Source organism: Metallococcus carri (assembly GCF_011440275.1).
GTDB lineage: Bacteria > Actinomycetota > Actinomycetes > Actinomycetales > Dermatophilaceae > Metallococcus > Metallococcus carri.
In genome coordinates this window covers 167519-225189 of the sequence record NZ_JAAOIV010000002.1, presented here as the reverse complement: position 1 = coordinate 225189, position 57671 = coordinate 167519, and the positions used below count along the sequence as shown (strand labels likewise).

Annotated in this window: 45 protein-coding genes, 1 tRNA gene and 1 pseudogene (2 of these 47 running past the window's edge); 32 read left to right on the top strand and 15 right to left on the bottom strand. The window is 69.9% G+C overall.

Going from position 1 to position 57671, the window contains the following annotated elements; genetic code table 11:
• The 9 genes from G9U51_RS03585 to G9U51_RS03545 form a co-directional block, all read left to right on the top strand.
• A protein-coding gene (locus G9U51_RS03585) for a hypothetical protein (RefSeq protein ID WP_166193274.1) crosses the window boundary here: on the top strand, positions 1–1001 show its 3' portion. It extends 37 nt beyond the left edge of the window; 1001 of the gene's 1038 nt are visible here — the last part of the coding sequence; its start codon lies off the left edge, out of view; it ends in the stop codon at positions 999–1001.
• A gap of 78 nt (positions 1002–1079) precedes the next feature.
• On the top strand, positions 1080–1841 hold the full coding sequence (locus G9U51_RS03580) for a lysophospholipid acyltransferase family protein (protein WP_166193271.1): 762 nt from the start codon (positions 1080–1082) through the stop codon (positions 1839–1841).
• A gap of 34 nt (positions 1842–1875) precedes the next feature.
• Positions 1876–3945 (top strand): RecQ family ATP-dependent DNA helicase, encoded by a 2070-nt coding sequence (locus G9U51_RS03575; RefSeq protein WP_166193268.1) that lies wholly within the window; start codon positions 1876–1878, stop codon positions 3943–3945.
• Positions 3946–3982: 37 nt separating this feature from the next.
• Complete coding sequence (locus G9U51_RS03570) at positions 3983–5326, top strand: DNA polymerase IV (RefSeq protein WP_166193265.1); 1344 nt, start codon at positions 3983–3985, stop codon at positions 5324–5326.
• A 10-nt stretch (positions 5327–5336) separates the two neighbouring features.
• A complete protein-coding gene (locus tag G9U51_RS03565) occupies positions 5337–8738 on the top strand; it encodes a transglutaminase family protein (protein ID WP_166193261.1) in 3402 nt (1133 codons plus the stop codon).
• Positions 8735–11281, top strand: coding sequence for a circularly permuted type 2 ATP-grasp protein (locus tag G9U51_RS03560; RefSeq protein ID WP_166193258.1), 2547 nt, complete (start codon positions 8735–8737; stop codon positions 11279–11281). The genes G9U51_RS03565 and G9U51_RS03560 overlap by 4 nt, the downstream gene beginning before the upstream one ends.
• Entirely contained in the window at positions 11278–12201 is a 924-nt protein-coding gene (locus G9U51_RS03555) for a transglutaminase family protein (protein ID WP_166193255.1), read from the top strand. Before G9U51_RS03560 ends, G9U51_RS03555 begins: the two co-directional genes overlap by 4 nt.
• Positions 12198–13715: a class I adenylate-forming enzyme family protein gene (locus tag G9U51_RS03550; RefSeq protein WP_166193253.1), complete on the top strand. Its 1518-nt coding sequence runs from the start codon at positions 12198–12200 to the stop codon at positions 13713–13715. Before G9U51_RS03555 ends, G9U51_RS03550 begins: the two co-directional genes overlap by 4 nt.
• On the top strand, positions 13712–14992 hold the full coding sequence (locus tag G9U51_RS03545) for an MFS transporter (RefSeq protein ID WP_166193250.1): 1281 nt from the start codon (positions 13712–13714) through the stop codon (positions 14990–14992). The genes G9U51_RS03550 and G9U51_RS03545 overlap by 4 nt, the downstream gene beginning before the upstream one ends.
• Here the strand turns inward: G9U51_RS03545 and G9U51_RS17585 are convergent.
• Complete coding sequence (locus tag G9U51_RS17585) at positions 14989–15114, bottom strand: hypothetical protein (RefSeq protein ID WP_268921468.1); 126 nt, start codon at positions 15112–15114, stop codon at positions 14989–14991. The two genes, G9U51_RS03545 and G9U51_RS17585, sit on opposite strands and share 4 nt — an antisense overlap.
• 125 nt (positions 15115–15239) lie before the next feature.
• Positions 15240–16679, bottom strand: a complete 1440-nt coding sequence (locus tag G9U51_RS03540) for an amino acid permease (protein WP_166193247.1) — start codon at positions 16677–16679, stop codon at positions 15240–15242.
• Between the two features lie 206 nt (positions 16680–16885).
• On the opposite strand from G9U51_RS03540, the pseudogene thrS reads away from it, so the two are divergent.
• Positions 16886–18151: pseudogene (gene thrS, locus G9U51_RS03535) on the top strand (threonine--tRNA ligase); the annotation flags it as partial.
• Here thrS and G9U51_RS03530 read toward each other — a convergent pair.
• Genes G9U51_RS03530 through G9U51_RS03515 form a run of 4 tightly spaced genes read right to left on the bottom strand, consistent with a single transcriptional unit; the run spans position 18148 to position 22362 of the window.
• Positions 18148–18846: a glycosyltransferase gene (locus tag G9U51_RS03530; protein ID WP_166193241.1), complete on the bottom strand. Its 699-nt coding sequence runs from the start codon at positions 18844–18846 to the stop codon at positions 18148–18150. The pseudogene thrS and the gene G9U51_RS03530 overlap by 4 nt on opposite strands.
• Entirely contained in the window at positions 18843–20174 is a 1332-nt protein-coding gene (locus G9U51_RS03525; protein ID WP_166193238.1) for a bifunctional PIG-L family deacetylase/class I SAM-dependent methyltransferase, read from the bottom strand. The genes G9U51_RS03530 and G9U51_RS03525 overlap by 4 nt, the downstream gene beginning before the upstream one ends.
• Positions 20171–21202, bottom strand: coding sequence for an acyl-CoA dehydrogenase (locus tag G9U51_RS03520; protein WP_166193235.1), 1032 nt, complete (start codon positions 21200–21202; stop codon positions 20171–20173). Before G9U51_RS03520 ends, G9U51_RS03525 begins: the two co-directional genes overlap by 4 nt.
• The gene (locus G9U51_RS03515; RefSeq protein WP_166193232.1) at positions 21202–22362 is read right to left on the bottom strand and encodes an NAD(P)/FAD-dependent oxidoreductase; all 1161 of its coding nucleotides are present in this window, start codon (positions 22360–22362) and stop codon (positions 21202–21204) included. The genes G9U51_RS03520 and G9U51_RS03515 overlap by 1 nt, the downstream gene beginning before the upstream one ends.
• A 122-nt stretch (positions 22363–22484) precedes the next feature.
• On the opposite strand from G9U51_RS03515, the gene G9U51_RS03510 reads away from it, so the two are divergent.
• Complete coding sequence (locus G9U51_RS03510; protein WP_166193229.1) at positions 22485–23672, top strand: PucR family transcriptional regulator; 1188 nt, start codon at positions 22485–22487, stop codon at positions 23670–23672.
• Here the strand turns inward: G9U51_RS03510 and G9U51_RS03505 are convergent.
• Positions 23660–24964 (bottom strand): metal-dependent hydrolase family protein, encoded by a 1305-nt coding sequence (locus G9U51_RS03505; protein ID WP_207947987.1) that lies wholly within the window; start codon positions 24962–24964, stop codon positions 23660–23662. The two genes, G9U51_RS03510 and G9U51_RS03505, sit on opposite strands and share 13 nt — an antisense overlap.
• Before the next feature lie 230 nt (positions 24965–25194).
• On the opposite strand from G9U51_RS03505, the gene G9U51_RS03500 reads away from it, so the two are divergent.
• The gene (locus G9U51_RS03500; RefSeq protein WP_166193221.1) at positions 25195–26487 is read left to right on the top strand and encodes an MFS transporter; all 1293 of its coding nucleotides are present in this window, start codon (positions 25195–25197) and stop codon (positions 26485–26487) included.
• A gap of 43 nt (positions 26488–26530) precedes the next feature.
• On the opposite strand, the gene G9U51_RS03495 is transcribed toward G9U51_RS03500, so the two are convergent.
• Genes G9U51_RS03495 through G9U51_RS03485 form a run of 3 tightly spaced genes read right to left on the bottom strand, consistent with a single transcriptional unit; the run spans position 26531 to position 29834 of the window.
• A complete protein-coding gene (locus tag G9U51_RS03495; protein WP_166193218.1) occupies positions 26531–28117 on the bottom strand; it encodes an amidohydrolase in 1587 nt (528 codons plus the stop codon).
• Entirely contained in the window at positions 28114–29598 is a 1485-nt protein-coding gene (locus G9U51_RS03490; RefSeq protein WP_166193215.1) for a sodium:solute symporter family protein, read from the bottom strand. Before G9U51_RS03490 ends, G9U51_RS03495 begins: the two co-directional genes overlap by 4 nt.
• On the bottom strand, positions 29595–29834 hold the full coding sequence (locus tag G9U51_RS03485) for a DUF3311 domain-containing protein (protein WP_166193212.1): 240 nt from the start codon (positions 29832–29834) through the stop codon (positions 29595–29597). Before G9U51_RS03485 ends, G9U51_RS03490 begins: the two co-directional genes overlap by 4 nt.
• 119 nt (positions 29835–29953) lie before the next feature.
• Here G9U51_RS03485 and G9U51_RS03480 point away from each other — a divergent pair, with 119 nt between their 5' ends.
• The 5 genes from G9U51_RS03480 to pntB all read left to right on the top strand — a co-directional run bounded on the left by G9U51_RS03480 (position 29954) and on the right by pntB (position 35030).
• On the top strand, positions 29954–31075 hold the full coding sequence (locus G9U51_RS03480; protein ID WP_166193209.1) for a PucR family transcriptional regulator: 1122 nt from the start codon (positions 29954–29956) through the stop codon (positions 31073–31075).
• A gap of 46 nt (positions 31076–31121) precedes the next feature.
• The gene (locus G9U51_RS03475; RefSeq protein ID WP_166193206.1) at positions 31122–31439 is read left to right on the top strand and encodes an ArsR/SmtB family transcription factor; all 318 of its coding nucleotides are present in this window, start codon (positions 31122–31124) and stop codon (positions 31437–31439) included.
• Complete coding sequence (locus tag G9U51_RS03470) at positions 31436–31960, top strand: SRPBCC family protein (protein ID WP_166193203.1); 525 nt, start codon at positions 31436–31438, stop codon at positions 31958–31960. Before G9U51_RS03475 ends, G9U51_RS03470 begins: the two co-directional genes overlap by 4 nt.
• 116 nt (positions 31961–32076) lie before the next feature.
• Positions 32077–33603: a Re/Si-specific NAD(P)(+) transhydrogenase subunit alpha gene (locus G9U51_RS03465; RefSeq protein WP_166193200.1), complete on the top strand. Its 1527-nt coding sequence runs from the start codon at positions 32077–32079 to the stop codon at positions 33601–33603.
• A gap of 2 nt (positions 33604–33605) precedes the next feature.
• Positions 33606–35030 (top strand): Re/Si-specific NAD(P)(+) transhydrogenase subunit beta, encoded by a 1425-nt coding sequence (gene pntB, locus G9U51_RS03460; RefSeq protein WP_166193197.1) that lies wholly within the window; start codon positions 33606–33608, stop codon positions 35028–35030.
• Between the two features lie 71 nt (positions 35031–35101).
• Here the strand turns inward: pntB and G9U51_RS03455 are convergent.
• Positions 35102–35189 (bottom strand) — tRNA-Leu (locus tag G9U51_RS03455).
• Positions 35190–35330: 141 nt separating this feature from the next.
• Here G9U51_RS03455 and G9U51_RS03450 point away from each other — a divergent pair.
• From G9U51_RS03450 to G9U51_RS03440, 3 genes are read left to right on the top strand one after another with little or no spacing between them, the layout of a single operon-like run.
• On the top strand, positions 35331–35762 hold the full coding sequence (locus tag G9U51_RS03450) for an SRPBCC family protein (protein WP_166193194.1): 432 nt from the start codon (positions 35331–35333) through the stop codon (positions 35760–35762).
• Between the two features lies 1 nt (position 35763).
• The gene (locus G9U51_RS03445; protein WP_166193191.1) at positions 35764–37293 is read left to right on the top strand and encodes an ATP-dependent DNA ligase; all 1530 of its coding nucleotides are present in this window, start codon (positions 35764–35766) and stop codon (positions 37291–37293) included.
• The gene (locus G9U51_RS03440) at positions 37286–38632 is read left to right on the top strand and encodes a M20/M25/M40 family metallo-hydrolase (RefSeq protein ID WP_235945438.1); all 1347 of its coding nucleotides are present in this window, start codon (positions 37286–37288) and stop codon (positions 38630–38632) included. Before G9U51_RS03445 ends, G9U51_RS03440 begins: the two co-directional genes overlap by 8 nt.
• Positions 38633–39186: 554 nt before the next feature.
• Here the strand turns inward: G9U51_RS03440 and G9U51_RS03435 are convergent.
• Positions 39187–39372 carry a DUF5703 family protein gene (locus tag G9U51_RS03435; protein ID WP_166193188.1) on the bottom strand — a complete coding sequence of 62 codons (186 nt, stop codon included), beginning with the start codon at positions 39370–39372 and terminating at the stop codon, positions 39187–39189.
• Positions 39373–39504: 132 nt separating this feature from the next.
• Here G9U51_RS03435 and G9U51_RS03430 point away from each other — a divergent pair, with 132 nt between their 5' ends.
• Positions 39505–39885 carry a hypothetical protein gene (locus G9U51_RS03430; protein ID WP_166193186.1) on the top strand — a complete coding sequence of 127 codons (381 nt, stop codon included), beginning with the start codon at positions 39505–39507 and terminating at the stop codon, positions 39883–39885.
• A gap of 3 nt (positions 39886–39888) precedes the next feature.
• Here G9U51_RS03430 and G9U51_RS03425 read toward each other — a convergent pair whose 3' ends face one another.
• Positions 39889–40824, bottom strand: a complete 936-nt coding sequence (locus G9U51_RS03425; RefSeq protein WP_166193183.1) for an aldo/keto reductase — start codon at positions 40822–40824, stop codon at positions 39889–39891.
• 64 nt (positions 40825–40888) lie between these two features.
• On the opposite strand from G9U51_RS03425, the gene G9U51_RS03420 reads away from it, so the two are divergent.
• Genes G9U51_RS03420 through mshC form a run of 5 tightly spaced genes read left to right on the top strand, consistent with a single transcriptional unit; the run spans position 40889 to position 45278 of the window.
• The gene (locus G9U51_RS03420; protein WP_166193180.1) at positions 40889–41947 is read left to right on the top strand and encodes an LLM class F420-dependent oxidoreductase; all 1059 of its coding nucleotides are present in this window, start codon (positions 40889–40891) and stop codon (positions 41945–41947) included.
• On the top strand, positions 41947–42651 hold the full coding sequence (locus G9U51_RS03415; RefSeq protein WP_166193177.1) for an MSMEG_4193 family putative phosphomutase: 705 nt from the start codon (positions 41947–41949) through the stop codon (positions 42649–42651). The genes G9U51_RS03420 and G9U51_RS03415 overlap by 1 nt, the downstream gene beginning before the upstream one ends.
• A gap of 10 nt (positions 42652–42661) precedes the next feature.
• A complete protein-coding gene (locus G9U51_RS03410; RefSeq protein WP_166193174.1) occupies positions 42662–43201 on the top strand; it encodes a DUF3090 domain-containing protein in 540 nt (179 codons plus the stop codon).
• On the top strand, positions 43179–43985 hold the full coding sequence (locus G9U51_RS03405) for an SCO1664 family protein (RefSeq protein WP_166193171.1): 807 nt from the start codon (positions 43179–43181) through the stop codon (positions 43983–43985). Before G9U51_RS03410 ends, G9U51_RS03405 begins: the two co-directional genes overlap by 23 nt.
• 42 nt (positions 43986–44027) lie before the next feature.
• Positions 44028–45278, top strand: coding sequence for a cysteine--1-D-myo-inosityl 2-amino-2-deoxy-alpha-D-glucopyranoside ligase (gene mshC, locus G9U51_RS03400; RefSeq protein ID WP_166193168.1), 1251 nt, complete (start codon positions 44028–44030; stop codon positions 45276–45278).
• Positions 45279–45288: 10 nt separating this feature from the next.
• On the opposite strand, the gene G9U51_RS03395 is transcribed toward mshC, so the two are convergent.
• Positions 45289–46137, bottom strand: coding sequence for a PAC2 family protein (locus tag G9U51_RS03395; protein WP_166193165.1), 849 nt, complete (start codon positions 46135–46137; stop codon positions 45289–45291).
• Positions 46138–46277: 140 nt separating this feature from the next.
• On the opposite strand from G9U51_RS03395, the gene metH reads away from it, so the two are divergent.
• From metH to G9U51_RS03380, 3 genes are all read left to right on the top strand, one after another.
• Complete coding sequence (gene metH / locus G9U51_RS03390; protein WP_328823293.1) at positions 46278–50051, top strand: methionine synthase; 3774 nt, start codon at positions 46278–46280, stop codon at positions 50049–50051.
• 322 nt (positions 50052–50373) lie between these two features.
• Entirely contained in the window at positions 50374–52446 is a 2073-nt protein-coding gene (locus G9U51_RS03385; protein WP_166193162.1) for a DEAD/DEAH box helicase family protein, read from the top strand.
• Positions 52447–52573: 127 nt separating this feature from the next.
• Positions 52574–53281, top strand: a complete 708-nt coding sequence (locus G9U51_RS03380) for an HAD family hydrolase (RefSeq protein WP_328823292.1) — start codon at positions 52574–52576, stop codon at positions 53279–53281.
• Here the strand turns inward: G9U51_RS03380 and G9U51_RS03375 are convergent.
• Positions 53278–54147 carry a RecB family exonuclease gene (locus G9U51_RS03375; protein WP_166193159.1) on the bottom strand — a complete coding sequence of 290 codons (870 nt, stop codon included), beginning with the start codon at positions 54145–54147 and terminating at the stop codon, positions 53278–53280. The genes G9U51_RS03380 and G9U51_RS03375 overlap by 4 nt on opposite strands.
• 44 nt (positions 54148–54191) lie before the next feature.
• On the opposite strand from G9U51_RS03375, the gene G9U51_RS03370 reads away from it, so the two are divergent.
• The 3 genes in view from G9U51_RS03370 to arc are tightly spaced (at most 57 nt apart) and all read left to right on the top strand, a layout consistent with a single transcriptional unit that may run on beyond the window.
• Complete coding sequence (locus G9U51_RS03370) at positions 54192–55325, top strand: M50 family metallopeptidase (protein ID WP_166193156.1); 1134 nt, start codon at positions 54192–54194, stop codon at positions 55323–55325.
• Between the two features lie 11 nt (positions 55326–55336).
• Complete coding sequence (locus G9U51_RS03365) at positions 55337–56392, top strand: tRNA (adenine-N1)-methyltransferase (RefSeq protein WP_166193153.1); 1056 nt, start codon at positions 55337–55339, stop codon at positions 56390–56392.
• Between the two features lie 57 nt (positions 56393–56449).
• On the top strand, positions 56450–57671 hold the 5' portion of the coding sequence (arc, locus tag G9U51_RS03360) for a proteasome ATPase (protein WP_166193150.1). It continues 500 nt past the right edge of the window; only the first 1222 of its 1722 coding nucleotides appear in the window; it begins with the start codon at positions 56450–56452; the stop codon falls past the right edge of the window.

The window sequence follows — 57671 nt, the reverse complement described above, 5'->3', positions numbered from 1 at the left end:
TGGTGATCGTGCTCGCCCTGATCGCGCTCATCGCGACCCTGGCCGGCAAGCGTCGCAAGGAAGCCCACCGGGAGGAGGCGGCCGAGTTGCGAGAGGACGCCACCAGCAAGGCACCGCGCGTGGCTGAGCGCGAGCAGCAGGCCGAGGTGTCCGCGCATGAGGCGCAGCAGGCGCGGGCCACCGCTGACGAGCACGCCCGGATCGCCGACGAGGCCGAGCGGCGCGCCGCGCAGGACGAGCAGCGGGCCGGCCGGGTGCGCTCCGAGCACGACGACGCACTGCGTCGCGCGGACGCGATCGACCCCGATGTGCGCACCGACTCCGAGGGCAACCGCCTCGACGATGGTGAACCCAACTCGCCGCGGCACGCGAGCGGCTCGGGCCGCGACGAGCGTGGCCTCGGCGGCTCGGCATACGACGAGCGGCGTTCCGATGACGACTCGCAGGGGTATGCCGACCGTGGTCGCCAGGGCGGCGCCAGCGCCGTCGGCGCCGGGAACGCCGACAACGGCACCGCGTGGAACGAGCCCCTGCCGGGTCAGGGCACACCGCGCAGCGGGTTCGAGCAGGTCCAGCAGGACGAGCGCGGCGGATTCCGCCCCGGCGACACCCGCGACCCGCAATGGCAGGGTGAGGGCCAACCGGCCCAGGGCCACGACGCGGCATACGGCGAGCAGGGCCAGCGGTATGACGATCAGCGGGGCGGCCAGTTCGCCGAGGGCGGCCAGCGCTATGACGACCAGCAGTACCGCGGGCAGCGCTATGACGACCAGCAGGGTGGCCAGTTCGCCGAGGGTGGTCAGCGCTATGAGGACGGTGCGCGCCCCGGTCAGCAGGGCCAGTTCGGCCAGGGTGACCAGCACACCGGTGCCGAATATCCCGGCGAGGGCAACCGACAGGCCGGCTGGAACGACGGCTCGTCCGCGGACGACTCGGTCGCCGATCGGATCCGGCGGCTGCGCGACGGTGGCGGCCGCGGAGACGACGCGGGACGCAACTGACCGCGGCGGGCGGGTGTTCGGTACCTGAGGTATCGGACACCCGCCCGGCGGCAGTGCCGATCCCATAGTCTGGGCGCCATGGAGCCGGTCTATACCCCGATCATTCGCACCGCCCTCGGACTGTTCAAGGCCCAGGGCCTGCGGATCACCCGCCTCGGCACCGAGCACATCCCGCGGACCGGCGGAGCGGTGGTGGCGATCAACCACATCAGCTACATGGACTTCGCCTACGCCGGCTATCCCTTCCACGACGTGGGGCGCAAGGTGCGGTTCATGGCCAAGAAGGAAGTCTTCGCCAACCCGGTCGCCGGCCCGTTGCTGCGCGGCATGGGGCACATCCCGGTGGACCGGGCCGCCGGGGCGGGGTCCTACCGTGAGGCGGTCAGGGAGTTGCGCGAGGGTGAACTCGTCGGCGTCTTCCCCGAGGCGACCATCTCGCGCTCGTTCGAGCTCAAGGAGTTCAAGACCGGCGCAGTGCGCATGTCCCAGGAGGCCGGCGTGCCGGTGCTGCCCCTCGTGGTCTGGGGTTCGCAGCGCGTGTGGACCAAGGGCGTGAAGCGGCGGATGGGGCGCACCGGCATACCGATCAGCCTCACGGTCGGCGAGCCGATGCACTTCGCCGATGTCGACGCGGCGACCGGCACCGCCGAACTCAAGACCGTGATGCAGCAGATGCTGGAGAAGGCGCAGGCCGACTACCCGGCGCTCACCGGGGAGGAGTTGCGGTTCCTGCCGCACCGGCTCGGCGGCACGGCGCCGACGATCGAGGAGGCCGCCGAGCTCGACCGGCAGGCCCTCGCCGAGCGCGCCGCGAAGAAGGCGGCCAAGAAGCGCGGCTGACCGCGTTGTCGGACCCTGCTGTCAGGCTGGCGGTATGACGATCACCGCGGCCGACCGTGTCCTCACCGCCCTCGCCGGGCCGGATGCGCAGTTGCGCGACGGGCAGGGCGAGGCGCTCGAGGCGCTGGGGCACCCGGGTGCCCGCGTGTTGGTGGTGCAGGCGACCGGCTGGGGCAAGTCGGCGGTGTATTGGATGGCGACCGCCCGGTCGCGGGCGGCCGGAGCGGGTCCCACGCTCGTGGTGTCGCCGCTGCTGTCGCTGATGCGCGACCAGGTCGCCGCCGCCGAGCGGGCCGGGCTGGTCGCCGCGACACTCAACAGTGCCAACCTCGGTGACTGGGAGGTGATCGAGCAGGCATTGCTCGCCGGCGAGATCGACGTGCTGCTGGTCTCCCCGGAGCGGTTGGCCAATCCGACCTTCGGCAAACGCGTGCTCGACGCCCTGGCCGGCCGGCTCGGTCTGGTGGTGGTTGACGAGGCGCATTCGGTGTCGGACTGGGGTCACGACTTCCGCCCTGACTATCGCCGGGTGACCGACCTGCTGCGCCGGCTCAACCCCGACACGCCGGTGCTCGCCACCACCGCGACCGCCAACGAGCGCGTGGTGGCCGATGTCGCGGCGCAGTTCGGTGAGCAGACGACGATCCTGCGTGGCCCGCTCGCGCGCAGCAGCCTGCAACTCACGGTGACTCCGATGCTCGACCCGCTGCAGCGGTTCGCCTGGGTGGTGCAGCATCTGCCCGAGTTGCCCGGCAGCGGGATCGTCTACACCCTCACCGTCGCCGACGCGCAGCGCCTGACCGAAGCGATCCGGGCCGTGCACGGTGACCGGTGCCCGGTGGCGGCATACACCGGGGGACTGGACCCGGACGAGCGGGTGCGGGCCGAGGAAGCCTTGCGGCGGAACGAACTCAAGGCCCTGATCGCCACCTCGGCGCTCGGCATGGGCTACGACAAACCCGATCTGGGTTTCGTCGTGCACGTGGGCTCGCCGCCCTCGCCGGTGTCCTACTACCAGCAGGTGGGCCGTGCCGGCCGCGCCATCGACCATGCGCTGGTGGCGCTGCTGCCCTCGGCGGCGGACGAATCGGTCTGGGACTATTTCGCCACCGCGACCATCCCCAAACCCGACCAGGTCGAGCGCCTGCTCGCGACGCTGGGCACGGCCGAGGGACCGATGTCGGTGCCCGCCCTGGAGGCCGAGACCGGCATCCGCCGCACCCGCACCGAGCTGCTGCTCAAACAGCTCGCGGTGGACGAGGTCGTCGAGCGCACCCCGGACGGCTGGGTGGCGACCGGCCGGGACTGGACCTTCGATCAGGAGCATTACGACGGCGTGCTCGCGACTCGGCGGCGCGAAGCCGACATCATGCGCCGCTACGTCCGTGGCGAGGCCTGCCTCATGCAGCTGCTGCAGGAGTCGCTGGACGACCCGACCGCGGCGCCGTGCGGGCGATGCTCGGTCTGTCTCGGCGGCCTGCCCGAGCCGCTGGCCGCCGCGCCCGACCGGGCGGCGATGGATGGCGTGCGCGCCACTCTGCGCCGCGGCAGCCTCGAGCTCGAGCCGCGCAAGATGTGGCCGGGCGGTGCCTTCGGTGCGCGCGGGCGCATCCCCGCCGCCCTGGCGGCCGAGCCCGGGCGGGTGCTGGTGCACGCCGACGCACCCGAGTGGAGCGAGCTGCTCGCCGGTCCGCTGCGCACCGACGGGCCGGTGCCGGACGAGCTGGCCGAACACGCCGTCGGTCAGCTCGCCGGCTGGAAGGACAGCTGGGCGCAGCGTCCCGACCTGGTCGTAGCGCTGCCGGTGGCCGGCCACCCGCAGCTCACCACCTCACTGGCCGACCAGCTGGCCACGGTGGGCCGGCTCGATCGCGGCGACTGGACGGTCGAGCCGGCCCCGCCCGATCTCGCGTCGGCCGACGAGGCCGCGCACTGGCGACAGGCGATGGCTGCGAGCGAGCCGCCCGAGGTGGCCGGCCGCAGCGTCCTGCTCGTCGTCGACGCCAGCACCAGCGGCTGGCCGGTCACCGTGGCCGCGGCGACGCTGCGGGAAGCCGGCGCCACGCACGTGCTGCCGCTGCTCATCCACCGCACGGTCGGCTGACCGGCCCGGCGCCGTCGCGCGGTGCGAGGATGCTCGGGTGCGTTCGACGGCCAGCATCCTGCACCTGGACCTCGACGCCTTCTTCGCCGCCGTCGAGCAGCGCGACAAGCCCAGCCTGCGCGGCAAGCCGGTGGTGGTCGGCGGCATCGGCCCACGCGGCGTGGTCGCGACCGCCTCCTACGAGGCCCGGGCCTTTGGCGCCCGCTCTGCCATGCCTACTGCCGAAGCTCGCCGGCGCTGCCCGGCCGGCACCGCCTTCCTCTATCCACGCGGCGCGGCCTACCGGCGCACCAGCGCCGTGGTGATGGAGTTGCTGCACGAGCTGTCGCCGGTCGTCGAGCAGGTCTCGATCGACGAGGCGTATGTCGACCTGCAAGCGGGCGACCTCGACCTGAGCACCGACGCCCTCGAGACGGTGGTGCGCGCGCTGCTCGACCGGATCCGGGTGGAGACCGGTGGGCTGACCGCATCCGCCGGCCTCGCCTCGTCCAAGATGCTGGCCAAGATCGGCTCCGACCTGGACAAGCCGGCTGGTCTGGTGGTGGTGCCTCCGGGACAGGAGCTGCACCTGCTCGCGCCGCTGCCGGTGCGGGTGCTCTCCGGAGTCGGCCCGGTCACCGCCACCCGGCTGCGCACCTTCGGCGTGGAAACGGTCGCCGACCTGCAACGCCTCGAACGCGCCGACCTGGTGAGCATCTTCGGCGAAGCCCACGGCGGGGGACTGGCGCAGCTCGCGCAGGCCCGCGACGACCGGGCCGTGGTCACCGAGCGGGAGGCCAAGAGCATCTCGGCTGAGGAGACCTTCCCCGTCGACGTGGTCGACCGGGCCCGCCTGGACCGCGAGCTCGCCAGCCTCGCCGAACGCGTCACCGCCCGCCTCGGCGAGCACGGCAGCTTCGCGCGCACCGTCACGCTCAAGCTGCGCCACCACGACTTCACCACGATGACCCGCTCGGAGACCCTCACCCATCCGACCGGCGACCCGGCCGCGATCCTCGCGATCGCCCGGCGGTTGCTCGCCGGTGCCGATATCGGTGGCGGGCTGCGGCTCATCGGTGTCGGCGTGGCGGGGCTGTCGGCCCATGCTCAGGAGCGGCTGCTCTTCGAAGAGTTGGACGGGCCGGCACCCGACCCGCAGCGGCCGGTGGACGAACAGGCCGACGAGGACGCGCAGTACGGCCGGCATACCGCCCGGTGGAATCCCGGCGAGGACGTCGAGCACGACGACCACGGCCCCGGGTGGGTGTGGGGCAGCGGCCTGGGCCGGGTGACCGTCCGCTTCGAAGGACCGCTCACCGCGCCGGGCCCGGTGCGCACCTTCTCGGGCGCCGATCAGGCACTTCGCCATACCGACCCGCCGAACTGGCGGTCGGACGCCTAGGGTTGGGCGGGTGACGATCCGGGTAGCGCTTCATCACCGAACGACCTATCGGTTCGCCGAACCGGTCACCGTCCATCCCCATGTGGTCCGGCTGCGACCGGCGCCGCACAGCCGCACGCCGATCCAGGCGTACTCGCTGACGGTGTCGCCGGCCGATCACTTCATCAACTGGCAGCAGGACGCCTTCGGCAACTATCTCGCCCGACTGGTCTTCCCCGAGCGGGTCAGCGAGCTCGACATCTGCGTCGACCTGGTCGCGGACATGACGGTCATCAACCCCTTCGACTTCTTCGTCGAGGAGTATGCCGAGACCTTCCCCTTCAGCTATCCGCCGGAGTTGCGGGCCGACCTGGAGCCCTATCTGCGCCCGGTGGACGACGGCGCGGAGGGCAGCGGCCCGAGCGAGCGGGTGCGGGCCTGGGTGGACGAGCACATCCCGGTGCCGGCCACGCCGATGCGGATCGTCGACTGGCTGGTCGCGGCCAACCGGGCGGTGCACGACGCGGTGGGCTACACGGTGCGGATGCAGCCGGGGGTGCAGACACCGCAGGAGTCGCTGGACTCGGCGATCGGTTCGTGCCGCGACAGCGCCTGGCTGCTCGTGTCGGCTCTGCGGCAGCGCGGGCTGGCGGCCCGCTTCGTGTCCGGCTATCTGGTGCAGCTCACCGCCGACCAGGAATCGCTGGACGGGCCGAATGGGCCAAGCGCCGATTTCACCGACCTGCACGCCTGGGCCGAGGTCTACGTGCCGGGCGCCGGCTGGCTCGGGCTGGACGCCACCTCGGGGCTGTTCGCCGGTGAAGGTCACATCCCGTTGTGCGCCACCCCGCATCCCTCCAGCGCGGCGCCGATCACCGGTGCGACCGCCCCGGTGGAGGTGAGCTTCGCCTTCGAGAACTCCGTCACCCGGATCTTCGAGGACCCGCGGGTGACCAAGCCGTACACCGAGGACCAGTGGCAGCGGGTGCAGTCGGTCGGGCAGCATGTCGATCGGTTGCTCGCCGACGGCGACGTGCGCCTCACCATGGGTGGTGAGCCGACCTTCGTCTCGGTCGACGACACCGCGACCCCGCAATGGGAGACCGCGGCCGACGGTGAGGACAAGCGCGAGCGGGCCCGCGAGCTGGCGGCCCGACTGCGCCCCCGGTGGGCCCCGAAGGGTCTGGTCCACCACGGCCAGGGCAAGTGGTATCCCGGTGAGCCCTTGCCTCGCTGGCAGATCGCCTTGCTGTGGCGCACCGACGACGCGCCGTTGTGGCGCGACCCGGACCTGCTGGACGATCCGTGGGGCGAGCCGCGCCTCGAGCCGGGGTCGGTCGCCGCGGCCGAGACAGTCCGGCGACTGACCCACGAGATCGCCAGCCGGCTCGGCATACCGGCCGACGTCCCGCAGCCGGCCTACGAGGACCGGGTGAACGCGTGGCTCGGTGAGTTGCGGCAACCGGCGGGCGAGCGGCCGGGCGACGACGTCGACCCGACCGATCCGCGGGCCGACCGGGTGACCGCCCTCGACGAGCAGCCCGGCCTGCCCACCGGCTGGGTCGTGCCGGTCTTCGTCGCTCCCGACGGTGACGGATGGGGGACCACCCGCTGGCGCACCCGCCGTGCGCACCTCTTCCTGACCCCGGGCACCTCGCCGATGGGTTTGCGGCTGCCGCTCGGTTCGATCTCCTGGACCGAGGGGCCGGACCAGCCGGAGGCATCGCCGTTCGCGGCCCGCGGTCCCCTGCCGGCGGCCGAACCCGTTGCGGCACAAGAGGTTCCGCCGGCTCAGGAGGTGGATATCGACGAGGCTCCACGCACTGCGCTGACCGTCGAGGAGCGCGAGGGTCACCTCTTTGTCTTCCTGCCGCCCCTGGCCGAACTCGACGACGCGGTCGCCCTGATCGGCGCGGTCGAGAGCGCAGCGGCAGCCGTCGGCATACCGGTGGTGCTCGAGGGTTATCCGCCCCCGGGCGACCCGCGCCTGCGCACGCTCACCGTCACTCCCGACCCGGGCGTGATCGAGGTCAACGTGCAGCCGACCTCGACCTGGGGCGAACTCGAGACGCTCACCACCACGCTCTTCGAGGACGCCCGGCAGTCGCGGCTGACCACCGAGAAGTTCGACTTGGACGGCACCCACACCGGCACCGGCGGCGGCAACCACATCACCCTCGGCGGGCCGACCGCGGCCGACTCACCGCTGCTGCGCCGGCCCGACCTGCTGCGCAGCCTGATCACCTACTGGCAGCACCACCCGGGGCTGTCCTATCTGTTCTCCGGGCGGTTCATCGGCCCGACCAGCCAGTCGCCGCGGGTGGACGAGGGCCGCCACGAGACGCTCTACGAACTCGAGATCGCCTTCGCCGAGCTCGAGCGCGTCAGCGCGGAGGGAGAGGTGCGCCCGTGGCTGGTCGACCGGCTGCTGCGACACCTGCTGACCGATATCACCGGCAACACCCACCGCAGCGAGTTCTGCATCGACAAGCTCTACGCCCCCGGCACCGAGCGCGGCCGGCTCGGACTGCTGGAGATGCGCGGCTTCGAGATGCCGCCGCATCCGCAGATGTCGCTCGTGCAGGCCCTGCTGGTGCGGGCACTGGTCGCGCGCTTCTGGGACCGGCCGTATGCCGGGCCGCTCGTGCGCTGGGGTTCGCGGCTGCACGACCGATTCCTGTTGCCCGCCTTCGTCGCGGCCGACCTGCGTGAAGTCGCGAGCGACCTCACCGACTACCTCGGCCCCCAGCACCCCTTCGACCCGACCTGGCTGGACCCCTTCTTGGAGTTCCGGTTCCCGCGGCTCGGTGAGACCGATGTCGCCGGGGTGCACCTGGAGCTGCGGCAGGCGGTGGAGCCCTGGCATGTCCTCGGCGAAGAAGTGAGCCAGTCCGGCACCGCGCGCTATGTCGACTCCTCGGTGGAGAAGGTGCAGCTGGCCGCCACCGGGCTCGTCGAGGGCCGGCATGTGGTGACCTGCAACGGCATACCGGTGCCGTTGGTGCCGGTCAGCGGCAGCGGATGGGGCGGCCGCTCGCCGGGGACCGGCAGCGCGCCGGACACCCACGTCGGGGGAGTGCGCTATCGCGCGTGGGCGCCGCCGTCGGCGCTGCACCCGACGATCGGCGTGCACTCGCCGCTGGTCTTCGACCTCGTCGACCGCTGGAACGAACGCTCGCTCGGCGGGTTCACCTATCACGTGGTGCACCCCGGCGGCCGTGCCTACGACCGCTATCCGGTCAACGCCGCCGAGGCCGAGTCGCGGCGCGCCGGGCGGTTCGAACCGATCGGGCACAGCACCGGCCGCATCGACACCTCGGGCTGGCCGGCGACCGAAGCGCGGGTGCGGCACGGAAGTGGTGAGCAGCCCACGACCCTCGACCTGCGCCGCTTCTCACCCGGCATACCGTCGACGGCCCAGGAGGAGTCATGACCGCCGAGCCGGCCGAGTCCGCGGTCTGGGAGCGGTATGCCGCCCGCCTCGCCTTGCTCGAGCAGGTCGACGGCCCGCCGGCGCCGGTGGCCGACGAATTGGCCGGGCCCACCGGTGGCACGCCGCCGTTCGAACTCGCCGAGACGGTGCGCGGCGCCATCGACGCCTTGGGTGCCGGAGGTCTGCTGACCCGGCGCGCCGCGGTGCGCCGCCATGTCCGCGACGACGGCCTGACCTATGGCACCACCGCGGCCGGCGGCGGCCGGTGGAACCTCGATCCGCTCCCGGTGGTCATCTCGGCGCAGGAGTGGTCGGGGCTGCGCGAGGGACTGGCGCAGCGCGCCCGGCTGATGGACGCGATCCTCACCGACCTGTATGGCGCTCGGCGGTTGCTCGCCGAAGGCGTCGTGCCGCCGGCGGTGGTGCTCGGCCATGACGGCTTCCTGCAGGTGGTCGACGGCATCCGCACGGCGGGACCGCGCCAACTCGTGTTGACCGCGGTCGACCTGGCCCGCGCCGCGGACGGCACCTGGACGGTGCTCAACGACCGTGACCAGGCGCCATCGGGTGCAGGCTATGCGATGGCCGACCGCCGGATCGTCGCCCGGACGATGCCGCGCCTCTATCGCGAGGCGCCACTGGCGCGCCTGCGCGGCTTCTTCGGGCTGGTCCGCGACGCCCTGGACGCAGCCGCACCACCGGGCACCGATGCGCCGAATGTCGTGCTGCTCTCACCCGGACCGGACAGTGAGACCGCCTTCGACCAGGCCTTCGTCGCCTCGCTCACCGGTCTGCCGCTCGTGCAGGCCGAGGACCTGTCGATGCGTGACGGCAAGGTCTGGCGGCGCACGACCGGGCGGCCCGAGCAGGTCGATGTGGTGTTGCGTCGCGTCGACGCGGCGTGGTCGGATCCGCTCGATCTGCGCGGTGACTCACGGCTCGGAATACCCGGTCTGGTGGAGGCGACCCGCCGCGGACTCGTGAGCGTCGTGAACCCGCTCGGCACCGGCGTGCTGGAGAACCCGGGCCTGCTGCCCTATCTCGACGACGCCTGCGGGATGCTGCTCGGCGAACCGATGACGCTGCCCGTGGCCCGCACCTGGTGGTGCGGCGCGACCGGGGCTGAACGGGCCGACCTGGACCGGCTCGCCGAATGCGTGATCAAGCCGATCAGCCGGGAGGCGAGCGAGCCGACCCGGTTCGGGTGGACGCTCTCGTCGGGTGAACTGGCCGACCTGCGGGCCCGGATCGAGGCCGAGCCGTGGCGGTTCGTCGTGCAGGAGCCGCTGCCGATGTCGACCACCCCGGTGATCGGCAGCCACGGCCTGGAGCCGCGACGGCTGGTGCTGCGCGCCTTCGGGGTCGCGAGCGGTGAGGACTACCGGATCATGCCGGGCGGCCTGGGCCGGGTGTCGGTCGACGCGGACAGCCTGGTGGTGTCCAACGCGCTCGGCGGCATCGCCAAGGACATCTGGGTCGCCGCGCCCGAGCCCGAGGTCGGCGGTGCGATCGACCTGCACCCCGTGCAGGCCCACCTGCCCGGCATCGCCGGCGAGACCCTCGGGTTATCGCCGCGCGTCGCCGACGATCTGTTCTGGCTCGGCCGGTATGCCGAACGCGCCGAGTCCACCGCTCGCCTGCTGATGACCGTGGACGACCTGGTGGCCGATCACTTCGGGCGCGCCGCATCCCCCGGCCAGGTCGCGATGCACACGCTGCACCAGGCGCTGCTCACCATCACCGGCATACCGGCGACGGCCAGCGATCACCCGGCCGACGACCTGCGCCGGGTGCTCACCGACGAGAGCCTCGAGGGCAGCGTCGCGGCGTCGGTGCGCCAGAGCGTGCGCGCGGCCCACGCGGTGCGTGAGCTGTTGTCACCGGACACCTGGCTGGTGCTCGCCCGGCTCGACAACGCGATCGCCGCCGACGAGGACGACGAGCCGCTCTCGAGCACGCTGCGCCAGGTGCTGGAGTCGCTGGTCGCGTTCGCCGGGCTGTGCGCGGAGAACACTGTCCGCGACGCGGTCTGGTCCTTCCTCGACCTGGGCCGGCGGGTCGAGCGGGCCCAGCAGGTCACCGCGCTGCTGCGGGCGACCGTGCTGGACGAGCGCTCGCCGGTCGCGGAGGGTCAGATCATCGAGGCGGTGCTGCGCACTCTGGACAGCGTGATCACCTTCCGCCGTCGGCTCGGCGCCCGGCACGACACCTTGACGCCCTTCCAATTGCTGCTCGAGCTCGTCGTGCGCGACCCGAGCAACCCACGCTCGGTGGGCTTCCAGGCCGAGCGGGTGGAGTCCGATCTGGCCGACCTCGGCCACCCGGAGCTGGTGCAGGTGGCGGCCGGGCTGCGCCAGAGTGTGGCCGACGCCGACCACGACGAGCTGTCCGGCGAGGGACGCGCCCGGCTCGCCGAGGCTCTGGCCGGCTGGAACACCGATTGGCGGGAGCTATCCGACGCGCTCACCGGCGTGTTCTTCGTGCGCAAGGCGCCACAGCACGGGTTCAGCGCCACCGCCTGGGAATACGGAGAAGTCGAGTGAGCGAGGACCTGCACGCGACCCGCGGTTACGAGGTGCGGCATCGCACCGAATACACCTACGAGGACTATGTCACCGCCTCCTACAGTCGCGCCTGCCTGCGGCCGCGCGCGACCGGCTACCAGCGGGTGCTGTCCAATGTCATCGAGGTGTCGCCGGGCGCCGACGTGCTGACCGAGCACACCGACTTCTGGGGCAACTATTCGCACTACCTGGAGGTGCGCACCCGGCATACCGTGCTCGCGGTCGACAAGACCTCCCGGGTCTCGATCACCTGGCCGCGGGTCGACCTCGACCGGCTGAACGAGTGGACGGTTGGCTCGGCCGCCGACGCCTTCGCCGCCCGGCCGGACGCGGTCGACACCGGCTTCCTGCTGCCGTCGCGTCTGGTGGCGCTCACCCCCGCGGTCCGGGCGTATGCCGCCGAGCACCTGCCGCGGGCGCGACCCCTGGGCGACGCGCTCGCCGGGGTCTACGGGCTGATCTACGGCGACTTCACCTACGCCAAGGGCTCGACTTCGACCACCACGACGCTCGACGAGATCCTGGGGGAGAAGCAGGGCGTCTGCCAGGATTTCGCCCACCTGGGCTGCGGGATGCTGCGCGCCGCCGGGCTGCCGGCGCGCTATGTGAGCGGTTATATCGAGACCACACCGCCGCCCGGCAAGCCCAAGCTCGCCGGCTCGGATGCCACCCACGCCTGGGTGTCCTGCGCCGTGCCCGGTGGCGACTGGGTCGACCTGGACCCGACCAACAACCATTTCGCCGACTCCCGCTATATCGTCACCGCGTGGGGCCGCGATTTCCGTGACGTGTCGCCGCTCAAGGGTGTGATCTTCACCGAGTCTGGCGGCAGCAAGCTCAAGGTGGCCGTGGACGTCATACCGCTGAAGGACCGGCCGGCAATGATGGGAGCCGAATGACCGACCTCGTGCTGGTGCCGAAACCGCTGCCGGACCCCGAGGGGGTATGGCGGGACGAGCAGGGCGTGGCGCATTTCAGCAACCTGCCCGCGTCGCTGGTGGCGATGCTGCGCCGCCGCGCCGAGGAGCACCCGGAGCGGGAGGCGATCGTCGAGGTCGACGGGCCGCGGTTGACCTATGGCGAGCTCTGGCAGCGGGCCAGCGCGCTCGCAGGAGGGTTGCGCGACAAGGGAATTCGCGCCGGCGACCGCGTCGCGATCACGCATCCGGCGGGTGCGGACTGGGTCGTGTCCTTCTTCGGTGCGCAACTCGCCGGGGCGATGGCCGTGCCGGTGAACATCCGCTTCGCGCGCGACGAGATCGACTACGTGCTGCACGACAGTGGCGCGGCGATCGTGCTCGGTCCGGACGAGGAGGCGCCGTCGGGGGAGCCCTTCGCCGCCGCCCCGTCGCTCGGCGATCCGGCCGCGATCTTCTACACCTCCGGCACGACCGGGCATCCCAAGGGCGCGCTCACCTCGCATGAGGCCTTCCTCAGCTATTGCGAGACCGCGGCCCGGCTGCGCCCGTCCGGTGGGCCGCTGCCGCGCACGCTGATCGTCGTGCCGCTGTTCCACGTCACCGGCTGCAACGCCCAGCTCATCCCGGTGCTCGCGGCCGGCGGCGCCGCGGTGATCCTGCCGCGCTTCGATGTCGCGCGCCTGTTGCGCGCGCTCGCCGAGGAACGGGTGACCTCCTTCGTGGCCGTCCCGGCGATCTACGCGCTCATGCTCGCCCATCCGGACTTTGCCACGACCGACCTGTCCCACCTGATGACCGTCGGCTATGGCGGCGCGCCGATGTCACCCGAGCTGGCCCACCGTGTTGGCGAGGCCTTCCCAAAAGTGTTGCGCACCAACGGATTCGGTATGACGGAGACGGCCGGCCTGGGTGCCACCCTGCCCCCTGATCTGGCCGACAGCCACGCTGGATCGGTCGGCTATCCGTCCTTGGTGGTGGACCTGGCCCTGGAGCGCCCGGACGCCGACGGGGTGGGGGAGTTGCTGGTGCGATCGCCGAGCGTGACCCTCGGTTATTGGAACCGGCCGGAGGCCACCGCCGACGCCTTCCGCGACGGGTGGTTCCGCACCGGCGACCTCGCCCGGATGGCACCGGACGGCACGCTGCGCCTGGTCGACCGGGCCAAGGACATGATCGTGCGTGGCGGTGAGAACGTCTATTGCGTCGAGGTCGAGAACGCCCTCGCTGCGGTGCCCGGAGTGCGCGAGTCCGCCGTGATCGGCGTCCCCAACGAGGTGCTCGGGGAGGCCGTGGGGGCACTCGTGGTGCCCGAGTCCGGCATACCCCTGGATCCGGCGCAGATCGTGACCGCGCTCGTCGGACGGATCGCCGACTACAAGATCCCGCAGTATGTCGTCGTGCGCGACGAGCCGCTGCCGCGCAACCCGGGCGGGAAGATCTTGAAGAAGGCATTGCGGGACAACGGGATTGCCTGGGGTGAGCGACTGCGGTGAGCAGGCTTCGTTCGCTCTTCGCCGACACCGCGCCGCTGCAGACCCCCGCCTTCCGGCGGTTGTGGAGCGCCAACATCATCACCGTTATCGGTGCCCAGCTGACCGTCGTCGCGGTGCCCGCGCAGATCTACGCGATCACCGGCAGCTCGGCCTATGTCGGCCTGACCGGTCTCTTCGGGCTGGTGCCGCTGGTGATCTTCGGGCTGTATGGCGGCGCCCTCGCCGATGTGATGGACCGGCGAAAACTGTTGCTGGTCAGCACGATTGGGCTGATCGCCACGAGTGCGGTGTTCTTCGTGCAGGCGCTGCTCGACCTGCGCAATGTCTGGCTGATCCTGGTGGTCTTCGCCATCCAGCAGGCATTCTTCGCGATCAACCAGCCCACGCGCAGCGCGGTGCTGCCGCGGTTGCTGCCCGCGCATCAACTGCCGGCGGCCAACGCGTTGAACATGACGGTGATGCAGTTCGGCGCAATCGCCGGTCCCCTCGTGGGTGGCGCGCTGATCCCGGTGCTCGGCTATTCGCTGCTGTATCTCATCGACACGGTCTCGCTCTTCGCGACGCTGTGGGCGGTGGTGACCCTGCCGCCACTGCCGCCGACCGGCGCGCCGGGACAGCGGGCCGGCGTCCGCTCGGTGCTCGAGGGCTTGGCCTACCTGCGCGGGCATCCGGTGCTGCTGATGTCCTTCCTGGTCGACATCATCGCCATGGTCTGCGGTATGCCGCGGGCGCTCTTCCCGCAGATCGCGCACGAGAGCTTCGGTGGGCCGGTCGACGGTGGCCTGGCGTTCGCGCTGCTCTTCGCGGCGATCCCGGCGGGCGCGGTGCTGGGTGGGATCTTCTCCGGCTGGGTGTCGCGGGTGGAGCGGCAGGGGCTGGCGGTGATCGTGGTGATCGTCGGGTGGGGTGCCTCGATCGTGCTCTTCGGCCTCGCCGTCGGCGCGGCGCGTGGGGCGGCGGACGTGTGGTTGTGGTTGGCACTGCTCGGGCTGGTGCTCGCCGGGGCGGCGGACATGGCCTCGGCGGCCTTCCGCTCCACGATGCTGCAGGACGCCGCAGATGACGACGTGCGCGGGCGACTGCAGGGTGTGTTCATCGTGGTGGTCGCCGGTGGCCCACGCATCGCGGATGTGGTGCACGGCGCTGGAGCAGCGATGGTCGGCACGGCCGCGGCGGCCGCGGGCGGTGGCGTGCTGGTGATCGTGGGCGTCGTCGCGGCCGCTCTCGCCGTGCCGGTCTTCGTCCGCTACCGCGTCCCCCGCCGAAACGTCACTTAATCCTCGCGAAGCGTCACCAGTTCTCCGCGAAGCGTCACCAGTTCCTCGCGAAACGTCACCAGTTCTCCGCGAAACGTCACCAGTTCCTCGCGAAGCGTCACCAGTTCCTCGCGAAACGTCACCAGTTCTCCGCGAAACGTCATCGCGAACTCGCATCGGACCCGCAGTGACGGCTCGCGAGTTGTTACTGACGTTTCGGGAGTTTTTACTGACGCTTCGGGAGTTTTTAGTGACGTTTCGGGAGTTTTTACTGACGTTTCGGGGCGAGGAGGGAGTGGCGGCGGCCGTAGGCGAAGTAGACGACCATGCCGAGCACGAACCACGCCGCGAACCGCAGCCAGGTCTCCCACTGCAGGTAGGTGATCAACCAGATGCTGAAGCCGATGCCGATGAGCGGCACAAACGGCATACCGGGACAGCGGAAGGTGCGCGGCAGGTCGGGCCGGGTGTAGCGCAACCGGATCACCGCGATGCAGACGACGATGAAGGCCAGCAGGATGCCGATATTGGTGAGTTCGGCGGCTTCGGCGATCGGCATCAGCCCGGCGATCACCGCCGAAGCGACGCCCACGATCCAGGTGACGCGCGTGGGGACATGCCGCTTCGGGTCGGTCTTGGCGAACCAGCCAGGCAGCAGGCCATCGCGGCTCATCGCGAACCACACGCGCGTCACGCCGAGCATGAAGGTGAACAGCACGGTGAGGATGCCGATGATCGCGCCAGCGGCGATGACGGTGCCGAGACCGGTCATTCCCGCCGACGCGAAGGCCGCGGAGAAGCCGGCCTTCGGGTCGATCTGGGTGTAGTTCTGTATGCCGGTGAGCACCAGGCAGGCGAGCACGTAGAGCACCATCGAGATTCCCAGCGAGTAGAGGATCGCCTTCGGCATATGACGTTGGGCATCCTTGGATTCCTCGGCCGCGGTCGACATCGCGTCATACCCGAAAACCGCGAAGAAGACCGTCGCCGCACCGGTCACCGCACCACCAAAGCCGGCCGGCGCGAAGGGCGTGTAGTTGGCGGTCTTGATCTTGAAGATTCCGACGGCGATCACCAGCAGCACGATCGCGACCTTCAACGCCACGAAATAGGTCTCGAAGCGGGCAGCGCTCCTCATGCCGCGGGTGAGCAGGAAGGCGATGAGCAGGCACAGCACCATGGCGAAGAGGTCGACCTTGTGGCCGGCTCCGGTGCCGGGAGCACCCAGCATCCAGGTGGGGGCGTTGATGTGCATCTGATCCAGCAGGTAGCTGAAGTAGCCCGAGATGCCGATCGCCACCACCGCCACAATCGCGGTGTACTCCAGCAGCAGGTCCCAGCCGATCGCCCAGCCGACCACCTCACCGAGCACGGCATAGCCATAGGTGTATGCCGAGCCCGCCTTCGGGATCAGCCCGGCGAATTCGGCATATGACATGGCGGCAGCAGCGGAGGCGACACCCGCGATGAGGAAGGAAATGAGCACGGCCGGCCCGACCCCGAGGCCACCCTTGGCACCGCTGGCGACGCTGCCCGCAAGGGAGAAGATGCCCGCGCCGATGATGCCGCCGACCCCGATCGCGGTGAGCTGCCACAGCCCGATCGAGCGCTGCAGACCTCCGGTGTCCGATTCGTCGGTGAGCTGATCGACCGGCTTGCGGCGCCAGATGCCTTGGGGCACAGGGGCTTCGCTCGGAACGGTGGCCATCGGTGGGTCCCTCCCTGGACAGAATTCGTGGTGGACGCACGCTACTCCCTGCTAGCCTCCTCGCCCATGAGGCAGCATCAGCGCACGACCACGCCGGACTCGCTCCGGCGTCCGGTCCTGCTGCCATTCACCAGCTGACTCACTCGTCCCCGGAGCTCACGGCTCCGGGCACTGTCAGCCACTGAAGTCGCGAGTTCCGCTCTCTCACAAAGGAACTCAAGATGAACGACTACCGAGAGATCGCCCGCGACATGGGCATCTTCGCCTCCGACGAGCTGGTCGGTGCGGGTCTGCCGCTCTGGCTTCCCGCTGGCGCGATCGTGCGGCGCGAGCTCGAGCAGCTCGGTCGCGACATCGCCGCCGCCGGGGATTGTGCCGAGGTCTATTCGCCCGTTCTCGCCAAGCGCGCACTCTTCGAACGCTCCGGCCACTGGGCGAAATTCACCGACGACATGTTCCCGCCGATGGACCTCGGCGACGACCTCGTGCTGCGGCCGGCGAACTGCCCGCACCACGCCCGCATCTACGCGGCGCAGCAACACAGCTATCGCGACCTGCCGGTCCGTCTGCACGAGCTCGCACCGATGTTCCGTGCGGAGCGCTCGGGCGTGCTCTCCGGGCTGACCCGGGTGCGTCAGATCAGCCTCGACGACACCCACGTCTTCTGCCGGCCGGACCAGGTCGCGCAGGAGGTGACCGCCGGCGTCGCCGCGATTCTGCACGCCGTGAGGGTGCTCCGCCTGCGGATCGACCACATCCGCCTGTCCCGCCGCGATGACTCACCGGCTTATCTCGGCGCGCCCGAGCAGTGGGCCGCCGCCGAGCATGCCCTCCGCGAAGCGGCCGCGCAGGCGGGACTGGACCGGCTCGGCATACCGCTGGTGGAGGCGGAGGGCGAGGCGGCCTTCTACGGACCCAAACTCGACGTGCAGGTGCTCGATGCCCGGGGGCATGAGGAATCGCTCGCGACCGTGCAGCTCGACTTCCACCAGCCGGAGGCCTTCGACCTGAGCTACCAGGGTGAGGACGGTCGGCCGCATCGAGTGATGATGATCCATCGCGGCACGATCGGGTCGATGGAGCGGATGGTGGCCTTCCTGCTCGAGCAGTATGACGGCCGCCTGCCGCTGTGGCTGGCGCCCGTGCAGGTCTGCCTGTTGCCGATCGCTCCGGCACACCAGCCGTATGCCGATGTGGTCGCTGATGCGTTGCGCCGCAACGGGATTCGCGTGCAGGTGGTGAACGAAGAATCGCTCGGTGCCCGCATTCGCGACTCTCGGCGCCGGCGCGATGCGCTGATCGTCGTGGTCGGTGACGCCGAGGTCGAGCGGGACATGGTCCAGGTCAACGATCCCGCCAGCGGGGAGCGGTGCACCGTCCCGGCCGCCCAGCTAGCGACCGCCGTCGCCCAAGCAGTCCGGCACCGTGCGCCGCTGCAGTGGCCGGATCACGTTGTGCCGGAGGCGAATTAGCCGGATCGGTCGAGCTCGCGCAGGTAGGCGGCGAAGCCGTCCGGTGCCCGACCTGCGTGCCGGCCGGAGGTCAGCACCGAGGCGCGCGCCGTGTGAGCGACGCGTGCGTGATGCTCGCGAGCCGCCGCAACGAGCGCGACATCCTCACCGACCGAGATCCCCGGAAAGCCACCGATCTCGGCATACGTGCTGGCGCGCACCCCCAGGTTGGCGCCGAAGACGTGATCGTGGGGGCCGCCAAGGCGGTGGCGGGCGCGCCATTTGCCGAGCGTTTCCGGTTGCAGGTCATCGGGATCGGGGTGCACTGCGCCGATGAGCAGGTCGATGCCGCGCTCGGCCGCTCCGACGTGGTGGACCAGCCACGAGGCAGGAACCTGCGAGTCGGCGTCCGTGCACGCAACCCAGCTGCGCTCAGGACGGGGCATGGAGGCCAGCGCGGCATCGACACCCGCGGCCCGCGCCCGGCCGACGCAGCCGGCGTCAAGGCCGAGGGTGTGGACGGCCGGGAAGGTGCGCGCGATCGCCGCGGACCCGTCCGTGCACCGATCCAGGACGAGCACCACCTGCGTCCGCAGGTCGGGCCGGATGCGGTGCACGAGGTCGACGGCAGCGCACACCGAGGTGAGGCACCGGGCGAGCAGCGCCTCTTCGTTGTGGGCCGGGATCACGACCGCGGCCCGACGCAGGGTGCTCATCGCGGCCCGTCCGCGCGGGTGAGGACATCGAGCCGGAAGTCGGATTCGTGATGGGAGACAACAACTTTCCACTCGTCGGAGTCGACGAAGCTCCGGTGCACCGCGTCGCCGTCGAGCGGCCAGCCGCGCACCGGATGCCGCCAGTGGCACAACACGAGTTCGCCGTCGGCGGCCAGGCTGGCGTTCACCCGGTCGCGCACCTGATGCAAGGCGTTGGGCGACAGAAAATAGCCGACTTCGGAGATGACGACCAGATCGAATTCGCCGTCCGGCCATTGGCCCGGCAGCACTCGCTGTTGCACCGAGACGCTGTCGTCGCCGGACAGCCGACGCGTCGCGGCGCTGACCGCGTGCGCACTGGCGTCGACCGCGAGCAGACGGTCGGTGCGATCCGCGAGATCAGCCGTCAGCCGGCCGATCGAGCAGCCGAGCTCGAGCCCGCGAGCGAAGTGGTCACGGGTCAGGGCGGCCAGCGTGACGGCCCGCTTGCGACGTTCGTACCAGCTGTCCTCGACCTGCCACGGGTCGGCGATCTCGCCGTGCAGATCGTCCAGGGCCGTGTCCGCCGGGGGCTGCACGACGAACCATTCGTCGCCCCGCAGCGCGTGCGACAACAACTCGGGGGAGAGCAGCACCTCATCACCCGGCTGATCGGACAGCGGCTCGATCTGGCTGCGGTGCAACGAGATTGCTGCGCGTTTGCGCTGCAAGGCCTGGCTGGGCAGGTCGACGGCGAGCAGGTCCTGCCAGGGCGTCTGGTCCGGCTCGGCCCAATGCCACCACCAGATCGGATACTCCAGCAGTCGCGCGTCGGTGCGGTATGCCGCGGCGGCCGCGGCGCGCCCGGCGGCCTCGTGGTCGCTGTGTCCGTCGCAGCGCCAGGGCGCGACGAGCAGCGTGCGCGGTCCGCGCCCATCGACGAGATCCACGATGGTGGTGGCGGCTTCGAGCCAGTGGTCAGCGACGGCGGTGTCCGGCAGCCCGAGATGGTGCACCTGGGCCCGCGGGTGCAGCAGGTCGACGGCGGCCGCGCCCTCGCGTCGCCGGACCCGGGCGAGTTCGTCCGGAGTGACCGTGGGTGACTGCGGGTGCGAGCCCTCGCCGTCGGTGAGCAGCAGCACGCTCGTCGCCAGCCCCGCGTCACCCGCAGCCGAGAGCAGCCCGGCCGCACCGAGCGTCTCGTCGTCTGGGTGCGCGGCGACGAGGATCAGCCGGTCGTGCCCCGCCAGCAGGTCGCCGTATGACGTGCGCGTCACCTGCCGCTCAAGGAAGGCGCGTTGCCACACCTCCTCGGCGGTGCCAGGACCGTCGTGGGTGAATGCCGTCATGGCGCCAGCAGACCGCCGAGCGCAGCCGCATCACGTTCGGCGTGGTCCTGGCGGACGTAGACGGTGAGATCGGCGACCCGGCGAGCGTGCTCCTCGTCGGCGGTGAGCGGCGCTGGACCGGTGCCACGCCCGGTCCGGGTGAGCACCGACTCGACGGCGCGCGCAACTGCACCCCGGGCAGTGAGAGCGAGTCGCCGGGCGTCGTCAGCAGTGCTGTCGCCGTCGTCCACCACTCGCGCCGTCTCGCTCAAAACGCTTGCCGCACAGGCGAGTTCGAGCTCCGCCTCGCCGGCGTGCATGAGCGCGATCTGGTCGGGCTTGCGCCCGCCGGCACGCGGAACGAGGCGCCGGCCGACCGCCACCGCGGCACCGAACCAGATCGCAGCCACGCCGATGCCACCCCAGGCGAAGCCGGGCCGGTCGAGGTACCACCCGGCCGGACCGACCGGCACCGCGGGCACGCCGTCGAAGTGGACCGCGAGGCTGGGCACCTCCACCAGTCCCCGGGAGGCCCAACCACCGGACTCGGCACGGACACCGTCGGCCCGCAGACTCACGGCATACAGCCGGCGCTCGTCGCCCTGCCAGGCAGTGACCAGGGCAGCGTCGAGGACCGAGGCGAGCGAGCACCACGGCTTGGTGCCGGACAGGCGGCCGTCCTCGAACTCCAGCCGGACGCCCGGCCCCTCGGCGGCGAAAACACCATAGGTGCCGCTGGGCAGGTCCTCGTCCAGCAGCTGCGCAGCCCGGGCCTGCTGGGTGATCGCGATGGCGTCCAGGTGGGGTTCGATGGCGCGGGCGACGGTCAGGTCGACCGAGCCCAGCGTCGCCAGCGCCGACCAGAGGTATGCCGTGCGGCCCTCGCCGGGCAGCGGCAACCGGTCGCCGAGGGCGCGCGCGAGTTCGAAGGCCGCGGGCAGATCGCCGACCGCCGCCTGCGCGTCCTGGCGCAGCCGGTCCAGGTCCTCGGTGTCCGCGCCGGCCAGGACGATGGCTTCCTGTTTGGGGTCGAGGATCGCGTGCCGCATCAGTTCTCCTCCTCGTCCGGCTCTTCGGCGGCGAGTTGCTCCCGGCCGGCCTGGTAGTCCTGCTCGGCGTTGTAGGCGAAGACTCCGACCAGCTCGTCATCCTGGAAGTACCGGATCGTGAGGGCGCCCGGTCCCTCGCTCACTTCGGTGCGATCGTAACCATCACCCCAGGCGGCATATTGGATCTGGTGCTCGCCGATCTCGCTCCAGAATCCGGGCACCTCGCGCCAGGTCGCATCCGCCTGGGCGGCACCGCGACCGGCGACCTCGCCCATCGCGAGCGCGTCGCCCCAGTGCTCGACGTTGATCGGCCGGCCGGCGATCGCGTGCTGTCCGCGCGCGGCGTCACCGGCGGCGAAGATCCCCTCGACCGGCGTCTGCAGGTGATCATCGACCACGATCCGGCCCTCGTGCAGGGGCAGGCCGGCTTCGGTGATGAAGTCGGTGGCCGGGCGAACACCCGCGGCGATCAGGATCAGGTCGGGATGCAGGGTGTGGCCGTCATCGAGGTGGATGGTGCGCGGCGCCTCGATGGACTGCACCTTCACCCCGGAGCGCAGCTCCACGCCATACCCGGTGAGCAGGTCGGTGAGCAACTGCGCGGCGCGCTCGCCAAGCCGCCCGCGTTGCGGTGCGTCCTCGGCACTGACCATGGTCACCGACAGCCCGCGCTGGGTGAGCGAGGCGGCGGCTTCGCTGCCGATGAATCCCGACCCGATGACGACCGCGTCACGCGACCGGCGGACCGCACGATCGAGGGCCTGCAGGTCGGCGAACCGGCGCAGGTAGTGCACCTCGGCATCGGGGTCGACACCGGGCAGCTCCACCGGCACCGAGCCCGGCGCCAGGACCAGCCGGTCGAAGCCGACCTCCTCGTCACCCAGCCGGATCGTCCGCTCTTGCGGGTCGAGTCCCGTTGCGGCAGTAGCAAGTTCGACCTCGGTGTCGCCCAGGTCGTCGGCTTCGTCGAGGGGCGTCGGGGTGGGCGCGGCGTCCGCTCGCAGGGTCGCCTTGGTGAGCGGTGGTCGCTGGTATGGCGGGTCCGGGTCGGCCGAGACAAGCAACACGGGTCCATCACCCCCGGCCCTGCGGTAGGCCGCTGCTGCAGCGACACCGGCCGGGCCGCTACCGACGACGACGAGGGCGTAGCGCCGCACCATCAACTCCCGAACTCGACGACGAAGTGAACAACACTGGTGTCATCTTCGGTGATCGGCGGCGCTCCCGGGCACACCCGCAAGTGCTCACCCGCGGGGTCATCCCGAATCCCTAGACTCGGCGGGTGCGGCCGCTGCAACAGTTGATCGACCACCTCGCCTCGCGGCTGGGGTCACCCCTGCTGGTCGTCGGGCCGGTGGGGGAGTTGATCGTGCACAGCCCCCATCCGCCGTATGACGACCCGCTCGCCGCGGAAACGATCCTGCGGCGCACCGCTCCGCAGGCGTTGACCTCCTTGCTCGACAACGCCGACACCCACGACGGGCGGGTGCGCTGGCTGGGCCATACCTCGACGGGTGCCGCTCGGTTCGCGCTGCCGCTGTGTCACGAGGCCCTGTTGTGCGGCTATGTCATCGGGACGGTCGCCGATCCGGCCGGGGCGACCGAGGGTCTGCCGGCCATCGACACCGTGCGGGCGGACGCCCACGAACTCGCGCTCGGGCTGATCGCCTTCCGCAAGGAGCGCGCCACCACCAGGCAAGAAGAACGGCGGGCGATGCACGACCTGCTCTCCAGAGATGCCGCGACCCGGCAGGACGCGACACTGCGCATCCAGGAGCACCGCTGGATCCGCGAGGCGCCGGTGACCGCGATCGTCGTCTCGGTCGTCGCACCCGGGCTGACCCACGACGACGCCCGGATCCGGGTGTCGCTCGCGATCGAGGACGTGCGCGACCAGTTCCCCCCGCGGGAGGTGATGTCACTGCCCGGGTCGGCGCACGGCGTGCTGCTGCTCGCTCCCGAGCGCCCGCGTGGGGTCGACGACGCCGCCCGGGTCGCCTTCGACCGGCTGACCAGCGAGGAGACCCGCGCCCTCATCGGTGTCGGCACCGCCGTGTCCGGGCTCGCCAAGGCACACCTGTCCTACGCCGAGGCGTTGCGGGCCCGCCGGGTCGCATCGGTCGAACCCTCGGACGGTCCGCGCCGGTTCGACGACCTCGGCGTCTACACCCTGCTGACCGCGTTGCCGGAGGAGGAGCTGGAGACCGCCGTCGGCCCGGCGATCCGCCGGCTGATCGGCTATGACGAGGAGCAGCAGTCCACCCTGGTCTCCACCCTGGAGGCCTTCCTCGACCTCGGCGGCGACGCCCGCGCCGCCGCCGAGGCGCTCTACATCCACCGGGCCACGCTCTATCAGCGGCTGCGGCGGATCGAGCAGATCGTCGATGCCGACCTGGCCGACGGCCGCACGCGTCTGACCTGTCACCTGGGGCTCAAGGCGGCGCGGCTGCTGCGCGGTTATGCCGGCTGAACCCGGCCGATGACTCCGGCCTGCTCGACCCGGGTGCCCGCGACCGGCATACCGCCCTGCAGGACCAGCGCGAGCTGCTCGGTGTCAGTGAAGACGTTGACGTCCTCCACCGGGGAACGCGACCACAGGCACAGGTCGGCGATCTTGCCGACCTCGACCGTGCCGATCCGGTCGTCCAGGCGGCAGATCCGCGCGTTGTCGCGGGTGGCCGACACCAGAGCCGCCATCGGGTCCTCGACCGCGGCGCGCAGCACGAGCTCCATCGCGCGCTCCTTTTGACGGGGTCCGGTGATGTCCGCGCCGAGGCCGATCAGCACGCCCGCCTTGCGGGCGATCGGGATGACCTCCTGCATGCCGGCGACCAGCGACTCCGCGAGGGCGAACTGGGCCAGATAGGCGTCGGAGCCGTGCCCGGCGTTCTCCTTGATCCGCCGCATGCGCTCTCGCAGGATCTCCCGCGGCGCGAGGGTGGGCACGAGCGCCACGTCGTTCGCGGCCATCAGGTCGGCGACCTCTGCGTCGATCTCGCTGCCGTGCTCGACGCATTTCACCCCGGCCTCGACGGCCGCGCGCACGCCCGCGTTGTTGTGGGCGTGCACGGTGACATAGGTATGCCGGGCCTCGGCCTCCTCGACCGCGGCGCGGATCTCCGGGATGGTCAGCTGGGTGTCGCGCGGGTCGGTGCCGACGGTGATGACGCCGCCGGTGACGCACATCTTGATCAGGTCGGCCCCGCGCCGGAAGGTCTCCCGGACATTGCGCCGGATGGCGTCCGGTCCGTCACCCAGCATCGCCGTGGTCCGCAGGCCGAGGATCTCGTGGCTGTCGAACAGGTCGCTCGGCTCCCACAGCGGCCCCATCTGGCCGTGGCCACCGGTCTGGCACTGCACCGGACCAGAGGTGAGCACGCGCGGTCCGCGCAACCGGCCGCGGGAGATCAGGTCGGGCACCGCGCCCTCCAGGCCGCCGACATCACGAATCGTCGTGAAGCCGGCGTCGAGGGCGTCCGAACAGGCCACGAAGATGTCCCGCGCGGTCTCGGCGACCGACACATCCAGGCGCATCGACGCGTCGATCTCGCTCGCCAGCCCGAGGTGGGAGTGCGCATCGATCAGTCCCGGGGTGAGGAAGGTCCCGGCACAGTCGACGACGTCCACGCCGTCGGCCGCTTCGACCGCGCCGTGCTCGATCGCGCCGATGGTGCCGTCGTCGTCGATCCGCACGCTCACCCCGTCCTTGGGTGCGGCGCCGGTGCCGTCGATCAGGGTGAGGTTCGCATACCAGGTGGCCACGGGGAGGTCCCTTTCGTCGTCGGAGCTCCCATGCTCGGCCGGGGGGCGCCGGACCGGCGATGGGCCAGTGTCGCGACGCACGTCGCCGACCCGCGACGTGTGTCGTGGACGGGATCGTCCGCGACGGTCGTCGCGCCACGGGGCGAGAACAGTTGACAGTGGTCGCTCGTCGGAGACCGGGCGGCGACCACACCCTTGTCTGCAACCTTCCATGGAGCAAGGAGCCGGCCATGTCCACCACCACCAGCGCACGACGCACCATCCTCGGCGCGTCCGCGGGCAATGTCGTCGAATGGTTCGACTTCCTCCTCTACGGCCTGTCCGCCACGATCATCGCCAAGACCTTCTTCCCCGGTGACAACCCCTCCAAGGGACTGCTCGCGACCTTCGCCGTGTATGCCGTCGCGTTCGCGGCCCGACCGGTCGGCGCGATCTTCTTCGGCCGGGTGGGCGACCGGTTCGGCCGGCGCCCCGCGCTCACCGCCTCGATTCTGCTGATGGGCGCGGCCACCGTGGCCATTGGTCTGCTGCCCGGGCGGGCCTCGATCGGTGCCGCCGCTCCGGTGCTGCTGCTGGTGTGCCGCCTGGTCCAGGGCTTCAGCGCCGGGGGTGAGTTCGCCGGCGCGCTGACCTTCGCGATGGAGCACCTGCGGGGCCGCCGTGGCTTCTGGCTCGGTGTCGTCGCCTCGTCGACCTGGATCGGCGGCAGCCTCGCGACGCTGACCCTGCTGCTCCTGCACTACCTCGGCGCCGGTCCGAACGCCTGGCGCTACGGATTCATCGCCGGTGGTCTGCTGTCGCTGGCCGGGCTGTGGATCCGGTTGCGGGCCGACGAAACCCCGGCCTTCACCCAGCTCGCCGAGAGCGGGGAGCTGTCCCGCCAGCCCGTCCGCGATGCTTTGCGCAACCGCCGGCGCCTGATCGTGGTGCTGGTGTTCTTCGCCTTCACCTCGGTGCTCGGTCACATGGCGACCGGCTACCTGCCCACCCACCTCACCGTCACCGTCGGGCTGGACCCGATCACGACCCTGTGGGCGGTGGTCACCCTGTTCGCGCTCATCGCCGTGCTCGCGCCGTATGTCGGCCATCTCACCGACCGGCTCGGCCGTCGCCCGGTGATGATCGCAGCCGCGGTGTTCGGCGCCGTCGCGCTGATCCCGGCATACCTGCTGCTCGACTACGCCGGCACGGTCGGACTGTGGATCGCGTTGCCGTTGTTCGCGATCGCGACCGCCGGAGTCGTCTCCGCGGGGGCCGTCGCGATCCCCGAGCAATGGCCGGCCAACGCCCGCTACACCGGCGTCGGGCTGACCAACCAGATCGGGCTGGCGATCTTCGGTGGCACCGCACCCTTGGTCAGCGACTGGTTGGTCAACGCGACCGGCTGGCCCGCGTCACCCGCGGTCTACGGCGTGCTGATCGCGATCCCGGCGGCGATCGTGCTGATCCTCTGGCTGCCCGAGACCCGGCCGACGCAGGACGCCGACCCCGTCGACGTCCTGGTCGAGCAGACCCCCGCCTGACCCCACCGCGCGAGCGGGCGGGTGGCCTCCCAGCACGCGGATGTCAGTCCTCGAATCGGCCGGCGACCATCACCTGCTCCACGCCCGGCACCGGCGCGGACTCGTCGGCGAGCGTCTCCAGGGGCGCGTCCAAGACGACGAGGTCGGCGCGCATCCCCGGCCGCAGCATCCCGACCCGGGTCTCGTCGTGGGTGAGATAGGCGCTGTCGGTCGTCATCGCCCGCAGTGCGCGCTCGGGTGAGATCCGCTCGTCCGGTCCGAGGACCGTGCCGCCGGACGTGCGCCGGGTTGCAGCGGTCCGCATCGTGCGCAGCGGATCCATCGGGGTGATCGGGCAGTCCGAGTGCAGCCCGAAGCGCATCCCGAGCGCATCGGCCGCGGCGAGCCCGTCCATGGCCGCGGCCCGCTGCGGACCGAGGAAGCGATCGCGGTGCCGGTCACCCCAGTAGTAGACGTGGTTGATGAAGAAGCTCACCGCGAGGCCAGCGTCGCGGATCGCCCGCAGGTCGGTGTCGCTGGTCACCTGACAGTGTTCGATCCGGTGCCGCACCGGTCGCTCGTCGACCGCGCGCGTGCCGACCAGCGCCTGGGTCGCGGCGTGGACCGCGGCATCGCCGTTGGCGTGCATCGCGATCTGGCCGCCTGCCCGGTGGATCGTCTCGGCGATCCGGTCGAGTTCCTCCTGAGGGATGAGCAGGTCACCGGTGTGGTCCGGCGCGCAGGCGTAGGGCATCTGCAGCGCCGCCGACAACCCCTGGATCGACCCGTCGGTCCAGAACTTCGCACCGGCGACCCGGGCCCGCTGACCGATCGGGCCGAAGGGGTCCTCGCCCCGCTCGATCGCCGCCAACGCCAGGTCGCCCCGCAGGTAGGCCACCACGGTGACCGGCAGCTGGTCGACGAGTCGTTCGTATGCCGCCCGCTCGGCCGGCCCCGCGAACAGCCCGAGCCCCAGGTCGTTGAGGGTGGTGATGCCGCGCGAACGCGCCAGCCGCAGCGCTCGCAGCAGCGCAGCGTCGACCTCGGCATCGGTCGCCTGAGGCACGACGTCGAGGATGGCGCTGACGCCCTCGATCTCCCAGCCGAGGCCGGTCAACCGCCCGTCATCATCTCGTGGAAAGCGCGGATCGTCTTGTGCCACAGTCGTTTCGGTGATGCCGGCAGCATCGAGGGCGGCGGTGTTCGCCACCACGAAATGCCCCGAGATGTGCTGCACAATCACCGGCCGCTCACGACTGACGGTGTCGAGCTCGGCCCGGGTCGGATGCCGATCCTCGGCGAGCAGCGTGTCGTCATACCCCCAGCCGCGCACCCAACCTGTCGTGCCCTCGGCCGCCGCACGGAGCCGGTCCAGCACGTCGGCGATGTCGGCATTCTGCGGGCTGCGGCAATCCGCCCAGTCGTTGGTCAACCCGGTGTAGATCGGGTGCACATGCGATTCGATCAGCCCGGGCACGATCGTGCGGCCGGGCAGCCGCTGCTCCCGTATGCCGGGTCCGGTCAGGTCCGCGACCGAGCCCACCGCCGCGATGGTGCCGCCACGCACCAGGACGGCCTCGGCGTGCGGATGGTCTGGATCGGCGGTGTGCACCAGGTCCGGGACGAGCAGCTGGGTGACGGCGGACGTCATACCGACTCCTTGGGGGTGAGCGAACGGAGGGCGGACGGGCCGCGGCGCACCAGCGAACGCAGGCCGGGCACCGGATCGGCAGCCGGCCAGGCGTACCGCCCTACCACCACCACGAGGGCGTTCACCACGAAGGCCGCGGCGCCGATGTTGATGCCGTGCTCGGTGAAGAAGGCGGAGATCGGACCGGTCTTATCGAGATACCACCAGACGACGAGCAGGTCGCCGATGACCATGCCGATGGCGAGCACCGCGGGTCGCACCCGCCAGCCGAAGACCATCGCCACGAAGACGATCGCGCCCTGGGTGGTGCCGTAGTAGGCGGTGTTGATCAGCGTCAGCAGCACCTGCGGCAGCGCAAGGGTGAGCACCAGCGAGATCGCCATATAGATGACGATGACCAGCCGCACCGCGCTGCGCTGTCTGGTTTCCGGGATGCCCGGGACGATATTGCGGGACACGATCGAGCCAAGGCCCAGCGCGGTGCCGCACAGCACGACGATTGCGCACAGGGCCGCGCCGCCCGCCACGAGTCCGGTCAGCCAGTCGGGCAGCACGCGTGCGGACAACTGCATGAGCGCGCTATTGGAGGCCGCGCCTTCCAGTTTGGTCGGCAGCATGGTCACCGCCGCAAAGGCCGCCACCACGAGGAAGGGATACATCAGCATGTAGAGCGGGTTGAACCGCGCGACCTTCTTCAGGTTGGTGGCCGACCGGGAGGCGAAGACCGCCTGGCCGAGGAACGGGAAGGCGTAGAAACCCACAGCCTGGAAGACGATGGTCGTCATCGCGAAGGTCAGCTGCGAGGTCGTCATCGTCGTGTGTGAGGTGCCGGTCTGGGCCCGGGCGGCCTCGAAGATCGCGCTGCTGCCGCCGGCCTTGCTCACCGCCGCGAGCCCGATCAGCACGGTGCCGAGCAGCAGCGCGACATCCTTGACGTAGGACACGAAAGCCGGCGCGCGCAGCCCGGACAGCAACAAGAACAGCGCAGCCAGGGCTGCACCACTGATCGCCGCCACCTCGGCGTCGATCGGCACACCGAGCCCCGCCATCGCCGCTTGCAAGCCGGTCAGCTGCAGTTCGCCCCACGGGATGAGGAAGAGCACGGAGGTCACGGCGAGCGTGAGTTCCAGTGTGCGAGAACGGAAATGGCCGCGCGCGACATCCGGCAGCGTCATTGCGCCGTAGATCTTGCCGGCGTACCAGAGGTATGGCGCGTAGACATAGCCGATGCAATAGCCCAGCAGGATGTAGCCGATGAACCATACGCCGTAGCTCACGCCACCGGCATACACACCGCCGGGGAAACCGATCAGCGTGCCGATGCTGTACACCTCGCCCGCGCCGAGGATGAACAGCAACAGCGGGCCGAACGACCGGCCGCCGACGAGGAAGTCGCCGATGCCGTCCTTGCTCCCGCGCCGCGACAGCAGACCCGCACCCAAGGCGAGCAGGATGACCAGCGCGAAGGTGGCGATGATCATCGGCCGCCCACCTCCGCCCACTGCGCGTCCAGCGCCTCGATGTCCTCGCGGTCCCAGCGCACCCAGGCGATGTGCATGAGCAGCGCGGTGATCGGCATCCAGGCGAACAACCAGACCAGCACGGCCGGGAAGCCGAGGACGGACGCGGTGCTGCCGGACAGCAGCAGCACACCGGCGAGGATGCCGACGACCGGGATGACCAGCGCCACCAGGACGCTCTTTGTCTCATGACCCATGACTTCGCTCCAGGGGGTTGGGGATCAGGCAAGTCTGCTCCGGTATGCCGGGGCCAGCCAGGTGTGATCGGCCGGACTTAGGATGCTCGCCTCGTGGGATCCACCAAAGGAGCCTGGTGATGCGCTTTGCCGAGATCTGTGAGCAGTTGCGGGCCGATCTGCCCGGCTTCAGTGCCCGGGTAACCGATGCGATCCGCGCGGAGCTGGCGAGTTATGCCGCGGTGCCTTATGAGGAGCAGCACGGTTACATCCGCGACGAGTTGGCGCTGCTGCTCGATGCGATGCAGCACGGCACGCCGCTGGGCGTGGAGCAGGCGGCGCGCACCCGAGCGCTCGGCCGCCGCCGCGCCCTGCAGGGCATCCCGCTGCACGACGTGATCGAGACCTTCCACATCGCCGGCCGGGAGGCGTGGGTCTCCTTCACCGGCGCCCAGCCCGACCAGGAGTTGGTGCGCGGTGGCGGCCGGCTCTGGGAGTTCGTGCATCGTGAGACGACCGAGCTCGCGGCCGGGCACACCGAGGCCACTCGCGACGCCGCCGTGGTCCGTGCGGCCCAGAACTACCGCGCCCTCGACCTGCTCGTGCGGTTCGAGTCATCACGGCTCGAGGAGACCGCAGAAGCCTTGCGGCACTTCGGGATTCGCCTGGACGCGTCCGTTGTCGGTATCGCCGTTGTCCTCGACCCGGCAGACGGTTCCGCGGCTGCCACCCTGGAACGGACGGCCCGGGCCGTTGCCGACGATCGCGCCGGCTGGCCGGTCGGCCGCTACCGCCGGTGGTTGCTCGTGCTGTGTCCCGCCGCCGACGGTGCCGGCGTGGCCGAAGCGCTGGGCGCGGCGGCGCCCGGTGGTGCGGTCGGGCTGGGAGCCGCACGGGTCGGCATACCGGGGGCGGCGGCGAGCCTGCAGGACGCGATCCGGCTGCTCGAAATCGAAGGCGACGGGGGAGTGCGGCGCTTCGAGGACCACTGGTGGCTGGCGACGCTGTTGCCGCACGAGCGCGAACTCGCGGGGCTGCTCGAACCCGGCCGCCGCGTCGCCGCAGCGAACCCGCACCTCGCCGAGACGGTGAAAGCGTATGCCGCACAGGGACTTTCGCTCACGGCTGCGGCTCGTGCCCAGCAGCTTCACGTCAATTCCGTCACCTATCGCCTGGATCGATGGCGCGAGCTGACCGGCTGGGACGTGCGCACGCTGGACGGCCTGCTGCGCTCGGTGGCCGCGCTCGGGCTACCCAGTTAGGTGCGTACCCTTGTGGGTATGTAACCGAATGGGTACTATAAGCACCATGGACGCCGTACTCCACGCACTGGCCGACCCGAGTCGGCGCACCGTCCTCGCCATGTTGCGCAACCAACCAGCCACCGCCGGTCAGCTCGCCGAGGCCCTGCCCATCGCCCGGCCCGGCGTCTCACGCCACCTGCGGGTGCTGCGCGAGGCCGGGCTGGTCGAGGTGCGCCAGGAGGCGCAGCGACGCATCTACAGCCTCCGGCCCGAGCCCCTCGCCGAGGTGGACAGCTGGCTGGAGGACTACCGGGCGCTCTGGCAACAACGGCTGGACGCCCTGCACACCGAAATCGCCCGAGGACGAAAGGCACGCCGATGACCGTCAACGCCACGATGACCAAGACCGACGAAACCAGGGGAGCGGTGCGGGTCGAAGACGTCTACGACACCGACATCGCGGACCTGTGGCAGGCCTGCACCGATCCCGAGCGCCTCGCACGCTGGATCGCCGAGGTGACCGGCGACCTGCGGGTCGGCGGCACGATCCGGACCGTCTTCACCAGCACCGCCACCGGCAGCGCGCGCATCGACGCGTGCGACGAACCACATCATCTGCTGATCACCTCCGAGCCGGGCACGGATGAGGAGGCCCAGATCGAGGCCTGGCTGACCGCCGAAGGCGATCGCACCCGGCTGGTAGTCGAAGAGCGCGGCCTGCCGCTGAAGGGGCTGCACTTCTACGGCGCCGGCTGGCAGGCCCACCTGGAGGACCTCGGCCGGTCGCTCGCGATGAACGCCTCGGTCCACCCGGACGGTTGGTCCTCGGAGGAGCCGTCGCCGGTATGGCGCGAGCGCTGGGAGGCGCTTACCCCGCAGTTCGAGGCCCGCCAGATCGGCTGACGACGAGCCGGTCCGCCTGACCACGGACTGAACCGGATCGCACATAACCTCGACGCTGCACCCCCTGCCTCGGCAGGATGGCCGGGACGCAACCGCCAGCAGACGGAGAGGCCCACGTGATCGTCGGAGTCGTGAAGGAGGCCGCGCCCGGCGAGACCCGGGTCGCGGCGACGCCCAGCACCGTGCGCCAACTGCTGGATCTCGGGTATGACGTGGTCGTCGAGCCGGGAGCGGGGGAGCAGTCCAGTTTCGCCGACCAGGCGTATGCCGACGCCGGGGCGCGCCTCGGCGACCCCCTCGCCGCCGACGTCGTGTTGGGCGTCAACGCGCTCGCACCGGAGCAACGGGACCGGCTGCACGAGGGGGCGACCGTCGTCGGCATACTCGCTCCGGCGCTGCACCCGGAACTCGTGGACGACCTGGCTCGGCGACCGATCACGGCGCTGGCGCTCGACGCGGCGCCGCGCATCTCGCGGGCGCAGTCGTTGGACGTGCTGTCGTCGATGGCGAATATCGCCGGCTATCGCGCGGTGGTGGAGGCGGCACACGTCTTCGGGCGGTTCTTCACCGGGCAGGTGACCGCGGCCGGCAAGGTGCCACCGGCGAAGGTGCTCGTCTGTGGCGCGGGCGTCGCCGGGCTGGCGGCGATCGGCACGGCCGGCTCGCTGGGCGCGGTGGTGCGGGCGACCGACCCGCGGCCTGAAGTCGCCGATCAGGTGAAATCCCTTGGGGGACAATACCTTTCGATTGAAGACCCGAGTGCCGAAGTGTCCGCGACGGGTTACGCCAAGGAGATGGGGGAGGACTACAAGCAGCGCGAGGCGCAGCTGTATGCCGAGCAGGCGGCCGATGTCGACATCATCATCACCACGGCGCTGATCCCCGGGCGGCCGGCGCCCAGGCTGATCACCGCCGACATGGTCGCCTCGATGCGGCCGGGCAGCGTGATCGTCGACATGGCGGCGGCCAACGGCGGCAATGTCGAGGGATCGGTCGCCGGGGAGGCGGTCGCCACGGCCAACGGCGTGACGATCATCGGCTACACCGACCTGGCCGGGCGGTTGCCGGCGCAGGCGTCGCAGCTTTATGGCACCAACCTGGTCAACCTGATGAAGCTGCTCACCCCCGGCAAGGACGGCCAGCTCGTCCTGGACGAGGACGACGTGGTGCAGCGCTCGATCATGGTGACGCGGGACGGTCAGTTGCGCTGGCCGCCACCGCCGGTGCAGGTGTCGGCTGCTCCGGCGCCCACGGCCTCGCCGCCTCCAGTGGAGGCCACACCCGAGAAGGCGCCGCTCACGCCCGGCCGCCGGCTCGCGATCGTGCTCGGCGCCGCGCTGGTGCTCTTCGTGCTGCTGGCGATCTCGCCCGCCGCACTTACGGTGCACCTGACGGTCTTCGCCCTGGCGATCGTCATCGGTTATTACGTCATCCGCAGCGTGCACCACGCCCTGCACACCCCCCTGATGTCGGTGACCAACGCGATCTCCGGGATCATCGTGGTCGGCGCGATCCTGCAGATCGGTCAGCGCAACACCGCGATCACCGTGCTGGCCTTCGTCGCCATTCTGCTGGCGTCGATCAACGTCTTCGGCGGCTTCGCGGTCACCCGCCGCATGCTCGGAATGTTCGCGCGGTCGTAAAAATGATCACCATCGCCACCGCCGCTTCGGCGGCCTACATCGTCGCTGCTCTGCTGTTCATCCTCGCGCTGGACGGCCTGTCCCACCACGAGACGGCCAAGGTCGGCAACGCCTTCGGCATCGCCGGCATGTCGATCGCGCTCGCCGCCACGATCGCCCTCGCCGTGGATCGACGGATCGAGGGCATCGGCCTCGTCCTGCTGCTCGTCGCCATGCTCATCGGCGCCGCGATCGGGCTCTGGCGGGCGCGCGTGGTGGAGATGACCGGCATACCCGAACTCATCGCGCTGCTGCATTCCTTCGTCGGCCTGGCCGCGGTCCTGGTCGGCTGGAACGGTTATCTGCAGGTCGAGGGTGACCCCGGCGGAGCCGAGGCGAAGTCGCTGAATGCGTTGGGAACCTTGGGAATTCACCACGCCGAGGTCTTCATCGGAGTCTTCGTGGGCGCGGTGACTTTCACCGGTTCGATCATCGCCTATCTCAAGCTGTCGGCCCGGATGAAGTCCGCGCCGCTGGTGCTGCCCGGCAAGAACCTGCTCAACCTCGGCGCCCTGGTGCTCTTCGTCGCGCTGACCGTGTGGTTCGTGATCAGCCCGGCGCTCTGGCTGCTCGTCGTGGTGACCCTGCTGGCTCTCGCGCTCGGCCTGCACCTGGTCGCCTCGATCGGTGGCGGTGACATGCCGGTCGTCGTGTCGATGCTCAACAGCTATTCCGGTTGGGCCGCAGCGGCATCCGGCTTCCTGCTCGAGAACGACCTGCTGATCGTGACCGGCGCGCTCGTCGGCTCCTCGGGTGCCTATCTGTCCTACATCATGTGCCAGGCGATGAACCGGTCCTTCCTGTCGGTGATCGCCGGCGGGTTCGGCATCGAGGCCGCCTCGGGGTCGCAGGAGGATCTCGGCACGCACCGCGAGACCACCGTCGACGAGGTTGCCGACCTGCTCTCCTCGGCGAGCTCGGTGGTCATCGCGCCGGGTTACGGCATGGCCGTCGCCCAGGCGCAGTATGGCGTCGCGGACCTCACCAAAGCGTTGCGGGACAAGGGGATCGAGGTGCGGTTCGCCATACATCCGGTGGCTGGGCGGCTGCCCGGCCACATGAACGTCCTGCTTGCCGAGGCGAAGGTGCCCTACGACATCGTGCTCGAGATGGACGAGATCAACGACGACTTCGCCGACACCGACGTGGTGCTGGTGATCGGTGCCAACGACACCGTCAACCCGGCCGCCGCCGAGGACCCCGGCTCGCCCATCGCGGGTATGCCGGTGCTGCGCGTCTGGGAGGCCAAGGACGTCATCGTCCTCAAACGGTCGATGGCCTCGGGGTATGCCGGTGTCGCGAACCCGCTCTTCTACCGCGACAACAGCGCCATGCTCTTCGGTGACGCCAAGGATCAGGTCACTGCGGTCATCGCCGGCCTGCACTGACCGGGAAGACGAAACCGTCCGCAGATCCGCGCTGTGGAGCGCGCCGATCTGCGGACGGAAGGGTCGAACTGTGGTGTCCGAGGGGGGACTTGAACCCCCACCCTCTATACGAGGACTAGCACCTCAAGCTAGCGCGTCTGCCTATTCCGCCACCCGGACGAGTGGTCGCCAACGGGCACAAAGCCCGGTGGCCAACGACCGGAAACCCTAGCACGCACCCCGCCGATTCCCCGCATCGTCACCGGCTGCTGCAAGGATCAGCGTGACACCGTGCAGCACCCCGCGAACAGGAGCCCGGCCATGCCCCAGACCCTCCAGCTCGAGCACGCCACGACGACCGCCCCGCGCCGACTGTTTCGCGCGCTGGTCGACCCCGAAGAACTCGCCGCGTGGTTCGGCCCGGACACCTCCACCGTCCCGGTCGAGTCGGTCACCATCGACCCGCGAGTCGGCGGCCAATGGTCGCTCACCCTGGTCGACAAGCAGGACCCCAGCCAGACCTCACCGGCCAACGCGACGATCACGGCATACGAAGAAGGCCGCCTGCTCGAGGCGGAGGAAACGACCGAGGGGGAGACCTATCGGCTGCGGCTCGAAGTGCGACCCGAGACCGCCGGCTCGACCCTGGTGGTGAGTCAGGGACCGTTGCCGGACAACGAGATCGAGGCCGCGCGTGCGGGCTGGCAGGCGTCCTTCGGCAAGCTGGACCAGCTCGTCACCCCGACCAACTGACGTGCTGCTCGACCGCGTCGCCGAGGTGTCCGCGCAGGTCGCGGCCACCTCGGGGCGCAACGCCAAGGTCACCCTCATCGCCGACCTGTTGCGCGAGGCGCAGGCCGACGAGCGCGCGCTCGTCGCTGACTACCTCACCGGCCGGCTGCCGCAGGGCCGCATCGGCGTCGGCTGGCGCAGCCTGTCCGAGGACTCACCCCCAGCCGCCGAGCCGTCCCTGACGGTCACCGAGATCGACTCCACCTTCACCGAATTGGACGCCACCCGAGGCACCGGGTCGAGTGCTCGTCGCGCCGAACTCCTTTCTGCCGTATGGCGATCCGCCACCGACCGCGAACGCACGCTGCTGCGCGGCCTGTTGCTCGGCGATCTGCGCCAGGGCGCCGGCGACGGCATCATGCTCAAGGCGATCGCCGAGGCCGCCGGGGTCACGGAGGCCGCGGTGCGCCGCGCGGTGATGCTCGCCGGCTTCGCGGGCCCGGTGGCCGCGACCGCCCTGGCCGAGGGTGAACCGGGGCTGGCCGAGATCGGGCTGGAGGTGGGCCGGCCGGTGCGACCGATGCTGGCCGGTTCGGCGCCCGATGTCGCCGCCGCGGTCACCGGCGGGCCGCAGTCGATCGAGGTGAAACTCGACGGCATCCGCTGCCAGGCGCACAAGCGTGGCGACCAGGTGTGGCTGTTCACCCGCAGCCTGGACGACATCACCGACCGGCTCCCCGAGATCGCCTCGGCAGTGCGTTCCCTCGCGGCGGACACGCTCGTCCTCGACGGCGAAGTTATCGCCCTGCGCGAGGACGGCAGCCCGCATCCCTTCCAGGTGACCGGGGCACGGACCGCCAGCCGCGGCGACCCCGACGAGCTCGCCCGCGCCACACCGCTGACGCCACTCTTCTTCGACCTGCTGCACGTCGACGGACAGGACCTGATCGACCGGCCGGCGAGTGAGCGTCGTCAGGCACTGGAGTCCCTTGTCCCGTCCGAGTGGGTGGTCACCGCCGAGCCGGTCACCGATCCCGTTGCGGCACAAGCGTTTTTCGATGACTGGGTCGCACGCGGCCACGAGGGCGTGATCGTGAAGGCGACCGACTCGGCATACGCCGCAGGCCGGCGCGGAGCCGGCTGGGTGAAGGTCAAGCCGCGGCATACGGTCGACCTCGTCGTGCTCGCCGTCGAGCACGGCAGCGGCCGCCGGAAGGGCTATCTGTCCAATATCCACCTCGGTGCCCGCGTCGGTGACGAGCTGGTCATGGTGGGCAAGACGTTCAAGGGGATGACCGACGCGATGCTCGCCTGGCAGACCGAACGGTTCACCGAGCTCACGGTCGACGACAACGGCTGGGTGGTCAGCCTCCGGCCCGAGCAGGTGGTCGAGATCGCCTTCGACGGGCTGCAGACCTCGCGCCGCTATCCCGGCGGGGTGGCGTTGCGCTTCGCCCGAGTCATCCGTTATCGCGACGACAAGACCGCCGAGCAGGCCGACACCCTCGACACCTTGCGGCGGGTGGCTGGCATGGTGGAGGGCAATGCATGACGACCGAGAGGACGACACCATGACCGACAACCCGCGCGCCGAGGACGAGGTCGTCCGCCTCTGTCAGGACCTCATCGGCATCGACACCAGCAACTACGGCGACGGCAGCGGGCCGGGGGAGCGCAAGGCCGCCGAATACGTGATGAGCGAGCTCACCGAGGTCGGCCTCGACCCCGAACTCATCGAGAGCGAACCCGGCCGTGCCAGCGTGGTCGTCCGCATCGAAGGCGAGGACAGCTCCCGCGGCGCGCTCGTCGTGCACGGTCATCTCGACGTCGTGCCGGCGAATGCCGCTGACTGGCAAGTGGATCCGTTCGCCGCGGAACTCAAGGACGACTGCATCTGGGGACGCGGCGCGGTCGACATGAAGGACATGGACGCGATGATCCTCGCGTGCGTGCGCGAGCTTGCCCGCTCCGGCAAGAAGCCGCCGCGCGACCTGATCATCGGCATGCTCGCCGACGAGGAGGCGGGCGGTCTCAAGGGCAGCCACTGGCTGGTCGACCACCGGCCGGAACTCTTCGAAGGCGCCACCGAGGCGATCTCGGAGGTCGGTGGCTACTCGGTCACCTTCGAGGGCACGTCCGGCGAGCAACGGGCCTACCTGCTGCAGACCGCCGAGAAGGGCATCGCCTGGCTGCGCCTGGTCGCCCACGGCCGCGCCGGTCACGGCTCGGTCCCCAACGACGAGAACGCCGTCGTGCGCCTCGCCCAGGCGATCGCGCGCATCGACGCGCACGTCTGGCCGCGCGAATACATCGCCTCCGTGCGCCAGCTGCTCGATGGCCTCGCCGAACTCACCGGCATCACGTATGCCGACGACGACCTGTCACCGCTGCTGACCAAGCTCGGCGGGGCACGCGGGTTCGTCGAGGGCACGCTGCAGGACACCGCGAACTTCACCATGCTGGACTCGGGCTACAAGCACAACGTCATCCCGCAGGGGGCGTCGGCCTCGCTGGACTGCCGTTTCCTGCCCGGTCACGAGGACGACTTGATGGCGACGATCCGCGAGCTCGCCGGTGAGTTCGTTGACGTCGAGGTGGTGCACCGCGACATCGCGCTCGACGCGCCCTTCGATGCACCGATCGTGGAGCAGATGAAGGCCGCGCTGCTCGCCGAGGATCCCGAGGCCGCCGTGCTGCCCTACTGCCTGTCCGGCGGCACCGACAACAAGGCGCTGCAACAGCTCGGCATCACCGGCTACGGCTTCGCGCCGCTGCGCCTGCCGGCCGACCTGGACTTCGCCCCGATGTTCCACGGCATCGACGAGCGGGTGCCGGTCGAGTCACTGAAGTTCGGCACGCGCGTGCTCAGCCGGTTCCTCGCCAACAGTTAGCCGCCCGACGGGACGGCCGCGGTCCGACGGCTTGGCGATGAGACAGCTTGGCGGTCGGTCATCGGCAAGGACGGTCGGTCATCGGCAAGGAAGGTCGCCACTGTGGAGACTTTTCGTGCGGGGCTGGCGGTCCGGACCCGCGGAAGTCGCCATTGTGGAGACTTTCGTCCCGCCGGGGGCTGCCACCGGCCATACCGGCCCAGAAGTCGCCACTGTGGAGACTTTTGGTGCAGGGCTGGCGGTCCGGACCCGCGGAAGTCGCCATTGTGGAGACTTTCGTCCCGCCGGGGGCTGCCACCGGCCATACCGGCCCAGAAGTCGCCACTGTGGAGACTTTTGGTGCAGGGCTGGCGGTTCGGACCCGCGGAAGTCGCCATTGTGGAGACTTTCGTCCCGCCGGGGGCTGCCACCGGCCATACCGGCCCAGAAGTCGCCACTGTGGAGGCTTTTGGTGCAGGGCTGGCGGTTCGGACCCGCGGAAGTCGCCATTGTGGAGACTTTTGTCTCCCATGACGGGTCGTCGATCCACGGTGCGAGTGCTGGCGACGCGACGCTCAGGCCGTGCGGCGCACCCGGATGATCTTGCGGCGCAACCACACCCGGCGCATGCCGCCGAGGTAGAGCCGGGTGCGGGCCAGCTCCCAGTGGCCGTATTCGGCATGCTCGGTCAAGGTTTGCCGCACCGAGCTGCGGTCGTCGTCGCGCCCGAAGGTCAGGACGCGGTACTCGTACTCGATCATTGCCGCCCATTGTGCGACAGACGTTCGCGCGCGGCGCGGTCAACCGGGCCAAGGGCCCGCCCGGGCACGGCGCCGGCAAGGTTGTCCGATCCGAACATCGCCTATCAGCGAGGTCTGCACTACGGTCATGGCATGACCGCCGACCCGCGCGCCGCCCTGTCCCGGTTCATCACCGCACTGGAACGTCATTTGGAGGCCGCGGCGCGTCGCCGGGGTGAGAACGACCCGACCGTGGTCGCCGCCTACCACGACCTCGCCGATGCGTTCGAGGACTACGACGACGCCCTGCTCGAGGCGTATGGCGAGGTCACCCCGCTGGAGCTCTACGTCGGCGACGAGGACGAAGACCTCGATGAAGACGACGACGATGAGGATGTCGACGACCTCGACGAGGACGAGGGCGACGACGAGGGCGACGACGATCTTGACGAAGACGACGAGGACGACGACGGCGAATACTCCGGTCTCACCGACGACGACGACCTGGAGATCGAGGACCGCCGCAAGCGGTAGGTCCTAACCGCTCACTTCGTCCAGCGCCGCCCGCACCGCTGACGGGATGTCCAGCCGGTCGCTAGCCAAGGTGGTGCGCAATTGCGTGACGGTGCGCGCACCGACGATCCCGGCCGCCACCCCGGGACGATCGCGCACCCAGGCCAGCGCAACCTGCGCGGGGCTGACACCCAGCCCGGTCGCAGCAGTGTCGAGCGCCTTCACCACGGGTCCGTCGGCATACCTCATCCATCGCTGCGCCCACTGTTGATGGTCGGCCGAGGAAGCCCGCGAGGCGGCCGGCACCGAGCGCAGATATTTGCCGGTGAGCACCCCGCCGGCCAGCGGCGCCCAGGCCAGCAGGCCGACCCCGTGGTGGGCGGCGGCGGGCAGCAGGTCGGCTTCAACCGACCGGTCGAGCAGGTGGTAGCGCGCCTGCACCGCGACCGCGGGTGTGCGCACCGCGGCGAGCGGAGCGGCAGCCGAGGCGAGCTGCCAGCCGGTGTAGTTCGCGACCCCGGCATACCGCGCTCGACCTGAGGTGACCGCGAACTCAAGAGCCGACAGGGTTTCGGCCAGGGCCGGATCGTCGCGCCAGACATGCACCAGCCACAGGTCGAGGTGCTCGACCCGCAGCCGGGACAGGGTCTCGTCGAGTTGGTCGAGCAGCCCGCGCCGTGAGGTGTCCGCGCGCCAGCCGTCGTCGGTGCGGTGCAGCCCGGCCTTGCCGCAGAGCGTCACCTCCTCGCGGCGGAAGTTCGCGAGCTCCCGCCCGAGGATCTCCTCGGCCGCCCCGTCGCCGTATGCCGGGGCGGTGTCGATCAGCGTGCCCCCGGACTCCACGAACAGCCGCACGAGCTCGGCGCAATCCTCCGGCGAGACCTCCGAGCCGAAATTCCTCGTGCCCAGGCCCAGGGCCGAGACACTCAGCCCGCTGGCGCCCACCGTCCGCATCCGCATGTCCCACAACCTAGGACGTCGGTCGGGTCCGCCCGCGCAGCACCACGCGGGTAGCGTCGGGTCCATGCGATTGGGTCTGAACCTCGGCTACTGGGGCACCACGGGCACCGACGATCTGGAGACGATGAAGCGCCTCGTCGTCACCGCCGACGAACTCGGTTATGACGTCGCCTGGGTCGCCGAGGCCTATGGCTCCGACATTCCCTCGCTGATCGGCTATCTGTCGGCGTCGACGCCGCGGCTGGGCTGGGGCAGCGCGATCATGCAGATCCCGGCACGCAGTCCGGCGATGACCGCGATGACCGCCGCCACCCTCGACCGGATCACCGAGGGCCGCTTCCACCTCGGCCTCGGGGTGTCCGGGCCCCAGGTGAGCGAGGGCTGGCACGGCGTCCGGTTCGCCGACCCGCTCGGGCGCACGCGGGAGTATGTCGCGATCGTGCGGCAGGCGCTCGGGCGCAGCAATGTCGAGTTCCACGGCGAGCACTTCGAGCTGCCGCTGCCGGACAGCTCAGGCAAGGCCCTGCGGTTGCTGCTGCTGCCGGAGCGCAGCGACCTGCCCATCTATCTGGCGTCCATCGGCCCGCGCAATGTGCGCCTCACCGGCGAGATCGCCGACGGCTGGCTCGGCATCTTCGTCAGCCCCGAGCATCTGCCCGAGCAGTTGAGCCAGCTGCGCGAGGGCCGCGAGACGGCGGGGCTCACGCTGGCAGGCTTCGACGTCTGCGCCTCGGCCGGTCTGTCGGTCGACGACGACCTTGACGTCGCGGCGGACCGGTTGCGGGGCAACGCCGCCCTCTACATCGGCGGCATGGGCTCGCGGCAGAAGAACTTCTACAACGCCCTCGCGCGGCGGATGGGCTTTGCGGACGAGGCCGATCGCGTGCAGGACCTCTACCTCGCCCGGCAGCATCGCGATGCGGCCGCCGCCGTGCCGCGCGAGTTCATCGAGCAGACCGCGCTCGTCGGCGACGCCGAGCGGATCGCTGGCCGGTTGCGGGCGTATGCCGATGCCGGCGTCACCACGCTGAACGTGAGCCCCACCGGGGACACCGTGCGGGAACGGCTCGACGCGCTGCGCCTCGTGGCCGAGCTCGCCCGAGGCGAGGGGCTGCACGACTGATGGCCACCGTCCTGCTCGTGCGACACGGCCGCACCGCCTCCAATGCCTCGGGCACCCTCGCCGGCTGGACCGAAGGGGTCGGCCTGGACGAGGTCGGCCGCACCCAGGTGAGTGACCTCGCGAACCGGCTGGCCGGCATACCGCTCGTGCGGATCGTGACCAGCCCGCTGCAGCGCTGCCAGGAGACGGCCGCCGCGCTGCTCACCGGGCGCGACCTGCAGCCGCTCACCGAGGAGGCGATCGGCGAGGCGCGGTATGGCGCCTGGACCGGCCGCCCGCTCAAGGAACTCGCCAAGGACGAGCTGTGGCGCGCGGTGCAGGACCACCCCTCCGGGGTGACCTTCCCGCCGTCGGACGAGTTCGCCCACGAGTCGATGAGCGCCATGCAGCAGCGTGCGGTCGACGCGATCCGCGCCCACGACGCGGCGGTCGACGCACAGCACGGCAAGGGCGCGGTCTGGGCCGCGGTCTCCCACGGCGATGTCATCAAGGCCGTGCTCGCCTGGGCGGGCGGCACCCATCTCGATCTCTTTCAGCGGATCGTGGTCAACCCGGCGTCGGTCAGCGGGATTCGCCTCACCGCGGGCCGGCCGTTCGTGTTGCGGGTCAACGACACCGGTCGGGTCGACGATCTCGTCCCACCTGCCGAACATGCCGGCGACACCGACGCCGCCCCCGGCGGTGGCGAGGGCACACAGGGTTAGGGTCGAGATCATGCCGCTCATCGAGTACGACCAGCCCGACCGTTTCGTGGTGGGCACCGTTGGCCCGGCGGGTCAGCGCACCTTCTTCCTGCAGGCAACCGCCGGTCGTCGGGTCACCTCGGTCTCCCTGGAGAAGGCCCAGGTGGAGGTGCTCGCCGAGCGCATCAACGACCTGCTCGACACCGTCGGCGTCGCCGAGGACCAAGCTCAGCTCGAGCCCGACAACGCACCGCTCACCACCCCGATCGATGACGAATTCCGCGTTGCGACCCTGAGCCTGGCGTGGGACCCCGAGCAGGAGCTCGTCGTCGTCGAGTGCCTCGACTCGGCCGTGGAGGTCGAGTCGGACGAGTCGGGCGAAGACGTGGTGGAGATCGTCGAGCCGGACGCGACGACGCTGCGAGTGCGGATGAGCGCGCCCGCGGCCCGCGAGTTCGCTCGCCGCGGCCTCGCGCTCGTCGCCTCGGGCCGCCCGCCCTGCCCCTTCTGCGGCGAACCCCTCGACCCGGCCGGACACATCTGCCCTCGTGCCAACGGATACAAGCGCTGAGGACCTCGACCTGCTCACCGACGGTGAGCTGGAGATCGAGGGCCGGCTGGTCGAAGCCTCCAATGTCGCTCTGCGCGTCTGGCTGACCGACGGCGACCGCCGAATCCCGGCTGTTTACAAGCCCATTCGCGGCGAGCGGCCGCTGTGGGATTTTCCCGACGGGACCCTCGCCGGCCGTGAGCTGGCGGCCGCGACCATCTCCACCGTCGGTGGCTGGGATCTGGTGCCGCCCACGGTGCTGCGCGACGGCCCGCTCGGGCCGGGCACGGTGCAGCGCTGGGTGGGGCCGTTGGACGGTGACCAGGACACCGGCCTGGTGAGCATCGACGCTCTGGGCGAAGTGCCGGACGGCAACCGGATCGTGTTGCACGCCCGCGACGAGATCGGCCGGCTGATCGTGGTGTCGCATTCCGGGGCGCCCGAGGTGAAATCGCTCGCCACCCTCGACACCGTGCTCAACAACGCCGACCGCAAGGCCGGCGCGCTCATCGCCGACGCGGACCGCTTCTGGGTGATCGACCACGGGCTGGTCTGCCACGCCGAGGAGAAGCTGCGCACGGTCTTCTGGGGGTTCGGCGGTGAGGAGCTGGCGCCTGCGGACGCCGAGCGGGTGCGGCGGGTGGTGGCCGGCCTGGAGGAGGGCACCCTGACCGCGCAGCTCGCGCCCTTGCTCACCGGCGAGGAGATCGAGATGCTCCACCTGCGGGCCGCGGTCCTGCTCGACGAGGGTGCCCTGCCGGTGATGCCCGAGCATCGGCACGCGCTGCCCTGGCCGATCTGGTGAGCCCGGTCGGAGCCGTCAGCAGGCCCGGATAGGCTGACCAACGTGAAGTCGTGGTCCGCGCCCAGCGTCCCTTCCCTGCCCGGCACCGCGCCGATGTTGCGCCTGCGCGACGAGCACACCGGCGAGCTCGCACCGCTGGAGACCGACGGCACCGCGACCGTCTACGTCTGCGGGATCACGCCGTATGACGCGACCCACCTCGGCCACGCCGCGACCTATCACACCTTCGACCTGGTCCACCGGGTGCTGCGAGACGCCGGCCAGCAGGTCACCTATGTGCAGAATGTCACCGACATCGACGACCCGCTGATCGAGCGGGCCCAGCGTGACGGCGTCGACTGGCGCGAGTTGGCCACCAGCGAGATCGAGCTGTTCCACGACGACATGACCGCGCTGCGGATCATCCCGCCGGACCACTATGTCGGCGTCGTCGAGACCATGCCGCGGCATGTCGCCACCATCGAGAGACTCGTCGAGCTCGGCGTCGCCTACGCCTTGCCGGTGGAGGAGCGGGAGGCGGGCGCGGGCGGCATACGGGATTGGTATCTCGACCTGGCCACCCAGCCACGGTTCGGGGAGATCTCCGGCTGGACCCGCGAGCAGATGATGGACGTCTTCGCCGAGCGCGGGGGAGACCCCGACCGGCCCGGCAAGCGCGACCGGCTCGACCCGCTGCTGTGGCGCGGGCGCCGGGTCGGCGAGCCGTTCTGGGACGGCGCGAGCCTCGGCGAGGGCCGCCCGGGCTGGCATCTGGAGTGCACCACCATCGCCCTGGACCACCTCGGGATGGGATTCACCCTGCAGGGCGGCGGCACCGACCTGATCTTCCCGCACCACGAGATGAGCGCCGTGCAGGGCGAGGCGGTGACCGGCAGTTCGCCCTTCGCCCGGTCCTATGCCCACCAGGCGATGGTCGCCTACGACGGCGAGAAGATGAGCAAGTCCAAGGGCAACCTGGTCAAGGTGTCCCAGCTGTTGCGCGACGGCGTCGACCCGCGCGCGATCCGGTTGGTGCTGCTCGACCAGCACTACGCCCAGCCCTGGGAATACACCACCGAGCTGCTGCGTGAAGCCGAAAAGCGTTGGGGCACATGGCGTTCCGCGCTCGACGGCGCCGGCGACGCCGGCGCGGACGACCTGCTCGCCGGGGTCCGGGAAGCGCTGGCGCGTGACCTGGACTCTCCCGCGGCGATCGGTCTGGTCGACAGCTGGGCCAGGGAGTATGCCGACGCCGGGGCCGGGCCGTCCCCGAAGGTCGCCGACCTGCTCGACGCCCTGCTCGGCCTGCGCTGAGCTAGCCGCGCTACTCGTCGTCCTGGTCGCGGCGGCGCAGATAGCGCTCGAACTCCCGGGCGATCGCATCGCCCGAGGCCTCCGGCAGCTCGGTGGTGTCCTGCGCCTGCTCGAGCGTGTGCACATAGTCGGCGACCTCGTCGTCGCTGGCCGCCAGCTCGTCGACACCGTGCTCCCAGGCGCGGGCCAACTCGGGCAGGTCGTCGGCCTCGATCAGGGTGTCCAGCAGTTCTTCCAGCCGGTTGAGCAGGGCGAGGGTGGCCTTCGGTGACGGGCTGCCACCGGCGTAGTGGGGCACCGCCGCCCATGCCGACAGGGTGGGCAGGCCGGCCTGGTGGGCGGCGTCGCTGAGCACGCCGACGATGCCGGTCGGTCCCTCATAGCGGCTGGGCTCCACGTCATACCGCTCGCGGGTGTCCTCGTGCTCGGAGGTGACGGTGATCGGGATCGGCCGGGTGTGCGGGACGTCGGCGAGCAGACCGCCCAGGGTGATCACCATGCCCACGTCGGCCTCAGCAGCGAGCTCGACCAGCTCGCGGGTGAACGACAACCACCGCATCGACGGCTCGATGCCCTGCACCAGCAGCACGTCGCGATCGAGCGGGGTGTCCTGGGCGAGGAAGACCTTGGTCGTGGGCCAGGAGATGCCGCGTTCGCCGGGCTCTCCGGTGACCCGCGGCCGGTTCACCTGGAAGTCGTAGTAGAGCTCGGGGTCGAGAGCGCACAGCAGGCGTGCGTTCCACGCGGTGATCAGATGTGCCAGGGTCGCCGACGCGGTCTCACCGGCGTCATTCCACCCCTCGAAGGCAGCGATCATGATCGGATCCCGCAGCAGCGGAAGATCCTCGAAGTCGATCACGTTGTTGCTCCTGCTCGCCGGCGACCGAACGGATGTTCCGCCCAGCCTAGATACCGCGTGTCCATCCGCGGCACGGTGCGTCCGGCGCGGCGCGACACGCCGATAGACTCGGGCACGCTTTCCGACGAAGGGACACGACAGTGAGCAGCCGCTCCGACCGCCCCGTGGTGACCGACCGCGACACCTCCGCCCACCGACCCGACTGCACCGACGAGCTGCGCGCAGCCCTGTCCCAGCGCATCATGATGCTCGACGGCTCGATGGGCGTCTTCATCCAGCGGCACCAGCTGTCGGAGGAACAGTTCCGCGGCGAGCGGTTCGCCGACTGGACCAGCGACGTGCGCGGCAACAACGACCTGCTGTCGATCACCCGGCCCGAGCTGATCCGCTCGATCCACGACGACTATCTCGCCGCCGGCGCCGACCTGATCGAGACCAACACCTTCTCGGCGCAGCGCATCTCGATGGCCGACTACGGCATGGAGGAGCTGTCCTACGAGCTCAACGTCGCCTCCGCGCGGCTGGCCCGGGAGGCCTGCGATGCGGTCGCCACGCAGGACCGGCCGCGGTATGTCGCCGGCGCGCTCGGCCCGACCAACCGGACCGCCTCGATCTCCCCGGATGTCAACGACCCCGGTGCCCGCAACATCAGCTTCCAGGAACTGGTCGGGGCCTATCTCGAGCAGGCGCAGGGCCTGGTCGACGGCGGCTCGGACCTGCTGCTCGTCGAGACGATCTTCGACACCCTCAACGCCAAGGCGGCGATCTTCGCCCTGGAAACGCTCTTCGAGCAGGAGGGCCGCCGGTGGCCGGTGATCATCTCCGGCACCATCACCGACGCCAGCGGGCGCACCCTGTCGGGACAGACCACCGAGGCCTTCTGGAACAGCGTGCGCCACGCCCGGCCGATCGCGATCGGGCTCAACTGTGCGCTGGGTGCCGCCGACATGCGGCCGTACGTCGCCGAGCTCGCCCGGGTCGCCGACACCTTCGTCTCGGTCTACCCGAACGCCGGCCTGCCCAACGCATTCGGGGAGTATGACGAGACCGCGGCCGAGATGGCCGCCATCGTCGGCGACTTCGCCAAGGACGGGCTGGTCAACATCATCGGCGGCTGCTGCGGCACCACGCCCGAGCACATCGCCGCCCTCGCCGCCACGGTCGAGGGCGTGGCACCGCGCACGCCCGCCGAGCCGGAGCCGGCGTTGCGCCTGTCCGGCCTCGAGCCGCTCAACGTGACCGCCGACTCGCTCTTCGTCAACGTTGGCGAGCGCACCAACATCACCGGCTCGGCCCGCTTCCGCAAGCTGATCAAGGAGGGCGACTACCCGACCGCCCTCAATGTCGCCCGCCAGCAGGTCGAGGCCGGCGCGCAGGTCATCGACATCAACATGGACGAGGGCATGATCGACGGCGTGGAGGCGATGGACCGCTTCTGCAAGCTGATCGCCACCGAGCCCGACATCTGCACCGTCCCGGTCATGGTCGACTCCTCCAAGTGGGAGGTCATCGAGGCCGGATTGCGTTGTGTCCAGGGCAAATCCATCGTCAACTCCATCTCGATGAAGGAAGGCGTCGAGCCCTTCATCGAGCACGCCAAGCTGTGTCGCAAATATGGTGCGGCGGTGGTCGTGATGGCCTTCGACGAAGAAGGCCAGGCGGACACCCTGGAGCGGCGCCAGCAGATCTGCGCCACGGCATACCGGATCCTCGTCGAGGAGGTGGGCTTCCCGCGGGAGGACATCATCTTCGACCCCAATATCTTCGCGATCGCGACGGGCATCGAGGAGCACGCCAATTACGGCGTCGACTTCATCGAGGCGACCCGGTGGATCAAGGAGAACCTGCCGGGGGCGCTGATCTCCGGTGGTGTGTCCAATGTGTCGTTCAGCTTCCGCGGCAACAACCCGGTGCGCGAGGCGATCCACGCGGTCTTCCTCTACCACGCGATCCGCGCCGGCATGGACATGGGCATCGTCAACGCCGGCGCACTCGTGGTCTACGACGAGATCGACCCCGAGCTGCGCGAGCGGATCGAGGATGTCGTGCTCAACCGCCGCGACGACGCGACCGAGCGGTTGCTCGAGATCGCCGCCGAACACAACAAGTCGGGGGAGCAGGCCGAGGCCGTCACCCAAGAGTGGCGCAATCTGCCTGTGCGCGAACGGATTACGCACGCCCTGGTCAAGGGCATCGACGACCACGTCGTCGACGACACTGAGGAATTGCGGCTTGAGCTCGCCGAGGCGGGGGAGCGGCCGCTGGCTGTCATCGAGGGCCCGTTGATGGACGGCATGGGCGTGGTCGGCGACCTCTTCGGCGCCGGCAAGATGTTCCTGCCCCAGGTGGTGAAGTCGGCGCGGGTGATGAAGAAGGCCGTCGCCCACCTCATCCCCTACATCGAGGCCGAGCAGGACACCACCAAGCGGTCCAAGGGCAAGATCGTGATGGCCACGGTCAAGGGCGATGTGCACGACATCGGCAAGAACATCGTCGGCGTGGTGCTGCAGTGCAACAACTACGACGTGGTCGACCTCGGCGTCATGGTGCCGACCCAGAAGATTCTCGACACCGCCCGCGAGGAGGACGCCGACATCATCGGCGTCTCCGGGCTGATCACCCCGTCGCTGGACGAGATGGTCGGCCTGGCCGACGAGATGGAGCGGCAGGGTTTCGACGTGCCGCTGCTCATCGGTGGTGCGACGACCTCCAAGGCACACACCGCCGTGCGGGTCAGCCCGAAGTACCACGCTCCTGTCGTCTGGGTGAAGGACGCCTCCCGGTCGGTGCCGACTGCCTCGGCGCTCCTCTCGGACAGCCGGCGCGAGGCGCTCGTCGCCGAGGTCGAGCGCGAATACACCTCGATCCGCGAGCGGCACGCGGCCAAGCGCAACGACCGTCCGCTGATCCCGTATGCCGAAGCCGTCTCCCGCAAGACGCCCATCGAATGGGCCAACTACACTCCGCCGCGGCCGGAATTCGTTGCAGCGCAAGGCGATTCGCCGGCATACCTGCAAACGATGCGCAACTTCCCGCTGAAGGAACTGCGGGAGTACATCGACTGGCAGCCGTTCTTCAACGCCTGGGAGATGAAGGGCCGGTTCCCCGACATCCTCAACCAGCCCGAGGGCGGTGAGGCGGCTCGGCGGCTGTATGAGGACGCGCAGGCGATGCTCGACAAGCTCATCGACGAGGAATGGCTCGAGGCCGCCGGCGTGGTCGGCTTCTTCCCGGCCAACGCCGTCGGTGACGACGTGCAGGTCTACGCCGACGAATCCCGCGAGCAGGTGCGCACGACCCTGCATCACCTGCGCCAGCAGGGCGACCACCGCGAGGGCGTGCCGAACCGGTCACTCGCGGACTACATCGCGCCGGTCGACACCGGCCTGCAGGACTGGATCGGCGGCTTCGCGGTGACCGCCGGCCTCGGCACGGGCGAGAAGATCAAGCAGTTTAAGGACGACCTCGACGACTACAGCGCGATCCTGCTGGAGTCGCTGGCCGACCGGCTGGCTGAGGCCTTCGCCGAGCGGATGCACGAGCTGGTGCGCACCCAACTGTGGGGCTACCAGCCGGATGAGGCTCTCGACAACGACGCCCTGATCGGCGAGAAGTATGTCGGCATCCGGCCGGCACCCGGTTATCCCGCCTGCCCGGACCACACCGAGAAGCAGACCCTCTGGGAGTTGCTGGAGGTCAAGGAGCGCACCGGCATCGAGCTCACCGAGTCGATGGCCATGTGGCCAGGTGCGTCGGTGAGTGGCTGGTACTTCAGCCACCCGAAGTCGCAGTATTTCGTCGTCGGACGCCTCGACCGCAGCCAGGTGGAGTCCTATGCCGAGCGCAAGGGCTGGACGCTGGCGCAGGCCGAGAAGTGGCTGGCCCCCAACCTGGGTTACGACCCCGAGGACTGATTCGAGCTGAGCACGACCTCCTCGGGCACAATGAGACTTTGGCAGTCGCGGATGACGAACAGTGCTGGATCCACCGCTCGTGTTGGGTACAGTTCGCACAGGTTCAGTGATCGGAGCGTGGTCTGTGACTTATACGCAACCAGCGCCATCCTCGGCTTGCAGAGACCGGCTACGACAGCTTCTCCTCAAGCTGGAGGTCACTGGACCCATTCCACTCAGTGGGATTGACTCTGCTATCCGAGAAACGAGATGCCCGATCGGCCACAAGCTTCGAGTCGCAGACCTTCCCCGTGAGCACTTCGAAAGTCGGGCTACTGGCGAGTTGCAGATCAGCAAGGTTGGCCGCGATTGGTTGCTTGAGGCCGACAAGCCCGCGTCCGACTGGAAAGACCCTTCGACCGCCGCGCGATACCCGCTGCGCGAATGGCAGGGTGAAGCTCTCAACGCGTGGTCTCTTCACGGACGTCACGGTGTCATCGAGGCCGTCACAGGCACCGGCAAGTCCCGCGTTGGCATAGAAGCGACTCGTGAAGCCCTCCGCGATGACTACAACGTGGTGATCGTCGTCCCGACGATAGATCTCATTGCACAATGGGTTAAGGCTCTCAAGACGGCGGGCTTAGATTCGATTGGAACTGTGGGGGACGGCCAGAGGGCAGACTTCGGCAAACACAGTGTCATCGTCGGCACAATCCAATCGCTCTACTCATTGCCTCCAACTCGGCCGGACGGCAAGGTTCTGCTGGTTGCTGATGAGTGCCACCGATACGGCGCCGGACAGTGGTCTCGCATTCTGCATACATCGTACCGACGTCGTCTCGGACTGACAGCGACGTTCGAGCGAAACGACGACGGGATCACCCTCCTTCAGAACTACTTCGGCGGAACGCCGATTTATCGGTTGGGCTTCCCGCGAGCAGTCGCCGATGGCGTTGTTGCCCGCTATGACGTAAACCTCCTGGGCGTGCGACTCACAGATCAGGAGCGCGAAGCGTACGACAGAGCCGACGAAATTTTGCGCGACAGCCGCCAGAAACTGACCGCCGCAGGGCTGCCAGAGGAGCCGTTTGGGGCCTTTATATACAAAGTGCAGGAGGCCGCTAAGGACGTAACCGACCCGGCCATTACCGACCTCGCGCGGCGCTACCTCAAAGCGTTTTCGGATCGAATCGACATCATGACCTGTGCGCAGGCCAAGCTCGAAGTCATAGCTCATCTCGCGCCCCAGGTCTCCCAGGCGGCGGGTGCGCTTATCTTCACTCGGCGCGTCGACATGGCGGAGTCTTTATCGGACAGGCTCGTTTCGGCTGGCGTGAGCGCGGCCGCGGTGCACAGCGAACTCACACGATTCCAGCGCCGCGAGCGTCTACACGCACTGAAAGTTGGCCGACTGAAAGCGATTGTAGCACCCACGCTTCTGGACGAGGGAATCGATGTACCTGAAATAGACCTCGCTATAGTCATGGGCGGCTCAAAATCAAGGCGCCAGATGATCCAGCGCATGGGCCGAGTTTTGCGCCTCAAGGCCGATAGGCGCAAAGCAACATTTTTTGTTATCTATGCGATCCACACCGCGGAAGACCTGACCGAGACGAATGGCGACGAAGGATGTCTCGACCTCATCGTTGAGAGCGCCGACAAGGTGACGTCCTTCGCGGTACGTGCGGGGCAGATCGTCGCCTCCGGGATCGTTCCCCGAAGCACCCCACTCGGTCCACTCGCCGATTCAGGCGATGTCATCGGTGAGACGGATCGCTCGGCCGTCGAGCTACTCCCGCCCGACTCGGCACAGCATGCACTCGCAAGCTCCCAGGATCGGGCTACGCCTGTCGCTGCGAAGGGTGGGATGCGTCGCGTGCCTACGGAGTTCAAGATGGCACGCACTCCCGCGGAGCTCTTCGCGGCAGATCCATCGTTAGTACGCGGGTTCATCGACGCCCGCACTCTCGCGTTCGCAGCTGCAGCTGTGATGCGCGGCGCTGAACAGTTCGGGCTAGGAGATGCGTTCGACGACTCCACTCTTGAGGCCCTACGTGCGCTGTTGGCTGACGACCTTGAGGCGGACCCTGCGGTCGTTGCTGGCGAGCAAAAGCTTGTGATTCACGGAAGGTGTGCAACGTGGACGCTGCGTTCTGATGCTCAGGTCGTCCTGGATGTCGCCGCCGTCACAGCCTCCAGCGTGACTCGCGAGCGAACTACCGCGCCCTACCTGCAGGTGCGATCTGATCTAGAGAGCACCTCCGTCACGAGTCCAAACTCAAGCATCGTAGACCAACTGGAGCGCCTCGCCGGGATGTGGCAGCGTGGGTTTTTAACTGCCGACGAGTTCACCGCAGCCAAAGCACAGTTGTTACAGGAAAGAGCGGACGCTCCCCGAGGCGGCACGTCCGCATAGGCTCGCAATTATGACCCCACTACCCTGTGAGCAGCTGTCCGCCATGCCCCGCTCCCGCGCGAAGGTCCGAACGCAGCACACCGCTTGACCGCCTTGCTTGGCGTATTTCAAATCCTAGGAGAGCAACGTGGACTCGAAGTCGTCGGAGCCCGCTGATCCGACCTACCCCGCCGGGGTGCTGTGGGACATGGACGGCACGCTGGTCGACACCGAGCCCTACTGGATCGCCGCCGAACACGAACTCGTCGAGGAGTATGGCGGCGTCTGGACCGAGGAGTTGGCGCACCTGTGCGTCGGCAACGCGCTCCTGGTGTCGGCGCAGCTGATCCGGGACAACAGCCCGGTCACCCTCACCCCGGAGGCGATCGTCGACCGGCTGCTGGAGGGCGTCATCGCCCAGATGCGCGAGCACGTGCCGTGGCGCCCGGGAGCGCGCGAGTTGCTGGAAGACATTGCGGCACAAGGGATTCCGCAGGTCTTGGTGACGATGTCCTATGCGAGTTTCGCGCAGGTGCTCGTCGACGCCTGCCCGCCCGGGACTTTCGCCAGCATCGTCACCGGCGACCAGGTCACGCAGGGCAAGCCGCACCCGGAGCCCTATCTCACCGCCGCGGCCACCGTGGACGCCGCGCCGCAGGACTGCCTCGCGGTGGAGGACAGCGTGCCCGGCTCGACCTCGGCCGTGGCCGCAGGTGTGCCGACCGTTGTCGTGCCGCACATCGTGACGGTGCCGCCGATGGACGGCGCGGTGCAGACCGACTCGCTGGCGGGGCTGCTCCTCGCCGACCTGGTCGCGGCCGTCGAGCCGGTCAGGCGGGTCGCCCGGCCGGCCTAGTCCGCGTCGGTGACCGGTTCGGCGCCGCTGCGGACCGGGTCGACGGCCAGCTCGCGCGCGTGCTCGGGCAGCGGCGGGGGAGTGCCGCCGAAGGCCGGGCACAACGCTTGGTGGGCGCACCAATCACACAGCCGGGACGGGCTCGGCCGCCAGTCACCGGCCTGCGCCGCCCGGTCGATCGCAGCCCAGAGCGCCTTGATCTTGCGTTCGGTCGCGCGCAGGTCGTGCTCGTCGGGGGCATAGCGCACGATCTCGCCGTTGCCGAGATAGACCAGCTGCAGCATCCGGGGGATCACCCCGCGGGTGCGCCACAGGACCAACGCGTAGAACTTCATCTGGAACAGCGCCTTGGCCTCGAACAGCTCCGACGGCGAGCGACCCGTCTTGTAGTCCACCACCCGGATCTCGCCGGTGGGCGCGACGTCCAGGCGGTCGACATACCCCCTCAGCGTGAGCCCGTCGACCTCGGCCTCGACGTAGAGTTCCCGCTCGGCCGGCTCGAGCCGGGTCGGGTCCTCCAGGGCGAACCAGCGCTCGACCAGAGCACCCGCGGAAGCGAACCAGCCCTCGACACCCTCGGCCTCGACCAGCGCGGCCAGCTCCGGGTCAGCCTCGAGCAACGCCGCCCATTGCGGCTCGATGAGCGAGCGCGCGTGCTCCAGGGTGCGCTCGGAGGCCTCGACGTCGAAGAGCCGCTCCAGCACGGCGTGCACGAGCGTCCCCCGAGCTGCCGCCGCGCTGCGTGGTTCGGGCAGCCGGTCCACCACCCGGAAGCGGTAGAGCAGCGGGCACTGCATGAAGTCGGACGCGCGGCTCGGGGACAGCGCCGCGCGCAGCGGGATGTCGGTCACGGGCTGCTGCGTCATACAGGTGACTTTAGGCGCGACCACCGACAGATACCCTGTGGCGCATGCCGCGCGCCACCCCACCGACGTCCGGTCCAGGCCTGCGGCTGTTCTCGCTGCGCGGCATTCCGGTGTTCATCGGCTGGTCCTGGCTGATCATCACCGCGGTCATCGTGTTCTCGTTCGGCCCGACGGTCCGCGAGATGCTGCCCGAACTCGGCTCGGCCGCCTATCTCGTCGCCGTGGCGTATGCCGGTCTGCTGCTGTTGTCCGTGCTCGTGCACGAGGGTGCGCACGCGTTGGTGGCGCAAGCCAGGGGCTATCAGGTGCAACGCATCGTCGCCGACCTGTGGGGCGGGCACACCGCCTACGACAACGCCGAGTCCAGCCCGGGCAACAGCGCGCTCGTCGCCGTGGTCGGGCCGGTGAGCAATGCGCTGCTCGCGGTCGCGGGCTACCTGGCGCTGCCCTATGCGACGGGTGTGCCGGAGCTGCTGCTCGGCGCGCTCACCATCGCCAACGCCTTTGTCGCTGCGTTCAACCTGCTGCCCGGGTTGCCGCTCGACGGCGGCTTCCTCGTCGACGCGCTGGTGTGGAAGGTGACCGGGTCGCGGTCCAAGGGGCTGATCGTCGCCGGCTGGTGCGGTCGCATCGTCACCGCGGTCGTCGTCATCGGCCTGCTGGTGGTGCCCTTCCTGCACGGTTCACCGGTGCCGGCCGGCACCGCGATCTGGGTCGTCTTCATCGCCGGCTTCCTCTGGCTCGGCGCCGGTTCGGCGATCGCCCGCGGACGCGCGATGGGTGTTGTGGGCACGGTCTCGCTGCGCCAGCTGCTGCGCCCTGTTGCCGCGGTGGGGGTGGGCACGCCGGTGGACCGGTTGCCCGCGGTCGACACCGCCCTGATCGACGCCGACGGCCGGCCGGTCGGCCTCATCCCGGCCGGCAGCGGCATGCAGGTGCCTTTCGAGGCGCGCGCCACCACACCGGCCGAGGCCCTGGTGCAGGTGCAGCCGCCGGAGTGGGTCTGCCGCGCAGCGAAGGACCCGCAGGATGTCACCCCGCTCGTCGAAGCCCTCCAGCGCACGGAGGGCGCGACGGCATACCTGCTCGTCGTCGATCCGGTGAACGGCCAGCCGGTCGGCGTGGCCCGGCGCGACGAGGTCTACCGCGCCCTGCAGCACGCCTTCGGCCAGTCCTAAACTCACCGCTCATGACCGACGACCCCCACGCGCCGCTGGGTGCCGACACCCGGCGCGGCCCGTTCCGCGAGGGTGAGCGCGTGCAACTCACCGATCCCAAGGGCCGGATGCACACCATCACCCTCGGCGCGGGCAAGCAGTTCCACACCCACCGCGGCCACCTCAAGCACGACGACCTGATCGGTGCGCCCGACGGGACGACGATCACCAACACCGCGGGCACCGAATACCTGGCGCTGCGGCCGTTGCTGTCCGATTACGTCATGTCGATGCCGCGCGGCGCCGCGGTCGTCTACCCCAAGGACGCCGGCCAGATCGTGACGATGGCCGACGTCTTCCCCGGCGCGACGGTGGTCGAGGCCGGCGTGGGTTCCGGAGCTTTGTCGATGTCCCTGCTGCGCGCCGTCGGGGACCAGGGACGGTTGCTGTCCTTCGAGCGTCGCGAGGATTTCGCCGACATCGCCCGGGGCAATGTGCGGGCCTTCTTCGGCGCCGACCACCCGGCCTGGACGGTCACCATCGGCGATCTGGTCGAGCAGCTGCCGCAGACCGTCGAGCCGGGCACCGTGGACCGCGTCGTGCTCGACATGCTCGCCCCCTGGGAGTGCCTCGACGTGGTGGCCGACGCGCTCGCGCCGGGCGGTGTGCTGATCGCGTATGTCGCGACCGCCACCCAGCTGTCCCGGGTGGCCGAGGCAGCCCGCGACCACGGTGGTTACACCGAGCCGCAGGCCTGGGAGTCGATCGTGCGCGGCTGGCATCTGGAGGGTCTCGCGGTGCGCCCGCAGCACCGGATGCATGGCCACACCGGCTTCCTCATCGCCACCCGCCGGCTGGCCCCGGGCGTCACCCCACCGCTGCGCAAGCGCCGTCCGGCGAAGGGCTCCTATGGCGAGGACGAGACGGCTTGGTCGGCCGAGGACATCGGCGAACGGCCGGTGTCGGACAAGAAGATTCGCAAGCTGCGCCGCGAGTTCGCCCGAGCCGACCAGCCCGCCAGCGCCGCCGAGTCCACCCGTGCGGGCGAACCTTCGGTTTCATCTGGCGAGCCCTCTGCCACGGACTGAAGTTCGCGGGTTACTGTCGTAGTTCGGAGCCAATCTCCTTGCGAAAGGCGCAATCGAATGAGCGACGAGCAGTCCGCGTCCTACGACGAAGTGGCGAGCCTGCAGCGCGAGGTCGAGGCGCTGCGAGCCCGGCTCACCGCCAACCCGTCGCACCGCCGCGAGCTCGAGCAGCAGCTGCGTCAGGCGCAGTCGTCCGCGGCCACCTTGTCGACCCAGAACGACCGGCTGGTGCGCACCCTCAAGGACGCGCGTGAGCAGATCGTCAAATTGCGCGAGGAGGTCGACCGGCTGGCCCAGCCGCCGGCGTCATACGGCGTGGTCCTCGGGGTGCCCGAGGAGGGGACTGCGGACGTGCTCACCTCCGGGCGCAAGATGCGCGTCGCGGTGAGCCCGACGGTCGAGCCGGACCAGCTGCAGCCCGGCCGCGAGGTCGTGCTCAACGAGGCGCTCAACGTCGTGCGGGTGGTCGGCTACGAAGTGGTCGGCGAGCTCGTCCAGATCAAGGAGTTGCTCGGCAAGGACCGGGTGCTGGTCGTCGCGCACGCCGACGAGGAGCGGGTATGCCGGATCGCCGGCGCCCTCGCGTCGGAGAAGCTGCGGGTCGGTGACTCGCTATTGCTCGACCCGCGCAGCAACTTCGTCTTCGAGCGGATCCCCAAGGCCGAGGTCGCCGACCTGGTGCTGGAGGAAGTGCCCGACATCCACTACGAGGACATCGGTGGCCTGGCCCGGCAGATCGAGCAGATCCGGGACGCGGTCGAGATGCCCTATCTGCACGCCGACCTGTTCCGCCAGCACGCGCTCCGCCCGCCCAAGGGTGTGCTGCTCTACGGGCCTCCCGGCTGTGGCAAGACGATGATCGCCAAGGCCGTCGCCGCTTCCCTCGCGCGCAAGGTCGCCGAGAAGACCGGCCGTCCGGACACCCGCAGCTACTTCCTCAACATCAAGGGTCCGGAGCTGCTCAACAAATATGTCGGTGAGACCGAGCGGCACATCCGGCTGATCTTCCAGCGCGCCCGCGAGGCCTCCAACGAGGGCGCACCCGTGGTCGTCTTCTTCGACGAGATGGAGTCGCTCTTCCGCACCCGCGGGTCGGGTGTCTCCTCCGACGTCGAGACCACCGTCGTGCCTCAGTTGCTCGCCGAGATCGACGGTGTCGAGCGGCTGGAGAACGTCATCGTCATCGGTGCCTCCAACCGTGAGGACATGATCGACCCGGCGATCCTGCGCCCGGGCCGGCTGGACGTGAAGATCAAGATCGAGCGCCCGGACGCCCAGA

What these genes read in the sequence shown, in the direction of transcription:
- G9U51_RS03365 (WP_166193153.1), top strand. Translation starts at nt 55,337, where the DNA reads ATGACCGACGACCCCCACGCGCCGCTGGGTGCCGACACCCGGCGCGGC.
- G9U51_RS03420 (WP_166193180.1), top strand. Translation starts at nt 40,889, where the DNA reads ATGCGATTGGGTCTGAACCTCGGCTACTGGGGCACCACGGGCACCGAC.
- G9U51_RS03475 (WP_166193206.1), top strand. Translation starts at nt 31,122, where the DNA reads ATGGACGCCGTACTCCACGCACTGGCCGACCCGAGTCGGCGCACCGTC.
- pntB (WP_166193197.1), top strand. Translation starts at nt 33,606, where the DNA reads ATGATCACCATCGCCACCGCCGCTTCGGCGGCCTACATCGTCGCTGCT.
- G9U51_RS03375 (WP_166193159.1), bottom strand. Translation starts at nt 54,147, where the DNA reads ATGACGCAGCAGCCCGTGACCGACATCCCGCTGCGCGCGGCGCTGTCC.
- G9U51_RS03440 (WP_235945438.1), top strand. Translation starts at nt 37,286, where the DNA reads ATGCATGACGACCGAGAGGACGACACCATGACCGACAACCCGCGCGCC.
- G9U51_RS03425 (WP_166193183.1), bottom strand. Translation starts at nt 40,824, where the DNA reads ATGCGGATGCGGACGGTGGGCGCCAGCGGGCTGAGTGTCTCGGCCCTG.
- G9U51_RS03515 (WP_166193232.1), bottom strand. Translation starts at nt 22,362, where the DNA reads ATGGTGCGGCGCTACGCCCTCGTCGTCGTCGGTAGCGGCCCGGCCGGT.
- G9U51_RS03370 (WP_166193156.1), top strand. Translation starts at nt 54,192, where the DNA reads ATGCCGCGCGCCACCCCACCGACGTCCGGTCCAGGCCTGCGGCTGTTC.
- G9U51_RS03450 (WP_166193194.1), top strand. Translation starts at nt 35,331, where the DNA reads ATGCCCCAGACCCTCCAGCTCGAGCACGCCACGACGACCGCCCCGCGC.
- G9U51_RS03415 (WP_166193177.1), top strand. Translation starts at nt 41,947, where the DNA reads ATGGCCACCGTCCTGCTCGTGCGACACGGCCGCACCGCCTCCAATGCC.
- G9U51_RS03500 (WP_166193221.1), top strand. Translation starts at nt 25,195, where the DNA reads ATGTCCACCACCACCAGCGCACGACGCACCATCCTCGGCGCGTCCGCG.
- G9U51_RS03470 (WP_166193203.1), top strand. Translation starts at nt 31,436, where the DNA reads ATGACCGTCAACGCCACGATGACCAAGACCGACGAAACCAGGGGAGCG.
- G9U51_RS03560 (WP_166193258.1), top strand. Translation starts at nt 8,735, where the DNA reads ATGACCGCCGAGCCGGCCGAGTCCGCGGTCTGGGAGCGGTATGCCGCC.
- G9U51_RS03520 (WP_166193235.1), bottom strand. Translation starts at nt 21,202, where the DNA reads ATGCGGCACGCGATCCTCGACCCCAAACAGGAAGCCATCGTCCTGGCC.
- G9U51_RS03480 (WP_166193209.1), top strand. Translation starts at nt 29,954, where the DNA reads ATGCGCTTTGCCGAGATCTGTGAGCAGTTGCGGGCCGATCTGCCCGGC.
- G9U51_RS03580 (WP_166193271.1), top strand. Translation starts at nt 1,080, where the DNA reads ATGGAGCCGGTCTATACCCCGATCATTCGCACCGCCCTCGGACTGTTC.
- G9U51_RS03490 (WP_166193215.1), bottom strand. Translation starts at nt 29,598, where the DNA reads ATGATCATCGCCACCTTCGCGCTGGTCATCCTGCTCGCCTTGGGTGCG.
- G9U51_RS03495 (WP_166193218.1), bottom strand. Translation starts at nt 28,117, where the DNA reads ATGACGTCCGCCGTCACCCAGCTGCTCGTCCCGGACCTGGTGCACACC.
- G9U51_RS03485 (WP_166193212.1), bottom strand. Translation starts at nt 29,834, where the DNA reads ATGGGTCATGAGACAAAGAGCGTCCTGGTGGCGCTGGTCATCCCGGTC.
- G9U51_RS03575 (WP_166193268.1), top strand. Translation starts at nt 1,876, where the DNA reads ATGACGATCACCGCGGCCGACCGTGTCCTCACCGCCCTCGCCGGGCCG.
- G9U51_RS03550 (WP_166193253.1), top strand. Translation starts at nt 12,198, where the DNA reads ATGACCGACCTCGTGCTGGTGCCGAAACCGCTGCCGGACCCCGAGGGG.
- G9U51_RS03540 (WP_166193247.1), bottom strand. Translation starts at nt 16,679, where the DNA reads ATGGCCACCGTTCCGAGCGAAGCCCCTGTGCCCCAAGGCATCTGGCGC.
- G9U51_RS03525 (WP_166193238.1), bottom strand. Translation starts at nt 20,174, where the DNA reads ATGACGGCATTCACCCACGACGGTCCTGGCACCGCCGAGGAGGTGTGG.
- G9U51_RS03410 (WP_166193174.1), top strand. Translation starts at nt 42,662, where the DNA reads ATGCCGCTCATCGAGTACGACCAGCCCGACCGTTTCGTGGTGGGCACC.
- G9U51_RS03530 (WP_166193241.1), bottom strand. Translation starts at nt 18,846, where the DNA reads ATGAGCACCCTGCGTCGGGCCGCGGTCGTGATCCCGGCCCACAACGAA.
- G9U51_RS03435 (WP_166193188.1), bottom strand. Translation starts at nt 39,372, where the DNA reads ATGATCGAGTACGAGTACCGCGTCCTGACCTTCGGGCGCGACGACGAC.
- G9U51_RS03430 (WP_166193186.1), top strand. Translation starts at nt 39,505, where the DNA reads ATGACCGCCGACCCGCGCGCCGCCCTGTCCCGGTTCATCACCGCACTG.